Here is a 57,671-nt window from a genome sequence, read left to right on the forward strand (position 1 = left end):
TTTTAATACTTAATTCACCACAAAACCTGGTGGTCAATTTGCTCCGGAATTAGGTGGTCAGTTTGCTCCGGAACGGGTGGTCAATTTACTCCGGAATTAGGTGGTCAAATTGACCGGTTTTTCCAGCCGTACAGCTGGAGGGTTATTTTTTTGTTGTTCTTCAAAAAGGATCATTTTGGCCAGTCTTAGGTAGGCTCTTGTTGGCAGACTGCGTCTTCCTATTGCATACATCGACCAGAGCCCTTGCGATACACCCACTATGTTGGCTATCTCATTGTGCCTGAATCCAAATAGTTCTCCAAATTGTTTCTCCTCTTTCATCACTTAGGGTGGGGTTATTGTATTTTAATATGGTTTACCATTTAATTTCTATTCTCTTTTTTACAACACGGTTGTTGTAGTTTTTTTTGTTGTAATTATTATTTCAACATAAGTTTCTCCAACAGAATTGTTGTAAATTTTTTGTTGTAATTATTATTTCAACATGAGTTTCTCCAACAGAATTGTTGTAGGTTTTTTGTTGTAATTATTATTTCAACAGAAATTTTTACAACACAATTATTTTGCTTTTCATTTTAATTTTTGTTTCACAACGGAAAATTTTTCATGTGCCATTTTTTGACAGAAACAAATGTAATAAAAAGATTACATTTTAAGCAAAAGTAATAAAAAATATTTTTCCATCAGAACCTGTGATCGATTTGGCTAAAGGGGAATCAAATCCTTTCTAAGCCTTGAACACCGTAATTAAAGAAATATTTTTCTTATAAAAACAAAACTTCATTCCGGGAATCCTCATCTATACAGGAAATTAGGACAATCTTAAACTGGGATTTTTACTACAAAATCAGGTATTTGTACGCAGTTGTGTAACTCGCAATAGCTCTAAATTTGAATTGGCCAATACGGTACAGTCATATTAATGGGAGTTTATCAATGAAAAAACGGAATCAAATTACACTGGTATTTTCTTTTTTATTCGTCAGCACCTTTTTGTTTTCTCAAAACGAACGATTAATTATTGGCCGTACCACAGGAAAGCTGTCCATTGAAAAAAAGGCCCCGATTCGGACTTTTGGTTTTACAAACTCGCTTTCGGGACAGGTTACTTTGCCGGGATCGGAGATCGATATGAAAGTGGGAGATAGCATCAATATCGATTTCTGGAATATTTCGCAGGGAAATCCGGTGTCGTTGTATTGCCGGGATATTGAATTTGTGCAGCGTACTGCCGAAAATGAAGTCATGACCAAAAAAGAGCCGGTGCACCATATGGAACATGGGTTTTATTCTTTTGTGGCTCAAAAAGCAGGAACGTATTTGTATTATAGTCCCGAAAATTATCCGTTTAATCTTCAGGCAGGCATGTTTGGGGTCATTATCATACGTTCAAAAGAAACCGATGTTTTACCCGCTAAAGTTCTGGCTGAGGTACTATGGTGCAGTACTGAAATTGATCCTATATGGCATACCGATGCGATTATGGGTACGGCATACGATACGAGCAATAAGCCCGTAGTGCTGCCGGATTTTAAACCGCAGTACTTTTTGATTAATGGCCAGATCGCTACTAAAAATAAAGGCTTGCAAGTATTGGCGAATAAAAAAGAGGCCGTGTTGCTGCGTCTGGTTAATGCGGGGCTGTACGGGAACGAAATACAGTTTCCGCCTCAGGCAAAAGTCAGGTTAATTTCAGGAAATGAGAAGAACCTGACCACATTTTCCGGAGCATGTAAAGTACAGCTTCCTCCGGGCGAATGCATGGAGCTGGAGGTTTTTTTAGAAAATGTTTCAGATCAGGAAAAGATCGGCTATCACTTTACAGATCCGGTTTCCAAAAAAATAAGCTACAACGCCGGTATTCCGGTATTTTATTAATATTTAAACCAACTATTATGAAAACAACACTATTTTATTTCATACTCCTTTTTTCGTTTTCGTTCTCCTTTGCACAGAGCAAACCTACTTTTTCGGTAGTGGGCAATGCCACCAATAAAGAGAGCGTATTGAAAACGAAACGACTGGATATTTCTAAAATTAAGGTCGAAAACATTTCGAGCAAACCCATCTATCTGGTTTGGGAAACAGTGTCGAATACTTTTCCTAAAGAATGGGATTGTTCGATGTGTCAGCATGGCGCCTGCCAGATCGGAATTCCAAAAGGTTCGGCTTTTAATAAACTCAATGCAGACCAGCAGGGATTTATTGCCATACATGTACTTCCGGAGAATAAAAAAGGCAATGGTACCGTAAAATTTAAGATTTACGATAAAGCCAATCCTGCATATGCCAAGATTTTAACCTTTGAAGTCGAAGTGCTTTAAGAAAACGAACTAATTCAATATTCACCCAAAAACAAACAACATGAAAAAAATTACCAACTTACTCTTTATTATACTGATCACGGGATTATCCTTTGGTCAGGGTAATGCCAATGCGAAATATACGCGTTGGGATGTCACTTCATCTGAAGGAAAAGCCAATCTGACAGCCATGAATACGGCTTTTGAAAAAATGCGTGCCATGGGCTGCGATAATGGCCTGGCCTGGTACTATCAGGGAGCGATACACAATATTCCGACGGTTATTAATGGCAAAAATGTACTTTGTCCGCAGTATCAGACCAGTAAAGATAAACTTTGGGCATGGGCAGATTGTACTCACAACGGATCAGACAGTGCGTCTCTGAATTTTCTTTTATGGCACAGAATGTACATCTGGTACTTAGAAAAAATTGTCCGTGAATTATCCGGAAAAGAAGATTTTGCTCTTCCGTACTGGAATTACGGCAGCAAGGAAGTGACCGAAAACATTATGCCGGCACAATTAACAGACAAATCGGGTTCTTTGTATACGGCAGCCCGATACAGTATCCTGAACAACGGACAGCCGATTCTTCCGGATCAGGTCGATCAGATTCAGTCGGCACTGGGAGAATTGCAAACCAACCCTTCTTTTAGCGGAAAAGCCGGATTTAGCAAAAACCTCGAAATTGCACCTCACGGGTACATGCACGATCTTATAGGCGGAGAATATGCCAATCCGGGTGAAACATATTATAATGAAATCTACCAGAAGGAATATTCAGGTTTAATGGCAAATGTTCCGTCTGCCGGATTTGACCCTGTTTTTTGGCTGCACCATAGTATGATTGACCGTATTTGGGAATCCTGGGATGTTTCGGCTTATGGCCAGCGTCCGAGTCTGGAAGACCTAAAAGCGAATCCATGGCCTTATGAGTTTATCACTCCAGATGGCAAACATATTACCTATACGATGGAAGAAGTATACAAGATTGTTTTTAATCTGGATTATAAATATGATAACCTGCTTTACGGCTCTACGACTCCGGTTTTAGCTTCCAACAAAACGGCATCAAAAAAGAAAATTGCCTTTCAGGATTCAAAAGAGCAGGTGGTATGGGAACAAAAAATAGGGAAGGTGCTTGGGACTAGTGCTTTTAGTCATAAAGTAACGAGTACATTCGCCAAAAGCACGAATAAAGTTTTTAAAAGTGCCAATTCTAAATTAGTTCTAAATTTAAGTGTAGCGGTGTACAAAGAACCGAAAGATTATTATACCGTTTTCCTTAGATATCCGGGCAAAGCAGATCAGTATGTAGGCACAATGACTTTCTTTGGAGTAGCCCACGATCATGGCATGGAAGACGATCATCCGATAAGCGAAGACGGGATAAAACTGAATTTCTCCTACTATATTTCAGATGACTTAGTCAATACAGACAAGAACTTCGAAATTATCATAAAAAAATCAGGAGCCGGAGATGCTAAAGTAACACTGGAAAAAATTAGTGTAACGAAAGCAAACTAAGCATAAAACAATACTAAACTAGTAAAAAAAAACGGCTGTCATCTGACGGCCGTTTTGCATTAACCCGTTTGGTGTAATTCGAAACTAGTGTCAGGCTGAGCGGAGTCGAAGCCCTTTTGTTTATTAGATCAAATCAGCATTTCAGTACATTACCCCCAACGCGTTAATTACTATTTATTTCTATATTTGCAGTATACAAAATCATGGATCATGAACTACAAAATATCATTTCAGGAAAGAGCCAGGTTAGGCATGGAAATACTATCCAAACAATCTCCCGTTACCTTAGAAAAAGCAAGAGCCCAGGCGGAACGTTTGAGTCAGGAAAGCAAATCAAAAGTGAAGAAAGAGCGTTAATAAGAGAATTTTGTAACAGGAATAGTTTTTGGATTACCTATATAAATATTAATGCTTTTATCTCTTCGGGTGCTGAGCAAAAAGTGTATCTTCAAAACAAACATAAAGTAATCAAGCTTAACGATACTATCTACTACGAATTCTGGGAAGATTATTTGAATAGTTTACTACTACATAATTACTTCTTTCCGGATACCGCTTACCAGTTAATCGGGTTTTATGAACAAAAGGATATACTTTATGCTGTTGTCGAACAGAAATTTGTAGAATCTAATAGTACTACAAAATTAGAATACGTAGGGGAATTTTTAATTTCAAACGGTTTTATAAATACCAGAAATAACGATTATTTTAATCCTGAAGCAGGCATTATCCTTGAAGATTTGCACGACGAAAATGTTCTGACTTTTGATAGTAATCTGTTTTTTATCGATACGGTTTTTTATCTTACAGCAGCATTTTATAAATTATAGCGACTTCATAATAAGAATAAATAGATAAAAAAAATCGCCCCATTGTAGGGCGATTTTTTTTGCTATATCTGCATTGTTATTACTAAGAAACGATCATCTTCACTCCCAGAATATGCTTGCAAATGCCTCTTTTGCCCTGATAAGCGGTAAACCAGTCGCAGGTACATCTTTGCGAATGAATATCGATAATTACTTTGTGTATAACACCGGAACCTTTTACTTTAGCTTCGATATAACCCGCTCTTCGCTCGACGATTTCGATGTCTTCGTTATCTATAAGTTTTTTGGCATTTTTAAGCCTAGGATTTAGCGATAAAATTCGCTCCGTTTTAAAAGGAAGACGTCGGTAGAAATGTGCTTTTTCGCTTAAATCATAGCCCAATAATCCCATTGAGGATAAGTTGGAAGTCAGATTATCCATAGTGCCGAAATCAATATCATTTTCAATAGAAAGCATGGTAGGATCAAAAGTTTCATTCGATTTTAATAAGCTGTTTAATCCGTACACCCATTCTATGGGTAAGTTTTCGGTCATGGTTTCCAGTACATTTCCTTCTCCTGAAAAGCCACGGTACGAATCGGGAGAAAAAGCCATTAAAAGCTGCATTTTTCCAAATTCGGCCACTATTGCACAAGTTTGTTTGTCTGACGATTCATAAATATAAATTTTATCTACAATAGCCAGGATTCCTTCTAAAAGACGCAATCTTTGTACGCCGCCAATTCGAACGCTGTCGGTTGTAGCCAAGGTCGAAAACATAAATTTGCCGGCTCTTTTTGTTATAAAAAAATCACCCTTTACAGACCCTTTTGGTAAACTCTGAAACAATTGGATCGTCTGAATTTTATTCAGTTCAAACTTCAGATCCATATCTGCCAGATACAACTGAACGCTTGTTAAACCTTTGATCCATCGCATGGGCAAGGTTACTTTTTTCTCGGTCACTTTTGCTTTGCTGGTAATCACCTGAACCTCCTGCTGACCCACGGCAAGGGTTACTTTTTCGTTTTTCTGAATCGCATTTAAGGCATTCAGCATCGGGTCATTAAAATCGACATTAGTGGTTCCGTTGGCAATAAATTCACCATCAATCGCTTCGGGTTTCATGTCCAGCCGTACGTACACACCATTGCAGGACGAAAACCCTTCGAAACGCAATCGCTCTGATCCTGCCGATACAATTGGATCGCGCAGACTTGGCGGAATTGGCCCAAAACTGGAACGGACTACTTTGGCAATCGTTGTCCAGCATTTTGCCGTGACATAAGGATCGGTCAGGCTTCCCCAGAAAAAACACGGAATGTTATTGACTTCTTCAATTTCGGTCTGATGGGCCAGAACCAGATTGTTGATGCCTTTTGCTTTGCTGTACGTTGAAATTCCTTTGTAATTATATTCGAGATCTGTCATTTTTCTTTATTTTAAAATTTGCTTAATCAATGATTTAAGCGACGCATTATCTTTCCATTGTTCAAAGAATACTAGAGCTTTGGCCGATGGTTTTTGATTGGTTTTGGTCAAAATATCCAGATAGTTTTCTATTATTTTCCTGAAGTTGGTTGGTAATTTTTCTTTTAAATCAAGATTTTCAAAGAACGATGTTAATAACTTCAATAAAGCATTATTATGCAGGGATGAGACATCCTTCAGAGCAATTAGTCCGTCGACCAATCTTAAAAACACACCGTATTTTCCGGTGGCGAGAAAGGCTATTTTCTGAGCAAAAAGCGCAACATCAATAGCTTGTTTTTCTATTAACTGAATCAAAACTTCAGAGGCTAGTAATCGTAAATCTTTTTTCTCCTGAAAGAAACATACGGCAAATAAAAGCAATGTGGTTTCTGAAAATCTAAATTCCGGTCTGTTTACTACATCCAAAAATCCTTTTAATTCCGGTTTTGAACCATCTGCAATTGTAGAATTATGCAGCAAAATCAAAGCCAGTGCGTCTGAATTCTGTGGTGTTAAACTGTGCCAGTAAAAAGTATTTCCGGAATAATTTAAACCATAATCCCAGCTGTTTGAACGGCTGTAGATATCCTGACTGTAAAGTAAGTAATTTGGGATTTTTGTGTAGTTAGGAAAATCTAATTTCAGTTCGTACCATGATGGCGTTCTTTCTTTTTCCTTGGTCTGATAATTCGTCCATTCGTTCCATTTTTCTTTAAATTTAATTTCAGTTTCAAACGGAGCCACTACAAACGGAACACTTTTTAGATATGTATTTTCAAATTGAGGGAAAGTATCGTTTGGATAAAAAGTTCTGGCGGCAACCGCCCACAAAGATAAATTTCCGGTTTCTTTGGTTGTTTTACCCATAGTTGCCAGAAGTTTAGAAAACAAAGAAGTTGAATCTAAATTAATTTCTTCATCAACACCAAGACAGAATGACAAAAGCGATTTCATTTCGCCTTCTATCTGATTTAATAACGGAATGGCTTCTTCAACATTTTCCCTTGGCATACGCGCGATCGCAATAGCCAAATCGACAGAATCAATTTCTTCATTGTTATTTTGGTACGCAATTACTCTTTCCAACAGAACTTATCGGAATTTCCATCTATGTATTTCAGGTGTTTTTTCATGCTTATTTGTTGACTGAATTGATAAAAATAAAAGGTGCGTAGCTTCTCAAAAATATAAAATTATTGAGGTTTGGCTGGATTTTTCAGTGAAAATTTTGGTTAAAATTATTTTTTGGATATTAAGTGTTTCAGTACTAGCTAGCTGTTAAATATTAATTTAATTTTTTCTTTATTTTAAAATTTGCTTAATCAATGATTTAAGCGACGCATTATCTTTCCATTGTTCAAAGAATACTATGGCGGTTGCCGATAGTTTCTGATTGGTTTTGGTTAAAAGATCAGATAGTTTTCTATTATTTTCCTGATTAAAAGAGATCACCTTCTTTCAGGTTGCCATTCAGGATTGCTTCGGCAAAGACATTTTTTCGTACCTATTTTTAATTGTTTAGTTAAGGTCTTTCGATAATCTTTAATTGAGTATTATAATGACATAATCGACCAATAAATTGACCTGTTTCATTATTTTTCGGACTAGTTTTGCGAATAGAATCCAGAGCTGTTTTATCATAATATTGCCAAATTGGTCTTTCTGAAGTGGTGTCCAGAAGCTTTTGAAAACTAATTTTATACGTTTTACTTTTAAATGCATCATCATTTCGGGATAAGTTCTTCCAATCGCTTTCCTGAAAACCATAATTTAAAGGATATTCTTTGTTGCAAATCATGAAAAGGGTATCTCCACTTATATGGTTTAATTTGAACAAGGTGAACATACCCTGCTGATCAGTAGTATTTACATCCAGAAATTGGGAATAAATATATACTTTGTAAATATCGCCAATCACAGGATTTTCAAGAAGTTCTTGATTATCTCTGATCTTTTTTTGTATAATAGCCTGATTTATTAGTCCGTAGCCTGCCAACACAAGCATTAACCAGCAAATTGTCCACGGGTATATCAATTGCCACCATGTTCGCTTGTGACTGGCCCTGATATTTTTGATGTTCTCTGCAATTCCGGACGAGTAATTCTTTTTTGCATAAAATGGGGCAGCGGGATCTTTTATAACATGATCGCATGAGGTGCAGTATACCTCGGTTGTTCTTCCCATTCCAAAAAAAGGGACCAGAGACCTGAGGTATCGCATGTAAAGTACCACTTCTATAGTGTTTGTTTTGCCACAAACTGGACATTCTTCATTAGGTAAAAGTACTGCTGTAAGTGGCGTGTACTTAATTTGGTAATAATATATCATGTTTTATGTATTTGATTTAACAATGTATTTTATGGGCTAATCATGAATCAATACGGGATTTTTTTCGCTATTATTTTCCTCAATTTTTTTGTGCAGTATTTTTTTTAGTGTTACTTCATCACAATCTATAATTGTCAGATTTAAAGAAAACAATACATTATTGCCTATATTTTTTTTAATTGCTTTTTTACGGGTTCTTATATCAGTAATTTTGTTGATGAAAACATCTGATTTTTTGGCCTGAATATGCAATATCATTTTATCTTCGCAATAGCCTTTTATGTCATTCCAGGGAACCAGGCCTATTCCGGAATACTTCTTTTCGAAAAATTCAATACCGGAATCAGATAATTGTGCAAAGCCATTATTTAGTTGTAAGATTTTAATATAACGATGCAATAGGATTGTAAGAAAAACAGTGCCCGTGAGCCCAATAATTAGAATTTCAGGGTCGTAGTACTCCTCTGTGAAAAGATGCCCTGATCCATGCCAAAAAAAATAGATACTTAGAAATAAAAAAAGTCCAAAAAAAGCAATTAGGCCATAGACTGTTTTCTTTTTTACTTTAATGGTAAAGGGTAATATTTGTGTACTCATCACTAATTTATTTAAATAATTTTATAATCGTAGTTCTTTGATTTATTGAAAACTTACAATTATAATTTTCTTTGAAGAAAGCTTTTAGTTATAAAATTCACGCGAATTTAATTTGTTATCGCAGAAAATTACTGAAGGATGAAATAAGTGGTACAATGATGAAATTACTGGTGTATAGATGAAAGAAGTGGTTATTATATAAAAAAAACGGCTGTCAGATGACAGCCGTTTTTCGTTGGTTATATTATTTTGATTATGAATTTTGCCCGTAAATTTTAGCGTAAAGATCTTTGTAGATTTCTTTGATGATTTTACGTTTCAATTTTAAAGTTGGAGTAAGCTGACCGCCATCAATAGACCAGACATCGGGAGTTAACTCAAAACGTTTGATTTTTTCCCAGTGGCCGAATTTTTCGTTGATTCCTTCGATTTCTTCGTCGATACGTTTGATAACATCCGGATTGGAAGCGATTTCGGCATTGGAACTTCCTAAAGTAATTTTATGGATTTTGGCCCATTCTTTTACGAATTCAAAGTTAGGCTGAATAAAAGCGGCCGGCATTTTTTCGCCTTCACCAATTACCATGATCTGCTCGATAAAACGCGATTGTTTCATGGCATTTTCGATCAATTGCGGAGCGATATATTTTCCGCCAGAAGTCTTGAACATTTCCTTTTTACGGTCTGTAATTTTCAGGAAACCTTCGCTGTCAATTTCTCCGATATCCCCGGTGTGGAAATAACCGTCCTGTAAAGCTTCTGCTGTTTTTTCAGGGTCTTTGAAATAGCCTAACATTACGTTTGGTCCTTTGCAGAGGATTTCTCCGTCCTGCGCAATTTTTACTTCAACGTTACGGATTACTTTTCCAACGGTTCCAATTTTGAAACCTTTGTTTCTTTCGTCATTTACGGCAATTACCGGTGAAGTTTCAGATAAACCGTACCCTTCCATAACCGGAATTTGGGCAGCGGCAAAAACTCTTGTCAAACGGGGCTGTAAAGCGGCACTTCCGGAAACCATTAAATCTAAATTTCCTCCCAAACCTTCTTTCCATTTACTGAAAATAAGTTTTCGGGCAATTTTTAACTGGAATTCGTACCAGAAACCATTGGCGCCGTAAGGTTCGTATTTTAAACCTAAGTCAATAGCCCAGAAGAATAATTTTTTCTTGATTCCGGTTAATTCGCCACCTTTGGCGTAAATTTTATCGTAAACCTTTTCCAGAAGTCTTGGAACAGCCGTAATCACGGTTGGTTTTACTTCTTTCAGGTTATCACTGATTTTATCAATTGATTCTCCAAAATAAACAGAAACGCCATAATACTGATAGATGTATAAAATCATTCTTTCAAAAATATGACAAATAGGAAGGAAGCTCAATGCGGTGCTTTTCCCCGGATCAAAAGGAATTCTCGGGGCACTGTCCAACACGTTCGAAACAATGTTTTTGTGTGAAAGCATGACTCCCTTAGGTCTTCCTGTAGTTCCTGAGGTGTAAATAATAGTAGCTAAATCATTCTCATGAATGCTGTCTTTTCTCGCTTCTACTTCAGCCTGATTGCTTTCGTCTGCCCCAAGGGTCAGTAATTCTGACCAGTGTTTGCAGCCTGCAATTTCGTTAAACGAATACACCTCTTTCAACGTAGGAACATTCGCTTTGATGGCATTTACTTTCTGAAGCACTTCGTCATCGGAGACGAAACAGTAAATACTTCCGCTGTGATTTAAAATATATTCGTAATCTTCCTCAGCAATCGTCGGATAAATCGGAACGTTTTGTGCCCCGGTTTGTAAAATACCAATATCCATGATATTCCATTCCGTGCGGTTATTAGAAGTGATTAATGCAATTTTATCCTCTTTCTGAACGCCCATGCGCAATAATGCTCTTGAAACGGCATTAGCTTTAGCAATATATTCCTGAGTGGATGTTTTTTCCCAGGCTCCATTTTTTTTGGTTGCCAGAGCAACCGGAAGATCGTATGTTTCTTGTTGATAATAAGGGAAATCAAAAAGGCGTGTGATTGAAACCATGTTTAATATATTGAATTTTACCGCAAATTAAATAAAAAATGGGTATAATTTTTAGTTTTATGAAATTTTATGGCAAAAATTACAGGTACTATTAAAAATCAACGAAAACGTTTTCTTTTTTATAGCAAATTTTAGAAAAAAGCAAGAAATGTTTAATTGGAGTACTGCAGTTTATTGCACATTAAAATCTTCGTAGCTTTTTACTCTTTCTCCCATCAGGAACATTTTCTTTTTGGCGAAATGTATAGAAAGCTGGGTGTAGTTCCACTCATCACTATCATTGGTTCGGTACCAGAACGTATAGGATTTACTGTTGAAGCCTTCCTTAAAAACGGGAACACCTTCTTCTGTACATTCAATTCCCCAGTTGATCTTTTTTTTGCTTAAATCTTCGTCCTGAATCACTCCTGTTCCGTCAGGGTTTAATACGGTACTCGGCTCTTTTTGCCCGATAGGTAAAAAAGTTCCCTGTATCGGATAAGCAATGGTAGTCGTGATATAACGCTCGCGGCCCTTAAAAACAATTTTATCGATATTAATTTCTTGTGAATAGGATTGCGCAGCTATAAAAAATAATGCAAAAAGGAATGCTTTTAAAATTTTCATTTCTCTGTAGGTTTTAGTTGTTTTTGGGCTTTCAAAAAAATCCCTTGGCAGGATTTTTATGGCGAATATAGTTCAAATTTCAATAAAAAAATCAATCCAAATTGCAAGAATGAATTTTTTTTTAAACAATTCATTTCCAAAGGGAAATTACCCGGTTGAAAATTGATTTCCGGGTAGTTTTTCCTTAAAAAAGGGGATAGTGCGGTTAAAGGGACATAAGATCATATTACAATCATCTTCCTCTGTTGCTCAAGGATTTTAAAGGAGAATAAAATGGGTCTTTTTCCCCTGTAAAAAACAGGAAGTGACATAAGAGATATAAAGCCTGCAGCAGGTAATTTTGAAATGAATTAAAAGCGTAAGCCGAAAAGCAAAAGAGTAGGCGTTATTTTAAAAAACATATAAGATGGAAACAACTTTCTTTTTGATAATGGGGTGGTGCGGTACAGGTTATCCGGGATGGCTAAGGGATTTATTGAAAAAATGGCCGCCACCGCCACCGGATCCGGAACCATGGCGTCATATCAGTATTATTGTTTTAGGACTGGTGGCCGGATTAATAGGCGGGCATTTCTTTAGCAATGCCATTGTAGAAAATCAGTTTTTTGCTGGTCAGCGTGCGATTGCTGCGGGATTGTTTGCTTTCGGCGTATCGAATATGGCAACCGGAATCGCTTCCTCACTAAAACGTTAAAAAAATACCCTGGCTAATAGGGATAGCGTCAGGGCAATTTTTTATAATTTATTTTTAATCGTTTTAATCCTCTAATCTGTGGCAGGTTTTTCGCATTACAAATTAATTACTTCGTGAAAATTCGTGCAATTCGTGGCAAAAAAAAATCTTTTTAAATCATTTAATCTGTGGCAAAAAAAAACGCTCGAATTATCGAGCGTTTTATATTTTTTTTAGATTTTCTCAATCCATTTTCTGGCATTGACAAAAGCTTCATGCCAAGGGGAAACCTCGTCGTTTCTGTCTTTCGGGTAATGCGCCCAGTTCCATTGGAACGTTGAACGCTCGATATGAGGCATCATCACCAAATGTCTTCCGGTTTTGTCACACATCATTGCGGTGTTATAATCAGAACCATTTGGATTTGCAGGATACCCTTCGTAAGCATATTTAGAAACAATGTTATAATTTTCTTCGGCCAAAGGCAAATTGAATTTTCCTTCTCCGTGAGAAACCCATACCCCTAAAGTACTTCCGGCCAAAGTTGATAACATCACCGAATTATTCTCCTGAACTTTTACAGAAGTAAAAATACTTTCGTGTTTCTGGCTTTCGTTATGCAGTAATTTTCCGTGTACTTCATGCTCCGGATTGATGACTTCCAATTCCATAAACAACTGGCAGCCGTTACAGATTCCGACAGACAATGTGTCTTCTCTTTTGAAGAAATTATCCAAAGCTGTTTTTGCTTTTTCGTTGTATAAGAAAGCTCCGGCCCATCCTTTGGCAGAACCTAAGACATCTGAATTGGAGAATCCTCCCACAGCACCGATAAACTGAATGTCTTCCAAAGTTTCACGACCTGAAATCAAATCGGTCATGTGAACGTCTTTTACATCAAATCCAGCTAAGTACATAGCGTTAGCCATTTCACGCTCGGAATTACTTCCTTTTTCACGGATAATAGCGGCTTTAGGTTTTGGTTTCGAAGCGTCGATTACTGGTTTTTTTCCTGTAAAGTGAGTTGGGAACGTATAATTTAAAACCTGATTTTTATAATTTTCGAAACGGGCCTGAGCTCTTCCGTTTTTAGATTGTTTCTGGTCTAATAAATAAGAAGTTTCGAACCAAATGTCTCTATATTTCTCAATATCCAGATTATAAATTCCAAATTCCAGACTTGGCGTACTTTGCACGGAACCAATTTTGAAAAATTCGATATTGTTTCCTTTTAATTTAGCTTCAACAGCTTCGTTTGATTTTGCCTGGAACACAATTCCGATGTTTTCAGCGAAAAGGATTTTCAACAAATCTTTTTCCGCGAAAGCAGAAAAATCAATTTTAGCACCCAGATTTACATCCGCAAAACACATTTCCAGTAAAGTGGTAATCAAACCACCGCTTCCGATATCGTGTCCTGCCAGGATCTGATCGTCTAAAATCAATTCCTGAATCGTATTGAAGGCCGTTTTAAAGAAAGAAGCATCTTTTATAGTAGACGTTTCTTTTCCAATCGTATTTCTGATTTGTGCAAAAGATGAACCTCCCAATTGGAAAGCATCCTGGGACAAATTGATATAATAAATAGAATCTCCGTTTTTCTGTAAAACAGGTTCTACTACTTTTTTGATGTCGATACAGTTTCCTCCCGCAGAAATAATAACCGTTCCCGGTGCGATTACTTCGTCGTTTGGATATTTTTGTTTCATCGAAAGTGAATCTTTTCCTGTCGGAATGTTGATCCCTAATTCGATTGCAAATTCAGAACAGCCTTCAACGGCAGCGTACAAACGAGCGTCTTCGCCTTCGTTTTTACAGGCCCACATCCAGTTGGCTGATAATGAAATGCCTTTCATTCCGTCTTTAATCGGAGCCCATACAATGTTTGATAACGATTCGGCAATAGCATTTCGGCTTCCTGCCACCGGATCAATCAAAGCGGCGATAGGGGCGTGACCAATAGAAGTCGCGATTCCTTCTTTTCCTAAATAATCCAAAGCCATTACACCCACGTTGTTCAAAGGCAATTGTAACGGTCCTGCATTTTGTTGTTTGGCTACTTTTCCACCTACGCAACGGTCTACTTTATTCGTCAGCCAGTCTTTTGAACCCACTGCTTCCAAACGTAAAACGTCTTTTAAATAACTTTCGAAGTCATTTGCCGTATACGAAACATCAGCATATTTTCTGTCGATTGTTTTATCGGTCATGATCGTTTTAGGAGAACTTCCGAAGAAATCTTCCAACGCATAATCCATCGGTTTTGAACCATTTGATTTAGATTCGAAAGTAAAACGGTGGTCTCCCGTTACATCTCCAACCTGGTACATTGGGGAACGCTCTCTGTCAGCAATTCGTTGTAAAATGTCAATATCTTTCTGACCGATTACCAGTCCCATTCTTTCCTGAGACTCGTTTCCGATAATTTCTTTTGCCGAAAGTGTCGGGTCTCCAACGGGCAATTTATCTAAATCGATTAATCCTCCGGTTTCTTCCACTAGCTCAGAAAGACAGTTTAAGTGTCCTCCCGCACCGTGATCATGAATCGATACAATTGGGTTATGATCGCTTTCCACCAAACCACGAATGGCATTGGCAGCACGTTTTTGCATTTCCGGATTCGAACGCTGGATTGCGTTTAATTCAATTCCTGAACCAAAAGCTCCTGTATCTGCAGACGAAACTGCAGCACCACCCATTCCGATTCTGTAATTTTCTCCTCCAAGAATAACGATTTTGTCGCCTTCCTGTGGTTTCTTTTTGATCGATTGATCCAGTTTTCCGTAACCAATTCCGCCCGCCTGCATGATTACTTTATCGTAACCAATTTTACGGTCGTTTTCCTGGTGTTCGAAAGTTAAAACCGAACCGGTAATTAACGGTTGCCCGAATTTATTTCCAAAATCAGAAGCCCCGTTGGAAGCTTTGATTAAAATGTCCATTGGTGTCTGGTACAGCCATTTTCTTTCTTCAACTGCATTCTCCCATTTTCTGTCATCCTGAGCAGAATCAGCCGATTTCAAACGGGAATACGAAGTCATGTAAACCGCAGTTCCTGCCAGTGGCAAAGAACCCTGACCACCTGCTAAACGGTCACGGATTTCTCCACCAGAACCTGTTGCAGCTCCGTTGAAAGGCTCTACCGTGGTTGGGAAATTGTGTGTTTCTGCTTTTAATGAAATAACCGAATCAAATTCTTTTACTTCGTAAAAATCTGGTTTGTCAGCTGATTTTGGTGCAAACTGCTGCACTTTTGGTCCTTTTACAAAAGCAACGTTGTCTTTGTAAGCAGAAACAATATCATTAGGATTTTCCTGTGATGTTTTCTTGATTAATTTGAATAAAGAAGTTTCTTTCTCTTCACCGTCAATAACAAAAGTTCCGTTGAAAATCTTGTGGCGACAGTGTTCTGAATTGGCTTGGGAGAAAGCAAAAATCTCAGAATCGGTTAGTTTTCTTCCCAGTTTTACCGCAAGATTGTCTAAATAATCTACTTCTTCCTGGCTTAAGGCCAAACCTTCTACTTTATTGTAAGTCGCAATATCATCGATTTCCAGAATAGGTTCCGGCTGTACGTTGATCGTAAAAATTTCCTGATCCAGCTGGTTGAATTTTTGAGAAAGCATCGGATCAAAATCGGTAAAATCTTCCGTTGCCGGATGAAATTCTTCAATTCTGATGATGCCCGGGATACCCATGTTCTGAGTAATCTCTACAGCATTTGTACTCCAGGGTGTGATCATCGTGGCGCGGGGACCAACAAAAAAATCCGACAGCGCGGATTTTTTGATCTTATTGGAGTTGGCAAAAAGCCAGTTTAGTTTTGAAATGTCTTGAGCCGAAATTTCGTTTTGCGTTTGTACTGCAAAAACAGTTTTGCTTTGGTTTTCAAAGAAATGGATCATTTTGTGTAGTTTGTTGTATTGAGGTGCAAATTTAGTGTAAATAAATAGTAAGCGCAAATTTGAAAACGAAGTCTTTTAAAAAAAATGAAGGGTGCTTTTTTTTACCATATAAGTGTTCAAAGGGACAAAGGTTCAAAGGTGCAAAGGGTCAAAGGTGCAAAGGGTAAGGGTATAAAGTTTGAATTTAAGCTTGGCAAATAAAAAACTTTGCGGCTTTGCGACTTTGCGTGCAAAAATCCATACGCTTTTTTTGACCATGTAAGTGATGTAAGTTCATTTAAGAAGTTGGACTGGGTTTTGTTTTTTAATCTCCCGCAGATTTGCTTCGCCAGTTCGCTATCGCTCGGGTAGCAGATTAAGCGGATACAAAGATTAATAAAAGATTGAGCGGATTTATAATAGAAATAAATCTGCTCAATCTGCAAAATCTGCGAGAAAATTAAATTTTAAAATTTACTACAACAAAAAAAGCGGCAATTTGCCGCTTTTAGTTTATGAGAATCTAATTTTAAATTAGTTGATGATAATCTTTTTATACACTGTTTTTTCATCTTTCGTGATGACAACAATGTATATTCCTTTGGCGAGGTGGCTTACGCCTATTTCAGGATTGTTAATGTTTTGTTTTTCGAAAACTTTTTGTCCCGAAAATGAAACGATTTCAATTGAATAAGGAGCCTCTGCGTTATTATAGCCTATGTTGAAATTTCCATTGGAAGGATTCGGATAAATTATAATTTCATCAGCATCGGAGGCAGTTTCTTCTTTTGCTGCATTGGCTGTTTTGCTTGCTAAGTTATTGCAGGTATCTGTCGTGTACGAATCCCATTGTGAACTCAAATTGAAAGTTGTGGAAGGAGAAGTTACCGTCGATTTTCTTCTTAAGGTAACATCTATGGCAAAGTTTGCAGTTCCGCCATTGAAAGTTCCGATGATATCGATCAAAACATCGTTTTTGAATAAACCTACAGCGTCATTTCCGTTAAACATTAACTCCGTTCCGCTTGTCGAAATATTGGCTGCGCTTGTAGAAAAACAAGCCGAAGAAATGGAACTGTTTACAATCACAAATTTACTTCCTGTCGTTAAAGTTCCGCTCAGGGCTAAACCGGTACTCCAGGCACCTGCACCATTCGTTTGTTTTTTAACCGTATAGGCTGCTAAACTCACGGAGCTTCCTGTATTGTTGGCAATTTCCAGCGCTTTATTATTTCCGGAACCTTCAATATATTCAGAGAAAAGCAAATCGGTTGCAGTTCCGCCGGTTCCGCTGCTATTGGTCGTAACGGCTATTGTATTGCTTGAAGCAGAAGTATTTCCGGCCGCATCTTTGGCTTTTACATAAATTGAATAACTTGTAGAAGCTGTTAAACCTGTAATGGTTGCTGTTAAACCTGAAACTGTTGTTTTTAAAACGCTGTTTGCATACACGTTATATCCTGTTACGGCAACATTATCTGTTGAAGCATTCCACGAAAGTGTAATAGAAGTCGCTGTTTTTGTTGTTGAAGCCAAACTTGTCGGAGCGGTTGGCGCCGTAGTATCTCCGGATGGTGGTGTACCTCCCCAGATTTGATTGACATATTCCGGATGATCGATATACGGATTCCTGTTGTTCTGACGCGCATAAATAGCATTGTTTCGGGCGATTTCTCTCGCACTTACCGGATCTTGTGCATTCCAGGCTAGAAGTACGTTTAAGAAGGCAGTTGTAAATACTTTATTACTGGAACCGTCGAACATTGCAAAAGAATAACCTGCAACGGTATTTTCATAACGGGTGGCAAAATAAAAATACATTCGGGCAATATCGCCTTTGAAAGCATTTACAGGTTCGAAAACAGTTCCCGAATATCCGGATACGGCACTGGAACCTAATTTGCTTCCGTTTTGAGAAGTATAAGTTACTGAACTCACTGTTCCATGCGGGTAATTAGAACGTATTCCGTTTACTTTTCCATCGGTTGGTGTGATAAAATGAGCATCGGCAACCATTGGCGATTGTTCATTAAAGACAGATTGCGGAATGATGTGTTCCCTGTTGTAGCAATCGCCTTCTACGGAATAACTGCCACATCTTTGCGTTGTTCCAGTACTGTAATTATAAGGATCTGTCCCTGATGGATTTTCGGAATACATGTCTAAAACAGTTCCGTCATTTTCGTAGAAATTATCAACATCCGAGGTTTGATAGGTCGTGTACAATCCGGCATATCCGTTATCGGTATGGCCTTTAATGATGTTGTATAATTGTGTTTTTAAAGTGTAACCGGTTCCGGTGGCAGTGCTGTAATAACCGGACGGGATTTGCGCAAAACCCGCGATAGTAAAGACCAGTAACAGAAACGAAGAGTAGATTTTTTTCATAAAATTTGTTTAATGTTTGGTTGGTAATAAATTGATTAATAGTGTTTTAATTTATTGTTGTACCAAATCTACTACTTTTATGAATACGCTGGGTTAAGGAATGATTATTTTTAGATATATTTTCTTACGGTTGTTTCTTTTACCATATAAGTGTTAAAAGGTTCAGAGGTTCAAAGGTTCAAAGGTTCAGAGGTTCAAAGGTTCAGAGGTTCAGAGGTTCAAAGGTTCAGAGGTTCAGAGGTTCAGAGGGACAAAGGTGCAAAGTGACAAAGTTTGAACTTAATCCTTACAAATAAAAAACTTTGCGACTTTGCGTCTTTGAGATCAAACTTTGACGCAAACTTAAATGTACTTACATCACTTATATGGTAAAAAGCATCATCTTTACGCCTTGTAGCAAATCTTTATTTTGGAAAGTCAGCACTCTGGTAAGCACCCAAATCCGGCGGAGAAGTTCTGGTAGCCCCTAAAATGTCCAGCGGAATTGCATACGCCTGATTTCCTTTCGCGAAAGCGGCGGAAGTTTTATCAATATTGAACTTGTTCTGAGACACGTTATAAAACTTTGGATTTTCATTTAGAATGATCTGATTGTAATGAATCGCATCATCTTTAAACTGATAATCCGGATTTTTGCTGGTGCTGCTGAATTTCAATAAACAATTGTTCAGTTGATAGACGAATTGCGAGTTTGTGCTTTTGTCCAGATTAAATTCATTGGTACTGGAACCATAAATAATACAATTGTTAAACGTAGCCTGAGTCAGGTCTTTCGTTTCCGGAGTTGCTCCGGACAGGCGGTTGCTTAAGTTAACAGCAAAATGGTCGCCACTTGGCCAGTTGTTGTAAAAAGTACTATGGGTAAAACTGTAATCCCCGCCATAAATACAGGATAAACCTGCCAAACCCGAATAATTAATGACAACATTCTCTCCTTTGATTCGGGCATGCTGTGCTAAAATGCCATATTGGGAACAGTTGTAAATTTGTGTGTTTTTAAGCTGAACCGTTGTCGCGTCCTGGTTTCTGATCGATAAACCAATGGTTGCATTTTTTAGTGTCAGGTGATTGATGGTATGATTGGTACTTCCGTCCGCGAGAATAACGGCACCCCATTGTCCAGGAATATCCGAGTAAAGCGATTCTAAACGATCGCCTTCAAAAACAACTTCATTTTCTGATTTTTCACTTGTTGAAACCGCTCCGTTAATGTGCAGGGAAGCATTTTTATCCACAAAAAGCCCCGAATTAGCATGAAAAAACACCTTGGAACCGGCTTCGAATGTGACGGTTTTATTTTCAGGAACTCCTGCGTAACCATAAATAACATACGGTTTTTGTTTTGTAAAAAGCAGTTCATTTCCGTTTGCAGCATCATTTTCATCGAGATAAAAACCATCCACAGCTTTACCATCGATCTGAATTTTTTCGTTGCTTCCGTCCGGATTTTGTTTGGGATATAAAAAAACGGCATCCTGAATTAAGGTAACCAAAGCTACTCTTTGAAGATTGGCTCCGCTGTCAAATTGAATTTCGTCGGTATATAAAAAATCAGTGGGGTCAGCATCGGTGATATCTGCCGTTGTTTCTATAAAAATGTACAAACTGTCTTTGGCCAAAAGGGTAACATTATTGAAGATTTTGCCATTGTTTCCGTTCGTTCCGTCTACCGTCATTCGGTATTTGGAACTTAACCCTTTTTTAAGCTGAATAACCGGAATCGAAATATCGTCTTTGCTTTTGTTGTACACTTTAAGCTGGTAAGTAGCCGAACCGATGTTTTTAAAAACCGTATCCAGATAAACGGTATCTTTTGAAAATTTTAAATTTCCGGAACTGGCAACGGTGTCAAAATCAGTCCGACAGGAACTGGCAGTTAAAAGTATTCCGAAAATGAAGAGGATATAGTAATGACGCATCTGAATATGTTTGTTGTTTTTTGCCACGGATTTAAAGATTTAAATGATTTTCTACTTTAAGTAAATAAACTTTTTAATCTGTGGTAATCTGTACCATCTGTGGCAAAAAAGATAATTTCCAGCCAAAGATAAATTTTGATTGTTGGTGTAAAAATAACAAAAAACTGACAGGTTCGAAGATCATTTTAATAATAGAATTGTATTTTATAATTTGTATCTCTTCTTTTCTTTAATTTTACGGCTTTAAATTCCATTTTAATGAATTACACAAAAGAACAAATATTAGAGCGTTGCAATCAGTTCACTAAAAATACACTGATGGAAACGCTGAAAATAGAATATATAGATGCGGGCGAAGATTTTCTGACTGCAAAAATGCCCGTAAATCCAGCAGTTCACCAACCTATGGGACTGTTACACGGTGGCGCTTCAGTCGCTTTGGCCGAAAGCGTTGGAAGTGCAGCATCCTTCTTCTTTATAGATCCAAAAGAGCAGGAAGTCCGCGGCATCGAGATTTCTGCCAATCACCTGAAAAGTATTCGCGAAGGTTATGTTTTCGGAACCGCACGCATCATTCATAAAGGAAGAAGCATCCACCTTTGGGAAATTAAAATTACCGACGAAGAAGGTAATCTGATTTCACTTTGCAAATTGACGAATATGGTTTTGGACCGAAAGAAAAGTTAACGGAATCATGAATAATTTCTTCTCTAAAATAAAACTGCATAAAGAACAAAATTTGCCCTTTGTTCTTTATTCCAAACCCAATTCCACTAAAATGATTGGGCTGTTACAAAAAAATAATATACTGTATACCGTTTCTGATTTTACCGAAAAAGGATTTGTATTTGCTTCTTTTGATGAAAAGCAATTGATCCTGATTCCGGAAAACGAATCTGAAATCATTACTGCTGAACAGGAGAATATTGAATTCAGTCCGGTTGAAACGCATGATCTGAGTTTTGATCCTGCTGCTAAAAAACAATACGAAGATTTAGTCGCTAAAGGAATTGAAGCGATTAAAAACGAAGAATTCAAAAAAGTAGTATTGTCAAGAAGCGAGAGTGTAGCTGTAAGCGATTTCGATTTTATAACGACTTTCCGGCAATTGATTCAATTGTATCCGACGACTTTTAGTTATTGCTTTTTTCATCCCGAAATCGGTTTTTGGATGGGGGCAACGCCCGAACAATTGCTAAAAGCCAACGGAAACGTATTTGAAACCACTGCTTTGGCCGGAACGCAGAAGGCCAACGTAGAAGCGGAGATTTCCTGGCAGCAAAAAGAAAAAGACGAACAGCAATATGTAACCGATTTTATTGTAAAGAGACTGCGCGAAGTGGCGCTGTCGGTTCATGTAACGGAGCCTTACAGCATCAAAGCGGGATCGATCTGGCATATTAAAACGGATATTTCGGGTGTTTTAAATGACAATTCAACTCTGGAAGAAGTCATTGACACTTTGCATCCAACGCCCGCCGTTTGCGGATTACCTAAGAAAAAAGCAAAAGCCTTTATCATAGAAAACGAGCATTATGAACGGACTTTTTACACCGGTTTTTTGGGCGAATTAAACAGCAGCCTGGCATCAAACGCGGTAAGCTCGGATTTATTTGTAAATTTACGAAGCATGCAGCTTCAGGATCATAAAGCTATTTTGTACATGGGCTGCGGCATCACCAAAGAAAGTATCCCGGAGAAAGAGTGGGAGGAAAGCGTTAATAAGTCGATGACGATGAAAAGAGTGCTGAGGAAGTGAAAGAAATAGTCTCAGTTTTCAGTCGCACTGGAAACTGAGACTGGAAACTGTGACTGAAAACTGCGACCCAAAACCTGAAACCTGATACCTGAAACAAAAAAAACAAAAAAACAAAATGAAATTAGATATACTAGCCTTTGGCGCACACCCGGACGATGTGGAATTAGGTTGTGCCGGAACGATTTTAAAAGAAGTATCACTGGGTAAAAAAGTCGGTATTATCGATTTAACACGCGGTGAACTGGGTACACGTGGTACGGCTGAAACAAGGGACGAAGAGGCCGCCGCCGCTGCAAAAATATTAGGGGTCGTAGTTCGTGAAAATCTGGCCATGCGTGACGGCTTTTTTGCCAATGATGAAAAACATCAGCTGGAAGTTATTAAGATGATCCGAAAGTACAAACCTGAAATTGTGTTGTGTAATGCCATTGACGACCGTCATATCGACCACGGTAAGGGAAGTAAATTGGTTTCCGATGCCTGCTTCTTATCGGGACTGATGAAAATTGAAACTTCAATAGACGGCGTGAACCATGAAGCCTGGAGACCCAAAGTAGTGTACCATTACATTCAGTGGAAAAACATTGAACCGGATTTCGTAGTAGACATCACCGGCTTTGAACAGAAAAAAATAGAAGCAATCCTGGCTTATAAAACACAATTTTATGATGCTAATTCGAAAGAACCCGCCACACCGATTACAAGCAAAAACTTCCTGGAAAGCTTAAATTACCGTGCGCAGGACTTAGGAAGGCTTGTTGGGAAAGATTTTGCGGAAGGATTTACTGTCGAAAGGTGTTTGGCAGTCAATAGCTTAGAAAATTTGATGTAATTTTTTCAAATTTTTCTTTGTAGAAGTAAACCTTTGTTATATATTTGCAACCGCTAAGCAAAATGGTGGTTGTAGCTCAGCTGGTTAGAGTAGCGGTTTGTGGTGCCGCGGGTCGCCGGTTCGAACCCGGTCAGCCACCCAGAAATTTAAAGCCCTGAAGAAATTCAGGGCTTTTTTTGTACGTTTAAGTTTTTGAGTGATTTTGTGTCATTTCGTCGAAATGACAAGTGCACAACTACCAGGTTTGGAATTTAAATATTGTAATTTTTCTTTTTTCGACACAAAAAAAGCACAACATACAAAGTTGTGCTTTAGTTGGTTTATTATATTTGGTTGTTGTATTATCTTATTTCCTCAAAAGTGGTTCCCTGTTTGATATCTCCGGTCGAAAAACCTTTTTTAAACCAGTACATTCTTTGTTCTGATGTACCATGTGTAAATGAATCAGGAACTACATGACCCTGCATTTTACTCTGAATGGCATCATCTCCAACTGCACTTGCGGCACTTAAGGCCTCATCAATGTCGCCAGCTTCAAGATATTGCTTGTTGTCATGAGCCCAGACTCCGGCGTAAAAATCAGCCTGTAATTCTAAAGCTACAGAAAGTTTATTGGCCTCCGCTTCGCTTTTTCCCTGCTGTTCTTCACGCATTTTTTCTGATGTACCGAGTAACGTTTGAATGTGGTGGCCAATTTCATGCGATATAACATACGCAATTGCAAAGTCACCGCCCTTAGCCCCGAATTTTGTTTTTAGCTCCTGAAAGAAGTCTAAATCCATATATACTTTCCTGTCACCGGGACAGTAAAAAGGTCCGGAAGCAGACGACGCTCCGCCACAGGCTGTTTCTACAGAACCTTTGAAAAGTACTAATTTTGGATTTTCGTACGTCATGCCATTTTCGGCAAAAATTTTACTCCAGGTGTCTTCATTGTAAGCCAGCATGGCCCGGACAAAGTCACCCATTTCTTTCTCTTCATTGCTTAATGGCGCAGCAGCTTCGGTTTGCTGTTGTCCTCCTTGCATTTGCTCTAGTGCAGTACCGATAGTTTGGCCGGTTTCACCTCCAAAAACGTTTAGCAACAAAATAATTATACCAATAACTCCTCCTCCCAGAGCTACTTTTCCCCCAGAGAAACCTCTTCTGTCTTCAACGTTATCACTTAGTCTTTTGCCTAGCCACTTCATAGTATATTGTTTTAATGGTCGTTGTAATTTTAGTTGTACGAATTTATATATTTTTTTGAAAATAAGGTTACACCATACAAGTATCTTTTTCTATTTTATCCATTTTGATAATGCCTCTTCCACCGTGCCGCGAATGATAGGTTTTGAGATGTAATCGTTCATTCCGGCAGAGATACATTTATTTCGTTCGTCTTTTTCGGCACCGGCTGTTACAGCGATTATCGGAATGCTTTTGCCGGTTAATGTGTTTCTTATGGCTCTTGTAGCTTCATAACCGTTCATAATTGGCATCTGAATGTCCATAAAAACCAGGTCCGGACTTATGTTGTCAATTTGATTTACTGCTTCATACCCATTTTCGCATTCATAAATAAGTGTATTGATGTTCAGGTTTTTTAGGATTGTCTTCAGCAACAGCATGTTTACTTTGTTGTCTTCGACAATTAGGATGCTTAATTTTTTTTGATTGGAATAATAATTCAGATCCAGTTCCTTGCTAATGGTTTTGGATACAATTTTGTATTTCTCGTTGATGCTTTTATGGCTGATATTTAAATTCAGGTCGAAATAAAAATTACTTCCTTCGTCTATTTTACTTTTAAGCTGTAAACGACTTTCCATTAGCGCCAGCAGCTGATTAGAGATGGTTAATCCTAAACCGGTTCCTCCGAATTTTCGTGTTGTGGAGCTGTCTTCCTGAGAAAAAGCCTTGAATATTTTCTTCTGGTTTTTTTCAAGTATGCCAATTCCGGTATCAACGACCGAAAATCGAATGATGTAATTTTCCTCTGATTTTTGCTCGATAACAGAAACATTTAATTTGATGCTGCCTTCGTTTGTAAACTTAATAGCATTGGATAAAAGGTTGATCAGGATTTGTTTTAACCGTACAATATCAGTCCAGATGTATTTCGGGACATTCGGATCAACGTTTAGTTCCAGCTGGAGGCTTTTTTGGTTGGATTCATAAACAATCAGGTCAAATATTTGTCCCAGTATTTTCTGGATGTCGTAGAGGTCTATAAAAAGCTCGAGTTTTCCCGCCTCAATTTTAGAAAAATCAAGGATATCATTAATGATTTCCAGCAGGGAATGCGCCGATTGATTGATTGTGGTCATGTACTTTTCCTGAATTTCCCCAAGATTGGTTTTCATCAGTAAATGGGTGAATCCGATAATTCCATTTAAAGGCGTACGGATTTCATGAGACATATTGGCTAAGAAATCAGATTTTGACTTATTCGCCGCCTCCGCGAGTTCTTTGGCTTTGATGGCATCTTCGCTTTCTTTGATCTTCGCCTGATTCCTGTTTCTTTCGAGAGCCGATGAAATATTGTTGGCGAGTGTCTGGAAAATGTAGATTTCATCATCTGTCCATTTCCTTTCTTTGGTACAATCATCAAAACCGATAAAACCGGAGAAGTTATTATTGGCATACAAAGGCAAAATCAGAATGGACTTGATTTCGTTGGTGACCAGTAAATTTTTGAAAAAAGTATCTTCGAGGTTTTGTGTTAAGATGCTTAAAACTTTTTTACTTTGGGAATGTTCAATTATTTCTTTTAAATTTTCTTCCGTAAAATTTTGCAGCTCTGTTATCTGATGTTTTACGCCATCTCTGGACCACTTGTATTGCTGAGTAATGGTTTTGGTTTCAAAATCTTTTTCGTAATAAAAGATATGATCGACATTCGAGGCTTCACCAATAATTTCGTAAGTTTCCTCAAACATTTTCTGCGTGCTTTTGCTCATTAAAAATTTCTCCGTACAAAGTGCCAGTGCAGAAAGCAATTCACTTTTAAGTTCCAGTTTTTTCTCTGCTTTAAGCCGCATTTGGGATGAAATTGCGAGGGAAATCACATCTGATATCGTTCTGGCATAATTGATGTCTTCATTGTCCCAGTCTCTTTTTTCTTCGGTACTTTCAAAACAAGCTACACCGGCCAGCTGCCCGTTGAGGAAAATAGGCACGTCCAGCATTGATTTTATTTTATTCTGAATGAAATATACTTCTTTAAATTCAGAGGTTTCCAGTTTGTTAAAAACGTCCGGAGCGTTTATAATGGCTTTATTTTTTAAGGTTTCAAAATAAATAGGATATGATTCCTTATCCAGAATGTTTTTATCACTTAAGCTCTGATTGTCCCAGCTAAATAAGTTTTTGCAGGTAATAATATCATTGGAATACCTCCAGAAACTAACCCTGCTTGTTCTCGATACTGTGGCAGCTTCCTGAATGATATAGTCAATTACGGTCTGGAAATTACTGTAATTCCGAAAATCTGTTGTTGATAATTTTTTGGTGGAGTTGTTGTACGATTCTATTTTTTCAAGACGCCTTTTTTTCTCGTTTTCGATGTCTTTTATTTCGGTAATGTCCCTTGCGATACCGGCAAAACCGATCGTCTGACCCAGGTCATTTTTACGGATAATTACCTTTTGGGAAATCCATAATTCTTCGCCGTTTTTCTTTAAAATCGGGATTTCAATCGTGGGATAATTGATTTCGTTCTGCTCCAGGTTTTCGTAAAAGTCAACAGCATTTTTTATATAATCCTCATGAATGAAATTGGAATAATGCTGCATGATAATTTCATTCTCAGAATACCCTAAAATAGAAAACCCAAATTCATTTACAAAAGTAAAATAGCCATCAATATTTATTTCAAATATGATATCTGTGGCAGTCTGAATCAGGTTTTTATATTGGTCCTGAACGATAATCTGCTCCGTAACGTCCTGACCGATACTGATAATTAAGTCTTCAGAAAACTTTTTATCTTTCCATTGGATGTATTTGTACTCGCCGTTTTTATTTTTTAATTTCTGGATGTAAAGTTTATCATCAATTTGCTTCTTATTGTGGTTCTCCTTTATGAATTCCCGGTCTTCGGTTAGTTTCCAGAATTTCATTGCCATCACTTCAGCCGGCAGATATCCTAAAATGGAAGTAATTGTTTCGCTGCAAAACAGAATTTCCCCTTTTTGATTTGTTGCAATGGTCAGCGAATTTCCTTTGTGCACAATTTCATTTGTAAATCTGAAATTATCACGGCTGTTTAATAAAACAGCATATTTGACCTGATTGATAATAAAAATCAGAATTGAAAAATTAATTAATAATATGGAGGACTTTAACGGAATTAAATGAAAAACAATTGTTGTAATCTGAAACGTAAAAGCCAATACAACAAAAAACCAATAAATTTTGATTGGTTTTAAAATGTTATAAGCAAAGAAAAATGAAATCAAAAAAATAATAATCGGCACCACATCATTCGAAAGGTAAACGATATTGAATGCGACATAGGAAATATAAATAAAGAAGGAAAAGATAAAAATGGTCTGGATTTTATCTCTCAGTACTTTTATTTTATCGGTTACAAAATAAACCAGCAATACAAAAACACCGATGGAGGAATTTGTAATCAATAAACTTTTGGGCCTGATCTTAAATATTTCATTGATAATTTCGATGACAATAATGGCGATCCCAAAGAATAAAATGTAGAGTTGATATTCCCTGCTCGTGGTGTCATCATCTTTTCTTTTTTCGATGAAATATCCAATTTTAGCTTTAATTCTGAAAAACTGATAAATCAGCAAAGTAAGAAACCCTACCAAGGATAATCCTAAAATAATGATTTTGGGATTGTTATAGAAAATAATATCAGAATTGAATACAAACCAGTTCATTCCGCCTGATTTCAGGGCATCTCCAAAAATGGCGATTCCCGAAATCAGTGAATGAATACAACTATAGTTTTGTACCATAGTATTTGGGGTATATTTGGTTTAGTAAATAGCTTTTTTAAGTTTTTAAACGGAGTAGGTTAAGCTCCTTTTTTATTCAGAAAACTTTAATTATAAGAATCGGACTGACCGATAGAGTCAATAGAATTTTCATCTTCATCAGTTAATATAATAGCCCTGTAAATGGCATAATTTACCGAGTATGTCAGTGGAATTGTGAATACGACACCAATGCAACAGCCAATAAAACCTACCATAGAAGCCAATCCTCCAACAATTACCAAAAGAAGAATAACGAAGGGTTGTTTGCTCACGATCATAACGCTCGTTTTGATCGCGTCTATTGCGTTCAGTTCACCAAAGATAATAAGCGGGAGGGTTAAGGTTGTAAATAAGGTGATCACAATTGTAATGATCGTATCGACAAACATGATACCCAGTAAGCTGAAACCAACAGAGATTAAGCCTCCTAACAAAGAGATGGATAAGGCAGCTATAAAAAGATTCGGAAAGTGACGTGAATTATAATACGAAAAAATAGTGGATACATTAAAAGCTTCGTCTTTATCGGCACAATCCGCCATTTTTAGAAATCCAGCTGTAAACGGACTTAAAAATGCCGAGACAAATGCTATCACTAAAGTGTAAATTAACAGGACCGAATGATCGGTTTGTTCGTTCTGAAGGTTTTTGAAAAATTCTTCGTTAAAATGCTCAACGCCATATAGCGCCACTAAAATTCCTCCTCCGAGGAAAAAAGCTAAAATTGAAAATACCAGTAATATTAATCCGGCATAAAGTGCTATTTTTTTATAGTTTTCGAAAGCGTGGTTGAAAACATTCGAAAAATCTAACGAATAGCCATTTTTCCTAATGTCTTCGATTTGGTCAAGTGTAGATTTCATTTTTTTGAGTAAAATTGTGTTATAGTCTGTTTTATTTGATGTTATTCAGACGTAAATATAATATTTTTAATCAATTCCATATAAAAATCTACAAAACATTACTAAAATGTTTTAGTGCTTATAACCAGTCTAATATACGTTTAATTGCGGCCAATTTATCTTTATAAGGGGCATATCGCATAGGCAGGTCGAGCCAGTTTCCTTTTTTGACCACGCCTTTATGATGCGAGAAAATATCAAAGCTCAGCTGACCGTGATAAGCTCCTATACCGCTATGGCCGACACCGCCAAAAGGCAGTCTTTTATTAGAAAAATGTACCACAGTATCGTTGATGCAACCGCCTCCAAAAGAGTAGGTGGTAATCAGTTTTTTTGCAAAAGATTTGTTATCACTAAAAACATAAAATGCAAGTGGTTTCTCATATCGGCTGATGACCTTTTTAATGTCATCTTCAGTCTCATAAGTAAGGATCGGTAAAATCGGGCCAAAAATTTCTTCTTTCATTACAGCACTGTCCAAAGCAGGTTCTTCCAGCAGCGTTGGTGCAATATATAAGGCATTCGCATCTGATTCCCCGCCAAAAAGCACGCGTTCCGGATCAATCATATTGACTAAGCGCAGCCAGTTTTTAGTATTGATAATTCGGGCAAAATCAGGTGATTTCTCCATTTTTTTGCCGTAGGATTTGGTGATTTCTTCCATCATAAAAGAGAGAAAATTGATTTTCATATTCTTTTGGATCAGGATGTAATCGGGAGCGATACAGGTCTGGCCGGCATTGATAAACTTGCCCCAGACAATTCTTTTTGCCGCTAATTTCAGATCGGCAGTTTCATCAATAATACAGGGGTTTTTTCCGCCTAATTCAAGAGTAACAGGCGTCAGGTTTTCTGCGGCGGCTTTGGCAACAACCTTACCAACAGCTACACTTCCGGTAAAGAAAATATAATCCCATCGTTGTGCCAGCAATGCACTCGAAACTTCTACGCCGCCTTCAAAAACTTCGACATGATTGACATGAAACGTCTTCTGAATGATTTTTGTTATGATGGCAGAGGTATGAGGTGTGAGTTCTGAAGGCTTCAAAACCACTCTGTTTCCCGCTGCAACAGCAGAAATCAGGGGGCATAAAGCAAGCTGGAAAGGATAATTCCACGGTGCAATTACCAATACTTTTCCGTAAGGTTCTTTGTAAATATAATCGGTGGAGGGGAAATTAAGAAGTGAAGGCCAAATACGTTTTGGTTTTGCCCACTTGTGAATATTCTTAATGGTGTCTTTCAATTCCGAAATGACATAATTGGTTTCGGTTAAAACAGCTTCAAATTCGGGTTTTTTAAAATCATCGTATAACGCTTTTACAATCAGGTCCTCGCTTTTCTGAATGTTATATAATAACTTTTTTAGCGTTTCTTTTCTGTATCCGATGTCGTTTTTGTAGTCCATTTTACGTTTAACTTGATTTTTTGACTTTGCAAGTTAATTGATAAAATTTAAAAAAATAACAATTTCATCATAAAATCACAGCGCATTCCAGATGGTTTCATCAGGCACAGGGGCAACGATTGTCATGTTTTCCTTGGAAACGGGATGTATAAAAACTAATTTTCTGGCATGAAGATGAATGCCTCCGTCAGGGTTACTCCGGTCAAAGCCATATTTTAAATCGCCCTTAATCGGGGAGCCGATTGCAGCCAGTTGCGCACGGATCTGATGATGGCGCCCGGTATGAAGATTGATCTCTAAAGCGACATAGTTCTGAAGTTCTTTAAAGACGGTATAATCCAGACTGGCGACTTTACTGTTCGGAACTTCTTTTACATGGGCTTTTGAAGTATTATTTTTTTCATTCCTTTTTAAAAAATGAACCAATTTGGCAGTTGTTTCTACAGGTTTGTTTTTAACAACTGCCCAATAGGTTTTTTGTGTTTCGCGATTGCTGAACATTTCGTTCATTCGCGTTAAAGCTTTGCTGGTTCTGGCAAAAACAACGATTCCTGTGGTTGGCCTGTCCAAACGGTGGATCACGCCCAGAAACACGTCGCCGGGTTTGTTATACTTGTCTTTAATGTATTCCTTTACAACATCAGATAGAGGTTTGTCACCCGTTTTATCGCCTTGTACAATATCGCCTACGCGTTTATTGACCACAATGATATGGTTGTCTTCGTGTAGGATTTGGAGGTTGTTTTTATCTGAAATAATTTTCATTTTAGACTTACTTAGATTTTTAGACTGACTTAGACTTCTTAGATCTTAGCCTTTAATTGGTTTAATTAGTGGCTTGGAAGAGTTATAATAAAGTAGCTCTAAATCTTGATGTCATTTTAATAATTTCCTCCAACATATTTGTTAATTCAATTGTGCTTTCTTCAGTGATAAATCCTAAATCAGACGAAATTAAAAGTTGTGTTTCTACTTCATAAGCTGAACCAATTGCAATTTCTAAAAATCTCGCAAAGTCTTTATTCGAATTTCTTGAAGAACCTTCTGCAATATTTGAAGGAATTGAAATCGCAGCTCTTCGCAATTGATTTGTTATTCCAAATTTTTCTTCATTTGGAAAATTAGCTGTTGCGTTATAAATTTTAGAACAAAACAGTCTGCTTTTCTTCCAGATTAAAAGCTCTTTAAATTGATGCATTTTTTTTTAAATTAGTTAGATTCCGGACTACTTTAGACTTCTTAGCTTATTCAGATTTTCAAAGAATAAGATCTAAGAAGTCTAAGAAATCTAATAAATGCAGCCTAATACTGTTCCGTAGAATTCGGAAAATCGCTGGACTTGACGTCAGCAGCATACTGACCAATAGCTCTGGTCATTTCTTCGTATAAATTTAAATAGCGGCGTAAGAAACGCGGACTGAATTCGTTGTTCATTCCTAACATATCGTGAATAACCAGAACTTGTCCGTCAACGCCTCCGCCTGCACCAATACCAATTACCGGGATTGAAATGCTTTTAGCCACTTTTTCAGCTAAATCGGCTGGGATTTTTTCCAAAACAATTCCAAAACAACCAATTTTTTCTAAAAGTTTGGCGTCTTCGATTAGTTTTTCAGCTTCCTGATCTTCTTTTGCACGAACACTGTAGGTGCCGAATTTATAGATCGATTGTGGTGTTAAACCCAAATGTCCCATCACCGGGATTCCGGCGTTTAATATTTTTTTGATAGATTCCTTAATTTCTTTTCCTCCTTCAAGTTTCACGGCATGACCGCCGCTTTCTTTCATGATTCTAATGGCAGAACGCAACGCTTCTTTCGGATCGGACTGGTAACTTCCAAAAGGTAAGTCGACTACCACCAATGCTCGTTCTACAGCGCGAACTACAGACGAAGCGTGATAAATCATTTGATCTAAGGTAATTGGCAAAGTCGTTTCGTGACCCGCCATCACGTTTGATGCTGAATCGCCCACTAAAATCACATCGACTCCTGCGGTGTCCACAATCTTAGCCATTGTAAAATCGTAAGCGGTAAGCATAGAGATTTTTTCTCCGTTGCTTTTCATTTCGATTAATGACTTTGTTGTTATTCTTTTATAATCTTTTTTTGCTACTGACATTTTATTTTTTTTTGAAGATGTAAAAGTATTGAATAATTATAGATTGAAATCAGCAATAGAAGAATATTTCAATGTTAAATAACTTCCCATCCCTGAATTCTATTTTAAATTCGCTGTCCTCCAGTTGTATGGAGTAAAGATGCGGTGCTTTTATTGAGGCACCAATATAGGCGCCGTATTTTTCGATAAATGCTTTTTCAGATACCGAATGGTCTAAGGTCGCATTGGCATTTAAAACGAGTTTGTTGTTTTCATTTATAAAAACCCTGGTTATTTCTGCCTGGTTTTGTTTTTCATCTACAGAAGCCTCCAAATCGGGATAGTAATAAAAGAGGTCACTCAGGTAAAGACCGCATTCATCACTTATGGTTGCTTTTTTTACCGGTTTTCCGAAGACCTTCAATAAATCTTTCTGTGTCAGAAACAATGATTTGGTTTTTACTCCTTTCAGGACAAATTCTGATTTTTTAACGAAAGCAAGGATTTGTTCCGGTGTCTTGTGTTTGGCTAATCCTTTGGCTATAATGATATTCAGCTCGGTATCAGCAAGAAGTTTTGGATCGTTTAGTTGTCTGACAACCTCATAATATCTCTGATAAGCCGGAGTTAAGGTTGTTTTATCACTATTCCACGCCAGTTCTACCAGTCGTTCGCCAACCGTTTTGCGTTCTGTACTATTGGTAGGATCCAGTTGGTCAAAGTCTTTGAGTAAGGTGTTGAAATCAGGTCTTTTGCCAACAAATTTTCGTAAAGTAAACCGGGCATATTCGTCGCTAAAATTACCTCCAATATTCACCCATTCCTCCGGGTTTTTAGGAAGATAATCAATAGGTACTGGATCGCCGGTATATAGAATTTCTTTAATTTTTGAGTTTTTATGCGGTTGTGCCCTTGCCTTTAAACCCGCGACTATAACAAAAAGATGACAACTGCCGTAATAGTTATCGTTGCCTTCGATAAGAGGGTTTTCGTTGTCCCTTACTTTCACATCGGCTGAATTTAAGCGCGTGGCAACGTATTTCTCCGGAACAAAACCTTCAGAGAAGTTGTCGGCTTTTACTTTATACCAGCCATTTTTACTTTCGGATAGTAACTGCACTTCGGCTCCGTATTTAAAATATCCTAAAAACTCAGCAGAAGTACTCGGGGAAATATACAAACGCGTATCTGAATTCAGGAAATAACGTTCCTGTGAATGCACTAAAAGGGAACAAAACAAGGCAACTAAAAAGTAGTATTTTTTCATGGAATGAATTTTTGGCGAGGTATTTTTTGCCACGAATTTCACTAATTTTCGCGAATTTTCATGCGCAAAGCAGCTAAAATTTCATTCGTGTAAATTCATGCAATTCGTGGCAACCTTTATTTTTTTAGCAATCAACCCTATTGACGGTACTATTTTTATATGTAATTTTTGAAAGCATTTTTTGCCACAGATTAAAAGATTCAAAAAGATTATTTAATCTGCGCTAATCGTTTAATCTGTGGCAAACTAATTTTCGAAAGCGTTTTTTGCCACGAATTGCACGAATTTCACAAATTTTTTATGTGCAAAGAAGCAAAATATTCATTCGTGTAAATTCGTGCAATTCTGGGAAACCTTTATTTTTTTAGCAATCAACCCTATTTACGCTACTATTTTTATCTGTAATTTTTAAAAGCTTTTTTTGCCACAGATTAAAAGATTCAAAAAGATTATTTAATCTGGGCTAATCCTTTAATCTGTGGCAAACTAATTTTTGAAAGCGTTTTTTGCCACAGATTAAAAGATTCAAAAAGATTATTTAATCTGCGCTAATCCTTTAATCTGTGGCAAACTAATTTTTGAAAGCGTTTTTTGCCAAGAATTTCACTAATTTTCGCGAATTTTCATGCGTAAAGCAGCTAAAATTTCATTCGTGTAAATTCGTGCAATTCGCGGCAACCTTTATTTTTTTAGCAATCAACCCTATTTACGCTACTATTTTATATGTAATTTTTGAAAACGTTTTTTGCCACAGATTAAAAGATTCAAAAAGATTATTTTAATCTGCGCTAATCCTTTAATCTGTGGCAAACTTAAATTTTTAGCAATCAGCCATATTAACAGCAATTGCCAGACCTCCTTCGGAAGTTTCTTTATATTTGGAATTCATGTCTTTTGCGGTTTGCCACATGGTATCGATTACCTTGTCTAATGGCACTTTTGCATTTTTGGAATCCGTTTCCAATGCTAATTCGGCGGCATTTATGGCTTTTATGGCGCCCATTGTATTTCTTTCGATGCATGGAATCTGAACCAGGCCGCCAATAGGATCGCAGGTTAAACCTAAATGATGCTCCATGGCAATTTCGGCAGCCATTAGCACCTGGGCAGGAGATCCGCCCATTAATTCGCAAAGCGCTGCGGCAGCCATAGAAGACGAAACGCCAATTTCTGCCTGACAGCCACCCATTGCAGCCGAAATGGTAGACCCTTTTTTGAAGATACTTCCAATTTCTCCGGCAACCATCAGGAATTGTTTGATTTCTTTTTCTCCGGCATTATGGTTTTCTATAACGAGATAATACATCAGAACGGCTGGAATTACACCGGCACTTCCGTTGGTTGGTGCTGTTACCACACGGCCCAGGGAGGCATTTACTTCATTCACGGCAAGTGCAAAACAACTTACCCATTTTAGGATCTGGCGAAATTTTACTTCGGTTTTTCGAATTTCTTCCAGCCAGGTCTGCGGGGAACTGTAGTTCGATAAACCAATTAAATTCTGGTGCATATCAAAAGCTCTTCTGCGTACATGTAAACCTCCCGGAAGAATTCCACCGGTATGGCAGCCGATGTACATGCATTCGAGCATCGTAGTCCAGATACGCATTAATTCGGAGTGAATTTCGGCTTCCGGACGCATTGATTTTTCGTTTTCGTAAACAATCTCAGAAATCAGTTTGTTTTCGGAAATGGTATAGTTTAAAAGCTCAACTGCATTTTGAATCGGGAAGGGGAAGGCACATTTTATGACTTCTTTGATTTTTGCATTTTCACGTTCTTCTTTCACGACAAAACCTCCTCCAATAGAATAAAAAGTAGATTCGTATTCAGAGTCGTCTTCCTGATAAGCGGTAAATTTTAATCCGTTCGCATGGAAAGGAAGAAATTCTTTATTGAAAACAATGTCCTGAAGAAAATAAAACGGAATTTTATAGGCATTCCCCAGAATGATTTCGTTTGTATCTTCGATAGTTTTAATGATTCCGGCAATATTATCAACCGGAATATATTCGGGGTCCTGACCACTCAGGCCTAACATCACGGCCAAATCGGTCGCGTGGCCTTTACCGGTTAAAGAAAGTGACCCGTATAAATCGACTTTTACCCGTTTGATACGGTCTAAAATTGATTCGTTTTTTAACTCTTCTAAAAAACGTTCGGCTGCACGCCAGGGACCAAGTGTATGCGAGCTGGACGGCCCGACACCAATTTTAAGCATATCAAAAACAGAGATACATTCTTCCATTGTTCAATTTTTAGTAAGACAAAGATAATTGAATAATGCAAAGAAGTTTAGTTATGATTTGTTAATCTTGCGATTTTGTTAAAAAAGGTATTAAATTTTAATAATTTGACAACGAAATAATTTTAAAAGGTTAATATAGAACTTTCGTAAAGAGTTCGTGTTTTTTTTAGGTATTTTTGTAATGAAGCAAATACTAAAGAATCTGATTTTTTTATCCCTTTTAAGAAAATCAGTACATTAAAACTTCAGTGGTTTCATTTTAATTACTGCGTCTTGCGAAATTAACCTGCGGCACCGAAGATAAAATTACATTATGATAGAATTTTTTAAGAATTTTTTTCAGGAATTCGAGTTACCATTAAGCAATCCGGTATTAATTTTTTCATTGATACTTTTTATTATTTTATTGTCCCCGATTTTATTAAAGAAAATAAACATTCCCGGTATTATCGGGCTGATTATTTCCGGAGTCATCATAGGGCCTCACGGGCTTAACATTCTGGCAAAAAACTCGGCCGTCGATTTATTTTCGACTATCGGACTTTTGTATATCATGTTTATTGCCGGTCTGGAACTCGATATGAACGAATTTAAAGCCAACAGGAACAAAAGTTTGCTGTTTGGTTTGTTTACCTTTATTTTTCCGCTTTCGATTGGTTTCCCGGTTTGTTTTTATTTACTGAATTACGATTTTAATGCGAGTTTTTTAACCGCGAGCATGTTTGCCACGCATACTCTCGTTGCTTATCCGATTGTGAGTAAGCTCGGAATTGCCAAAAATCAGGCTGTCGCCATAACGGTTGGGGGAACCATCCTTACCGATACTGCGGTTTTGATTATTCTGGCTGTCATCATGGGAAGCAGTCAGGGAAACCTGAACCAGGCTTTCTGGATAAAATTAGGCGTTTCGCTGGCCATTTTCTCAGCGATTATGTTTTTGGTCATTCCACGAATTGCCAAATGGTTCTTCAAAAAACTGGAAAGTGAAAAACACGCCCATTATATCTTTGTACTCTCTGTCGTTTTCTTCGCAGCCTTTTTGGCGGAAGTAGCAGGAGTAGAGCCGATTATTGGAGCTTTCGTTGCCGGTCTGGCTTTGAATCCTTTAATTCCGCATTCGTCTGCCCTGATGAACCGGATTGAGTTTATCGGAAATTCATTATTTATTCCGTTCTTCCTGATCTCTGTTGGAATGCTGGTGGATATCAGTGTAATTTTAAGTGGACCGACAGCCTTGATTGTAGCCGGAACACTGAGTGTTGTCGCTATTTTCGGAAAATGGATTGCCGCTTTTTTTACACAGGTCGTTTTTAAATATACCAAAACCGAAAGACAGCTTATTTTCGGACTGAGCAGTGCACATGCCGCAGCAACCCTGGCGGTTATCCTGGTTGGATTTAAAGCTAAAATCCTCGATGAAAATATCCTGAACGGGACGATTATTCTAATTTTAATTACCTGTATTGTAGCTTCTTTTGCTACTGAAAAAGCGGCTAAAAAAATTGCAATCTGCGAAGAAGAAGTTTCCCATGAAGATGCCAATAAAGATCAGATCTTAGAAGAACACATCCTGATTCCGCTGGCTAAAACTTCGGCAACGGCGAGTCTGCTCGATTTTGCACTTTTAATAAAAGATAAGAAATCTGCCAATCCGGTGACGTTGTTAACGATCGTACCGAATAATGATCAGGCCGAAATTAATATTCTGAAATATAAAAAAGCAGTTGATAAGTTTGTTATTCAGGGTTCAGCCTCAGAAGTAAAAATCAATACCATTGCCCGAATTGACCATAATCCTGCAAGCGGAATTGCACGTACTTCAAAAGAAATTATGGCCGATATTGTCATTATAGGCTGGCCAAGAAAAACAGGTTTCCTGGATAAGATTTTTGGAGAAAACGTAGATTCAATCATTAACAATGTCGACAAAAGCCTCTTTATCTGCAGGTTTCAAAAAACATTTATAGAAGAAAAGAGACTGGTTTTTATTTGCCCGCCTTTTTCGGAAAGGGGAATAGGATTTCATCTTCTGCTTCAGAAAATTTGTCGCTTGTCCCAGGAATTAAGTGTTCCGATTGTGATTTATGCGGAATATAAAACGCATCAGGCGATTTCGCAGATTGCCACGAATCTGAGACTGAATGCGAAATTAGGTTTTAAAAGTATTCTGGACTGGGAAGATTTTGAAGCGATTTCAGACGAAATCACGCCAACGGATCTGATTGTATTTAATTTATCCCGTAAAGGTTCTGTTTCGTATCAGTCGATCTTTGATAAATTGCCTCAGAAATTCGAAAAATCATTTGATGATAATAACCTGATTTTGGTGTATCCACAGGATGACAGAAAAGAAAGTGCCATGGATGCGTACGAGGATTTTACGGCAACGCCGCTTACGAAAAGTATCGAAGCGATTGAACAGATTGGTAGAGGTTTGGGAAGTATTTTAAAAAAGAGCTAGAATAATTGGTATGGCAAGGAATTTTTTTATCATAATAGTGATGTCTGTAACGCTAATGACATCAGCACAAAATAAAATGAAACAGGCTGACGAACTTATAGATAAAACGGATCCGGGATGGACTGTGGTAGAAGGCTGGATTAAAAAGGCGAAAAACAAAGTTGAGATTCTGCCGACAGAGCCATCGAAAGCAAAAGAAGCTTTGTATCATACTCAGGTTACCACCCATTCCGCCATGGGAGCAATTGTTTTTATGACCGGCGGACTTCTGATTGATGATGGCTGGATAAGAATTTTAGGTTCCGGAAATATAAAATTTAACAGAACGCTGCCGGACTGGAATAAAGGAAAATCATTTAAGGAATTTGGTGAAACGCCTGCATTCTTATTAATTGCAGATGATGCCATCGGAGGTTTCTATCTTATGAACGGCGGCGCGTTGGGCATTGATGTGGGGATGATTTATTATTTTTCACCTGACAGTCTGGAATTTGAACCACTTGAAATCAATTATTCGGAATTCCTGCAGTTTTGTTTTAATAACGATTTGGACAAATTTTATGAAGGAAGCAGATGGAAGGGGTGGAGAGCAGAAGTTTCGAAATTAAAAGGTGATGAAGTTTTTAATTTTTATCCTTTTCTGTGGAGTAAGGAAGGAAGCGATATCGAAAAAAATGCAAGAAAAATTATTCCCGTTCAAGAACAGTATAGCCTAAACCTGGATTTAAGAAAACAAATGGGTTTTGATAAATAAAACAGGCTTTGATCGTAATTTTAAAAAGCATAAAAATGGAGCATCAAATCAAATCAATCCGGCCTTTTATTGGTGCTAAGGATTTCGAAGTATCAAGACGTTTTTACCGTGATCTTGGATTTGAAGAAACGGTTTTAGAAGCTAATTTTTCCGTTTTTAAAAGTGATGCAATTGCCTTTTATCTTCAGGATTACTACGCAAAAGAGTGGATAGAAAATACCATGGTTTTTCTTGAAGTCGATGATGTGGATCGTTATTACCAGAAATTGCTGGCACTCAACGTAACGGAAAAATATGGTGTAAAATTAACTCCAATACGTCATATGGATTGGGGAAGCGAATGTTTTTTGCACGATCCGTCGGGTGTTTTATGGCACTTTGGGAAGTTTAGTGAATAGTTTTTTGCCACGAATTTCACGAATTGGCACGAATTTTTAGCAATTTTAAATATCTGATTCATGAAATTGCTTCACCTGTTCGCTGTCGCTCGGGTTGTGGCAAAGAAAACATTAAGTAAATCAGATCCTAAAATCTGCCAAATGAATGGTATTTCTTTCTCTCTGATACCAGTCGTTATACACTAATTCCAGGTTTTCACCCGTAAATTCGCCAAAATCAAAATCACGGAATTTTTCCACAATCTGCATCAATTCCTCCGGATGCTGCAGTTCTTCCTGAAAACGCATGACGGTAGCATGTGCAGTTGAAATGGTATAACGGCTGTCTATAGTTTGCTGCAAGTCCGAATTTTTAAAATCATCACGCAGTTTCTCACGAAGGTTATTGAGTGATTCATCCGTTGGGAAACCCTGAATCATCAAGGCAGAAGGAGAAGCCGTAACGCCTTTGAATTTAATTGTAATACCATCCAGATCCACCAGGCTTTTACAAATAACCCCGATGTAGTCGTTAGGTGAAATCTGATCTAAACGGAATTCCTCCGAACACGAAATAATCGACATGACCGTGATATGAATATCGGAATCGGGATAATAATATTGTGCGGGTTCTACTTCTTTTAAAGCGGCTAAAAACAACTGAATATTGGTCTTTACGGTTTCGTTTGGACGAATGAGCACTGTTATTCCAAATCGCGAATCTGTTTCACTATTGAGCTGTGGATCTAAAATGTAATTTCCGGACCGAATAGCTTCGGAAGATTTTTTATAGAGCTGATTATAATGTTCGGTCAGATTCATTCGGCTATTTGTTTTTTGCTTTTTCCAGATTTTCCTTTACCCTGAATTTTACAATTTTGGTAATTAAGGCAAATGGCATTGCTTCATTTAAAGGAAATTGTACAGAACCTTTTCCTGATTTGTATTTTGAAAGTTCTTCCTTAAAATTTTCATGACCAGTAGGTAAAGCATACAGGCCGATGTGTTTTTTGAAAGCCGCAAAATAGACTACAATTCCGTTTTGCTCAAAAGCCGGCATCGCGTAACTGATTTTTTCTTTGGCATCCGGAGCAGCTTTCTGAATCGTCACGCGGATTTTTTCCAGAATTTCCTGTACTTCAGTTGGAAAACCGCCAATGTATTCGTCTATATTTTCGGGTTTTTTGGTATCCATTTTTGGTTGTTTTCGTTTCAGGTTTGAAGTTTGAAGTTTCAGGTTTCAAGTTTCAGGTTTCAGGTTGTCTACAGAACCTGAGACTGAGACTGCCACTGCCACTGCGACTTCTTCACTTACGCCAGCCCTTTCGGGAATCTGTCTAATACCAGATTAAGCTGAATATGATGTTCTAAATAGGCTTTTGCGCCGGCTAAAACCAACGTAAAACCTTCAGTTGAATTTCTGACCTGATCAATTATTTTATCGGAATCTCCTTTTAAACCGGAATTGGTGATGCTTACAAAAGTTTCATTTTCATCTAAAGGAGTAAAAACCCATTCCACTAAAGTGATTTCATCCGGATTACCCCATTCGATTACAATCTTCTGGTTTTCCTTTATGACTTTCGTCAGGACCGTCAGCGAAAAGCCATACATTTCCCAGGTCCATTCCGTAGACTGGTCTTCTTCTAATTTTCCCGAACCTTTGGTAAACCAAAATTTACTGGTGATTTCGGGATTTATAAAAGCCTGAAAAACTTCTGAAACAGGTTTTCTGATCAGCATTTCGGCTTTTGCGAATTTGTTGTTCTCTGTTTTCATAGTTGGTAATTTGTAAAATGTCTGTTGTGAAAAAGTAAAAAGTAAAAGTCAACTCTGAGAACTGAGACTGCGACTGAGACTGAGAACTGAGACTGCGACTTTTTACCAAACCTCTAATTTATGAAATTTATACTTTGTTTTTCAACAGACATCCAATTATCAAAAGCAAAAATGAAATTACAGCAACAATTGTTCTGATCAGGTGCAGCGTATTCCACTTTGCTTCAAATTTTTCCCTTAACACGTTTGCGTCTTCAAGGGAAATAGTAAGTAAATCAGTTTTATTGAGCATTTCATTTAGGGGAACGTTTCCCATGATGGTCAACAGAAAAACACCAATGAAATAAATTACTGCAGCGCTTAGGAAGAGCCAGAAAAGTACAGTGTTTGATTTGTGAAAATAGGCTGTCGCAAAAGAGAAAAACATTGCTCCAAAAATAACCAGAAAAAATAACGGATTTAAAATCGTGCGATTCATCTCCTGAAATGCCCTGAGATAACTGAGTGTATAGAGTCGGCCAATTCCGGGTGTTATGGCATTACTCCAGGTAAAAAAGACACCAGCTAAAAGTCCTGTAAATAAAGTGGCAAGCAACAGTGTAATTGTTTTATTGTCAGTGATTAAACTTTCCATGGTTTTATTGTTTTGGTTAACAATGTAAAATTAGGAATAATAATTTAGTCGCTATTGGTCTGAAAGGAAATAGGATTTGTGTGAGAGGAATTTTTTGAAACTTATGGGATTGTGAATTGTGGGAGGTGAAATGTGAAAGTTAGTTTTTCAATTCTGACAAAGGAGAATCGTCTTCAAGTGATCAGTTCTTATGAATTCTCCTTTGTAAGAAATTAATTTTTTAATCCTGTATTTTGAAAATTATACCTTCATGGATAAAGAAATCTAATTAAAGTTGTATCCAATAATCAAATTTAGAGCATTGGTTTTAATATTGTTTAGATAAGTAACTTCAGTTTTAGCCATATTTGCCAATCCGAGATTTTCTCTTATTTCGATGTAAATCTGATTATTATCACTTAATTTAAACTCTTTTCCAATTCCTGCTACTATACCGTAGTCCAGCGATTTTCTGTATTTTGTATCGTCTGTATCATCAGAATTCATACCTGGAAGGCTTAAATCTGTACTTGTTCCGGATTTAAGTAAATAACCTAAAAAAGGCCCTCCATTTATATAAAAACTTTTACTTCTGGTGAAATTATATTTCAATAAAATAGGTAGCATGATATAATTTTGGTAAGTTGTGTTTTTGAAATGATAAACACCATAAAACATATTCGGATTGTCTAATATTTCGATTACCTCTTTTGAAACCTGAGTTTTTCTTTCGTAATTAAGGTCTGCTTTTAGCGAAAGATTGTCTTTGATTTTGTACTGAAACGATACGCCAAATAAATAGGAAAATCCGGGAGTGTCATCGGAATATGAATCATTACCCCTTAAGCTGGAGTAGTTTAGTCCTCCCTGTAGACCAAATTTGATTTTCGAATCCTGAGCGGCTGCTTTAAAGGTGATAAGAGCAATTGCAAAAAATAAAAAAGTAATTTTCCTCATGTTTTTTTAGTTTGTATATTTTGATTTCGTCGGCGAATATATACAATTACTTTATAATAGTACCATTATTATACTTTCTCTTTATCAATCCATTTTCCAACCGTTGGGGCAACGTAATGCTTCATCTTATCCAATAAATCATCAATATTGTCACTTACCAGAAGCATCTCTTTATTAACGCTTTTCAAAAAGCCTTTATCGACCATGGTCTGGGTCAGTTCTAGTAAAGAATCATAAAAACCATTGATGTTTAAAATCGCAATCGGTTTTTTGTGCAAGCCTAATTGTGCCCATGTCAGCATTTCAAACAGTTCTTCGAGCGTACCGAAACCACCCGGGAGCGCAATTACGCCATCGCATAAATCACTCATTTTGGTTTTTCTTTCGTGCATGCTTTCGACCAGGATTAATTCGGTCAGGCCCTGATGTGCAATTTCTTTGGAACGCAGGAAATCGGGTAAAACACCAATTGCTTTTCCGCCTTCATTTAGGATTCCGTCTGCTACGGCACCCATTAAACCCACGTTTGCTCCGCCATACACTAATTCTATATTGTGTTGGGCTAATGTTTTTCCCAGAAGGGTCGCTTGTTCTTTATATATTTCTTCCGTTCCAAAACTGGAACCGCAGAAAACAGTGATTCTTTTCATGCTGTTTTTTGTTTTTTATTCTTACTTTTTTTATTCTTATTTTTTTATCTCGTAGACAAAATTATGACGGGAGGGTTCGTTGTAATACGCTACATCTATTTCTTCAACTTTTACGGCACCGAGTTTTCCTATTGCTTTTTGCGAACGGTAATTTTCTGCCCCGATATGAAACTGAACTTTATCCACCATTTTAAAAGCATAATCCAGCATGATTTTCTTTACCTGTGTATTAAATCCGGTACCCCAAAAATTTCTTCCGTAAAAAGTATAACCGATAAAAACACTTTTGTTTTCCGGTTCATAGTCGTAAAACCGGGTACTTCCGGCTATTTTGCCTGTATTTTTATCGACAATAAGAAACGCGCCCTTGCTTTCCATGGCACCTTCAAAGAAATTTTGGAAAACCTCTCTTTCATAGCGATTTTTATTCGGATGCTGCTCCCAAATCAAAGGATCTGATGCGACTTTATAAAGTTCCTCAAAATGATTTTCCTGTAAAGGAATTAATTTCACCACATTATCTTCTAAAATTTCTGGCTGCAGATTTAAAAGGGATGTATTCATTTATAGCTGTTTTAAAGTTATGTTTTTTTGATCTTGACACAGGAAACATTTTCCAGTTTTACTTTTTTCCCTGCTTTTTTAAGCAATCCGGTTTTTAGATTCCGTTTAAAAACAATCACATTTCCGGTAATGACATTGGATGCGATCAGGAATTTGCCGGTTTCATCTATTGCAAAGATCCGGGGATGTTTCCCTAAAGTCGATTGGTAGCCGATTTTGGTTAAAATCCCTCTGTCGTCAATGGAAAAAATGGCAATATTGTTTTCTTTTCCCCTGTTGGTGGCATATAAAAATTTTCCGTCGGGCGAAATATGAATGTCAGAACTTTCAAAACCTTCGGTAACGGAATCCGGATGGGTACTGATGCGCTGGATTTTTTTTAAAGTTCCGTTTTCATAGTCGTAAGCACTGATTGATCCTGACATTTCCTCGATACAGTACCCGAATTTTTGATTCGGATGAAAAGTGAAATGACGCGGCCCGCTTTCCGGAGCTGTTTTGGTAAAAGGAACGGTGGCTTCAATCAAAGGCTGTTTCAAGGTTGCATCAAATTGGTAACAGCGTATTTTATCAGCACCCAGGTCCGGCAGGAACAGATAATCATATTGTGGTGAAAATACGGTGGAATGTACGTGTGAACAGGTTTGCCTTTCTCTATGGACACTACCGTCTGTATATTGGAAATTTTGCGCAATCGAATCTATTTTTCCATTTTCCAATAAAGGATGTACCGAAACACTTCCTTCGGTATAATTGCCGTTTACGAGCCATTTGCCGCTTTTATGAACGGAAGCATAAACCGGATTTTCTCCTCCGCTGGATTGCTTGTTTAGAAAGGTAAGCGTTTTATTTTCCGGATTGAATTCAAAGCTGCTGACGCTTCCGGCATTTGGGGTTTTGCTGTCTGTACAGGCGTACAGGTATTTTCCGTTGGGGGATACCGTCAAAAACGACGGATTAATCAGGTTTTTTGCCGAAGTTATTTTGGTTAGTTTTCCGTTTAAAGTATCCAGCTCATAGACCACAATAGATTCCGCGGCTTTGTCCCTGTTGTATGAACCTAAAAAGACATACGTATTTTGGGAAAAAGCAGCAAATGTAGCCAGAAAAGCAATTAATAAGAGATTGGTTTTTAGTTTCAAGTTTTCGGTTTCGATTGTTTAATCATTTAGTTCAATCCTTTCCACCATTGTTGAAATTCCTGATTCTCATTTTTGAGTTCCACTAATTCGCCAATCCTTGGTGTGACTAACGGAATTGGATTTTCTGATAAAGCATTTAATTCCGTTACTTTTTTCAATGGTTCGTCCCACGGATGCAGGGCCAGTGCAAATTTTGAGGAATGTACCGGGAAAACTCTTTTTGCTTTCAGGTCTTTCATCGCTTTGATGACATCTTCAGGCAAATTATGGATATATTTCCACGCAGGATTGTACTGGCCGTTATCGATAAGTACCAGATCGAAAGGGCCAAATTTAGCACCAATGTCTGCAAAGTGCGTATCGTAACCGCTGTCGCCGCCAAGATACATTTTAAAGTTGCTGGTTTCTAATACAAATGAAGTCCAGAGCGTATTGCAGCGTTTAAGCCCCCTGCCCGAAAAATGTCGGGACGGAGCGGTGTAAAGTGTGAGATTTGCATCCAGTTCTATTTTTTCATGCCAGTCTTTTTCGATAATAGTATTTTTTGGAAATCCCCAAAACTCAAAGTGTGAACCCACACCAAGCGCACAGATTATTGTTTTTATTTTTGGCTTTAGTTGCAAAATAGTTGTGTAATCCAGATGGTCATAATGATCGTGTGTGATTAACAGATAATCAATTGGAGGAAAATCATCGGCCGTATAGATATCAGTTCCTTTAAATGCTTTTGTAGTTCCGTAAATTGGAGAGGCATTACCGCTAAAAACGGGATCGATTAAAAAACGTTTTCCTTCAAGCTGAATGAAGTAAGAGGAATGTCCAAACCAGACTAAGACATCCTGATAAACAGGAAGTTCCAGTAAATTGGTTTTGATAGAAGGAATTAAATCGGTCGGAATTTTTCGGTGTACTTTTTTGAACAAAAAATTAGAAATTACATCAAAATAGCCATAACCTTCTGCAAGTTCGGGCGTGAAATTTTCGTTTTCGAATCTGCCGTTTTTAAATTGCGGCGATTTTTGAATCAGCGCCAGTCTTTCGCCGGCTGGCTTTTTACCATAGCGCGGATGTTTGAAAACGTAAATAAGAACAAGGATTAAAGGAATAAGTAGAATAAAAGTGAGGTTCATAGTTTATTGGGGTGGATATAATTTATTTAAGTTTTCAACGGAAAGGGAAATCATTTTTTTGAGGACCTCAATATTGATATCCGCTATTTTATGGATGTAAATACAGCCTTTTCCTGATTTGTGTTTTCCAAGCTGGGAAAGTAATTCTTCCCTGTTTTCGGGTTCCAGATAACAATAAAAAGAGATGGCAGCTTTTCTTGGCGAAAAAGCCACAAGCGGTGCATCACCTTCATGACCGCTGGCATATTTATAATGGTAGGTTCCGAAACCAATAATCGCTGCGCCCCACATTTTTGGTGTATACCCGGTTTGTTGCTGCATCAGTTTGATCAGTTCCAATGAGTCGTTTCTCTTTGTTCCATCTTCGACAGCGTTGATAAAATGAGTCACACTGTTTTCGGTTTCTGTCGTTTTATTTTGTGCCACTTTTTTTGTTATTTAAATTAGTCTCGGTTTTTGGTCTCAGTCTCAGTTTTCAGTCTCAGTTTTCAGTCTCAGTTTTCAGTCTCAGTTTTCAGTCTGATCGAAGTTGGGATTTCCGTTGCGGGGCTTCGACTTCGCTCAGCCGGACAAATTTTTAGTTTTCAGTCCCGGTTTCTAGTCCCGGTTGCAAACTGTTACTGAAGACTGCGACTAAAAACTGCGACTGAAAACTAAAACATCCCGTTTTTATTGACCATTTCGGGAGGGACGGCTTGTCCTAAATCCCAGAGCTCGACTATTTTTTCAGATTCAAACCTGAAAATATGAACTACGGCAATACCGCGATCGTTGGTATTTTGCTTTACATGCGAATGTACGGCAACCATATCTTTATCTCCAATAGTATGATGAATTTCAAAAATCTTATTTGGATTTTGTCTTGACGATTCTTCCATGGCCAGCATCAAAGTATTGGCATCCCCTTTAAAATAAACATTATGATGCTTAAAATTCACGCCCACATAAAGCCGAAATGCCTCATGCGAATGTCCTTTTGCAGCCAGTTTCAAAAAGTCCTTTGCAATATATTTCTTAGTCATGATTCCAAAAATTTAAAAGCTAACTAAGTTAAGAAATAACAGCCTAAGAATTTAAAAATTATTGCTTTATTAACTTTTCGCGCAATACAATGCAGCTAATTTATGAAAATTATGCATGGTATTCCTGATCAGGAGATTTCTTATTCAGTTAAAAGACTGCCTGAATTCTAAAGGGGAGACGGTGGTTTTGGTTTTGAATAATTTACTGAAAGACTGCTGATGCTCAAAACCGAGTTCGTAAGCAATTTCGCTAATGGATAAATTGGTTGTGGAAAGTTTTTCCTTGGCTTTTTCGATCAGTTTATCGTGAATGTGCTGCTGCGTGCTCTGACCTGTGAGTGTTTTTAGCAATACGCTTAAATAATTGGGAGTGACATGTAAGGTTTCTGCAATATAATGCACTGTGGGCAATCCGTTTTTAGCCAGAGTGTTCGTACTGAAATATTCCTCCAGCAGGTTTTCAAGGCGGGCCAGAATCTGATGATTGCTTATTTTTCGTGTTATGAACTGGCGGTTGTAAAAACGTTCGGCATACGTGAGCAGCAATTCAATCTGAGCAATAATAACCTCCTGGCTGAATTTATCAATATTCGACTGGTATTCCTGCTGAATGTTTTTGATGATATTGATAATCATTTTTTCTTCTTTGTCCGATAGGTGCAGGGCTTCATGAACCGAATAGCCGAAATACTCGTATTGTTTGATTTTTTTGGCAAGCGGTGTATTCCATAAAAAATCAGGATGGATCAATAAAGACCATCCTGTATGTTGTAATTCTGCATTACCTTCTATAGAAAAAACCTGACCAGGCGAAAGAAATAACAAAACGCCTTCCTTAAAATCATATTCCTGCTGCCCGTATTTCATTTTGGCATTTGCACCTCGTTTTAATGCAATCGAATAAAAATCAAGCATAAGGCTTCGCGGTTCCTCTTCGTTCAGATGTTTTAAATCTTCGAAATTATAAACGCTCACTAAAGGATGCTCGGGTTTTGTCAAATTACGAAACTGATGAAATTCGCTGATGCTTTTTATTCGAAGCGGTTGTTGATTTGCCATAGTCTAAGGTACTTATTTCTGATTATAAACGGAAGCGAATTCTTTGGCATAATCGGCCAGTTTTGTTTTTCCCATTACTGCTGGCCTGTTTTGTGCGTAATCTTCGGCCAGTAGACCATTGTAAAGTCCGGCGTACATTTCGATCAGTCCTGCTGCAATTTTGGGCTGCATGCCGACATTTATCAATCCGTTTAAGGCTTCTTCATCACTGATCAGAACCCATTTTAAATCGGGTTTTCCAATGGCTTCACCTAAAATACGGGCCGTTTCGTCACCTGTAAGCTCTTCGCTTGCAACATAACGTACTTTTTTTCCGTTAAGCGGGGTGGTAATTTCTTCTGCTATGGCAGCGGCAATATCATTTGGAGAAACCCAGGGTACCATTTTGTCAGCTCCGTAATTCGTAGCAATAACTCCCTGAAATTTAATCTGCGGAATATAAGCTTCTAAATTATAAAAGAATGAAGCCGGACGCATAAAGGTAATGGAGGCATCCAGTTTTTTCAAAACGGTTTCTATCTCATTATATAGCTGAATAATTCCGGAATTTTGTTCTAAATGTGCGCCAATACTGCTTAAGAAAACAACGCGTTTTACACCTGATTTTTGAATAGCTTCAGCGTAATTATCTCCGATTTTACGGGTAAAAGCATCCAGATCAAGATTTGGGTCAAAATAATTTGAACGCGGAATCATGCAATATACGGCATCTGCTCCCGTAAAAGTTTTGGTTAAAAATGCTACATCTTCAACCGAACCAATCGCTGCCGAAGCCCCCAAATCTTCAATTTCTGCCTGTTTTTCAGTACTGCTGCTGATTACCGTCACTTCATGCCCTTTTTGCACTAACTCCTGAGCCATTGGCTTGCTGATGTTCCCCAGGGAACCTGTAATAATAATTTTCATTTGTCTGTTTTTTATGATGTTACAAAGTTCTGCAACATCATAATAAGCGCTGTAGCCAAATCTACTATTGTCGTAGTCTAAAACAGGAATAATGTTTTTTTGAAATTATTTTGCCGATAATTTCTTTTCATTCTCGGTTTGAGGTTTGTCTTTGCCATTTGGCTGGCCTTTTCCGGTTGTGATAAGTTTTTTAAGGCTGTTAGTCCATGAATCCTTGCAGATTTCAAAACATTCGTAATCGGGAACTAAGCCAAAATGCGTGAAACGAAGTTCTGTTTTACCGTCTTTTTCCGAAATCTCAAAAGTTGGTTTTGTACCTGTCCATTCTTTTTTGTCTTCTGTAAAATTAAAGTAATTTTCCTCCACCAGCCAGACTATTTTCCGGTTGGGAATTACTTCAGTCAATTTCACTTTACAGCGATGCACATCTTCGTAGCGGTACTTAAACGTATCATTCAATTGAGCTGCATCTCCTTCAATTTCCTCCGACCACCAGCCGCGAACGTTCGTAACGGCATTAAAAACGTCTTCCGCAGAATGGTCGGTGACAAGAGTCGTGGTAAAGTCCTGTGTATTCATTGTCTATGATTTTAGAAATTAGTACCATAAATTTACGTTCTGTTTATCAATATCTTAGGTCGTTTACAGACAATTTTAAGGTAGATTCGGACAGGTTTTTAGATTTTAGATTTTAGATTGTTAGATTGTTAGATTTTTAGATTGTAAGATTGTAAGATTTTAGATTGTTGGAATTTGGAATTTTAAAGTTTGGATTTTTAGATTTGAGAATTTAGATTGTTGGAATTTGGAATTTAAAATTTTCACCCCTAATATTCCTTCACATCATCAATTAAAAATGATTTTCCGGATTCGATAACTTTGATGTCCCTTTTGTAGGTGGCTTTATATTGGGTGTCTTTTATGATGACCTGAAAGATATATACATTTCCTTTTGCGCTTGATAATTCACATTTAGAAACCACAATTTTTCCCCAGTCCTGACCGGAAATTAGAAAACCATCATAGCCAACATATTTTACATCATATTTTTTTTTCCATTTTTTATTGAACTGTTCTAATGTCAGGCTTTCTTCGCCCATATCGATATTCATCGCGTCGGATTTGTATTCGTTATAACTTTTTGTTGTTATGGAACTCATATCGGCAGATTCCTGTTTAAAGAAATTTTCAATAGCTTTTACGAGCCATTTTTTGGCCAGTTCACTTTTGTCGAAAGTCATTTCTTTAGGGCTGCCAAGTACGGGCTGATGTACTTTTGGGTTTGCGTACGAGAAAAAGAAAATCAGCTGAAGTGCCAGTACAATTTTTATTTTATTCATTTTAAGGATTGATTATCGTTTTATTTTATTCGAACGTATTCCGATTGATAGCAATCATTACATTCATCGTTTAGAAATAATTTGTTGTCTTTAATTTCAAAAGACTGATTGGGCCTGTCTTCGATGACAATCATTTTTTTATTATCTCCGTAAATCGAATGCAGGTTTTTTATTTCAAAAGTATTTTCAGACAGCAATTTTCCATTTTCATATCTTTTGATAGTGGAGTTTGAAATTTCAATAGTCATTGTCTTTTTCTCCGATGCGGGTGTAATGGTTGAACCTATAAAACCTCCTGTTGAACTGACCCAGTTCCACTTTCCGTTTAAGGAGTTTTCACTGGTAGCAAGCATATTACTGCTGCTGCTACAGGAAAGTAATTGAAATAATACGAATAGGAAAGCAATTTTTTTTATCATTTTTAGTTTTGGATAAAGGTTTAAGAAGGCTGTTTTATTATTTTCGGGTAAGATCCGTAATTAATAACGGATTGTTTTCTTTTAATTCCTGTACTACTTCTTCAACCGTTCTGCTTCCTTCTTTTATAGCGTCAAATTCGGCGGTAGTAATTCCGACGATTTGCAGAAAAGTAACTTCACCGTGCGGCGTTTCTATTTTTTCGATTTCGGGATCGGTTACAAATAGCAAGCCGGTGATTTCGGTTTCGGTATCGAGTCGGATAGGTCCGTTGGCAGGCATATAATGAAACTCTTCAAACCAGTTTCCGCTGCTAAAGACATATTTGGCAATGTTTTGCAGCAGCGCCACTGCCCAGCCCGGGTTTTCAGTATCACCGGCAAAGGGTTTTAATCTGAAAGTAAGTTCAAATCCCCATTTACTGTATTCACTGTCCAATTTTTCTTCATCATAATACAATTCCGAAAAACCATAGGTCACAAAATGAAAATGATCCGTTTGCTTTTTGCTTTCGTAAATACTCACGCCGTCCAGTGGGTGTTCTCCACCCAGCATATACGATATCGCCGGAGCAAAATGTTTGGGTTCCTGATTTGGGTAAAGGCGGTCGAATTGTTTGTCGATTTCTAACCAGCCAACGGCATCGTCTTCTGTAAATTCTTTTTTGTATTCTTCTAATGTCATTTTTTCGAAAATTTAAATAGTCCTGTTTTTTAAAACATCTTTTCCTGAACTAATTTAAAATAAAATTTTAGATATCCTGATCTTCAGGTGAAGGATTTATGGTGTTGTGTTTTTTGAATGTAGTCGTGAAGTTTTGTACAAAATCTTTGGTGTACTGACCCGATTTGTCGAGATCGGGATCTAAAATGGTGATTTCAAGCCCGGTTAACTGATCACTTTGAAACAAATAGGAGGTAAGCTCATTAAATTCCTCATAAGTAAGACCGTCCGGAGTGCGGCTGTCTACGCAGGGCATTATGGAATCGTTTAAAACATCTGCATCGATATGAAGCCAGAAACCGTCGAGGTTTTTATTTTCAACTTCAGAAAGAAAGGATTGAATGCAGTTTGAAATACCTTGTTCTCTTAATTTCTCAAGACTTATGTAAGTCGCGGAAGAATTGCGAATTTCATTTTCATAGTCATTATCATATTCGCGGTTGCCCACGCACCAAAGGTTTTCTTCTTTTATATAAGGTTTTAAATCGAGTATATTGGTTAGTTTTTCAGGTCCGTTTCCTGTTGCGATTGAGGCTGCCATTCCGCCCACGCCTCCGGTTTCAGATAAGGAAACGTCCATGAAATCGGTATGTCCGTCCAGATAAAACAGGCCGTAATTTCCTTTTTGTTTTAAAGCAATAGCAACTCCAAGGAGAATGCTGCAATCTCCTCCCATTACGAACGGAAATTTATTCTGGGAAAGTAAGTTGTTGATTAAGTAAGCCTGTTCTCTGGCGTAACCTGCCAGCGAATTGGCATTTAGAATTTGCGTTTCGGCATCTCTGCTATTGGAATACTTTGGCGCGTCAAGTCTTATGGTATTTTTGGGCTGAATGATCTTGTGTAAATTATGTTTCCAGAACCAATCAGGCAGGTTTTTTACGCCCGGTTCTTTTCCGGGTTGCGGTTCTTTTAATCCCAAATTAGATGGAAATTCAACAATATAAATCTCTTTCATTACTTTTTTTATTTAGTGATAAAGTTATTGAATATCGCTGTTTTTTTGGTTGAAAGAAAAATGATTTTTTATATTTTTTTTTCAATCGTGATGGTGAGCTTATTTTTTTGTTGTTTTATGTTTACCATTTGACCTTCAATGAATCCAAGTTCTTTAAGCCATTTGCCAGCAAGTCTTATTACAGGAGTTGTTGTGATTTTGCGATTTCTTGATTTGTATATCGCGTGAATTTTTAGTTTTCTTGAATGTATCATTGTCGTATAATTATATAAAAAAATGTGTTCTCGTGTCATAAATCAAATGTCATGCAAATTGCCGAGAAATTTGTCATATTAAAATACGACACGTTGATTATTTATATAATTAAAAAGAAAAATAAGTCAACCAATTATTGAACTGACTGGTTTAAAATTATTCTAGGAACAAAAAAATCCGACCTGCTTTCACAAATCGGATTAGTATTAAAAATTGAAACGAATTATTTTTTAGGATTCTTTATGTTTTTGTCGGTATCCATCATTTCCATGAGTTTCAAACCTAATAAACCGCTGATCGAACCATCAGAACCACCATTTCCGGTGATTAATACGTCAGGAATTACTTTGATGTTTCCTTTGCCAATTTCCTCGGTAACTTTGTATTTTGTGAAATTATCACCGCCCATCGCCGTAACCTGTAACTGATACGATTCGGCTGTAGATTTACCAATCGCCATGATTTTTTCCGCTTCGGCTAAACCGGTTTTTGAGATTCTTTCAGCCTCAGCGCTAGCATTAAGTTTGGTCGCTTCGGCTTGTGCCCCGGCTCTGGCTTTTGTAGCTTCCGCTTCAGCATTAGCGCGCATTTTTGTCGCTTCGGCTTCGGCGTTTACGTTTAGTTTTAAACTGGTAGCATCTCCTTCTGCTTTTTTAACGGTGGCATCAGCGGTGCGTTGCGCAATTTCGACACTTTGTGAAGCACGAACGATTTCTTTCTGCATGTCGGCAATCGCCGTTTCTTTCTCCATTCCCTGGCGTTGTTCCTGCGCCATTCTTTGGGTTTGATAGGTTTTTTGTTCCTCTTCGGCCAGTTTTCTGTCGGTTAGCGTTTTCATTAAGGAATCCGGCGGAACGATATCACCAATTAAGGTATCAACGGCATTTACATTGTATTCGTCCAGCACCAGTTTGATATGGTTTTTGGCAGATTCCTGACGTTCTTTTCTGGTAGATAAAAACGAAATCACATCGCTGTCCTGAGCCGAGTTTCTGAAATAGTTACCAATCGTAGGTTCTAAAACCTGTGAAACTAAATTGTTCATGCTTCCGAAACGGGCAATAACTTTTGGTGCTTCGGCAGCGGGAACGTGAATGATCTGTGCCACATCCAGATTAAACGGGAAACCATCTTTGGAACGAACGGTAATGGTAGACAGATTTTTATCTAAATTATGAGATTCGCTTCTTGCATTGGCCCAGTTTAGAACCAGGTTGGTGGTCGGAACAGCTTCAAGTTTGGTGGTGTATTTGTTTAAGGCATATTTTCCGGGTCCAAGTGGTTCCATCCAGACCCCACGCTGTCCTTTTGAAACAATATTTCCGTGTTTGAAAGTATCACCGGTAACATCCTGTCCGTCTTCACCAATATAAGAGATTACAACTCCGACATAACCAATAGGCACGTCGGTCATTGGATTCTGTTCAATCAGAATTGCCCAGGTATTGATGTAATAGGAACCTGCCAGCATCACCTGTGGCTGTAAACCACGGTTTCCGCCTTTGTCCAGAAACTGATCAAAATCCTGAAAGTTGTTGTGTCCTTCTACAAATTTTCCGGCAATCTGCCCTTGCGGAATCGGTTCGCCATCGAGAGCGGTAACGATTCCGATCATGTTTTCGTAAATCTTGATCTGATCTGCCATTACAATTTCAAACAGAAAGGTATTAATACGGTACGAACCTGTTGTAATAAAAGCAGTCTGACGTCCTTTCTGACCACCATTATTTAAGAAAGAGGTGGCATCCTGAAAGTTGTCGCTGTCTACTTTTCGGGCCAGGATACGTCCGGTTGGAATTTCCTTTCCGTCTTTACTTAAAACAAGCCCGATTTTGCCTTCCGGAATGATGGTAAATCCGGTCATGTCTACCGTATATTGCCAGATCCACATGGCCCAGTACAATCCGGGAGCTAAAGTTTGTGCCTGATAACCTGCTTCTCCTTTTGTAGCAATGATTCTGCCATCGGGAAGAGATTTGTCGGCACCAAATAAAACGAATTTTTTGGTCACAAGACCAATTTTGTCTTCGGGCACGATTACCATTCCGAAGAAAACACGAAGTACAAATTTGTAAAATAAAATGGAGAATACTAGTAATAATACCCACCAATAGGAAGTAATTTCAGTCATAGTTATTTGAGTTTATGGTACAAACGTAACAGAAATATTAACTGTTAAAATGAAATATTTTTAAAATTAACATTTGGGTATTTTTGAACAGAAATGTTAAAATTAGCTCAATTTTATATCGTTGGAATTGTCAATTTGTGACACGATTTTTTTGGCTGTCAACTATGATTGGTATTTTGGGTTTTAACAATTTAAAAAGGTAATTGTTTTGTTTTGGGAATGTAACAGGAGGGAAAGGGTTTGGGTGATTTTTAGAAAATCAAAAGGAAATGCTCAAAAAAAATGCGGCCTGCTTCACAAATCGGATTTTAATTTAAATTTAACTCGTTGGGTGGAATTCAAAACTTTTGTCAGGCTGAGCGGAGTCGAAGCCCTTTTAGTGTAGAATAGCCTTCGACTTCGCTCAGGGTGCCCTTCGACTTCGCTCAGGATGACAATGGTTTCTAAAAGAAATATATTTTATTCAAAATTATACTTTTATCTATTTACTCCAGATCAAATCAAAGTTTCTTCTATTCCAGCTTTTTTATAATTCGGTCTGTACCTTCCTGTAAACCTTTATAGTAATCTCCTTTTTTTAGTTCGGGAATTACAAAAGTAGATACGATGTTTTCTACTTCCTTGTCGCTAAGTTTGTTACGTAATTTTTCGAGTCCGCGAATTTGTATCTGCCTTAATTGTTTGCTTATCACCAGTATAATGGAAGCATCGATTTTTAGCGTTGTATTTAGATATTTGTCAAGGTCTAAAGAGTAATCGCTAAGGTCTGTGTAAGGACTAATGGACGAGGTAGTCACTAAAACAATTTTGTGTCCGGTTTTTGTTTCACAGGATTTTAAAGTTGCACTTAAAGTTTGTACCTGTTTTGGAGTCAGAATTTTTTCGAAGTCATTGACGTAATCGTACTTTTTTTCGAAGATGTTTGGTGTTCCGGTTTTTGTCTGGGCAAAAAAACTAGTCGAAAAAATAACAGTAAGCAAAATAATGAAAAATATTTTTTTCATGGGTAGATTTGTTTTGGGGAGCCGCAAAATTACCACTTTATTGTTAGAATTCGTCTTGTAATTTGATACTAAAAGGTTACTATTTTTATTTAGGGGATTCTGAAATACCTGCCTGTTGTACGCCGCACCAGGTTTTGCTGTTTAAAGCATTAAAATTCGGACATTTTTTGGCTTCTTCTTTAGTGAATAAGATAATCTCTTCTTTTGTTAATCCTGTATTATAGTAATAATTGTTGTAATCTTCTCCATAAATCCAGGCATCACTGGATCCGTTTTGCATCACCGTGGCGTTAAAAATAAAAACACTGGACTGTTTAGGTATGTAATAATTAGGATCAATTAAAGCACCCCATATATTTCCAAAAAAGGAAGAACTAAACAGTACAAAGAGAAAAATGATTAAAAGTATTGTTACTGCAGATTTTTTATATTTCATTAGAGTATTTTATCTCAGGTGAAAATAGAAAAAAAATCCGACTTGCTCCTGCAAACCTGATTTTTAAATGTTGTGACTAATAAATCTCACGCAAAGACAAAAAGTCGCAAAGTTTTTTTCTATGATTTAAGAATTGGTGACTTAGTAAAAAGCTTTAGAGAAAAATAGTATTGTTTAAGCAATTGGATTTAAAACTTTGCGACTTTGCGTCTTTGCGTGAAAATAAAAAAAACTATTCTCAAAGTCATACACAAAACTTTACATCAAAATCTGCTTACAAAAAAAGAATCCGATTTGCGAAGGCAAACCGGATATAAAAATTATTAAAAATAGAAGTTAAAAGCTTACATCATCAGCAATATTTCCGCCTTGTTCTGCAGCAAATTTTGCTGCGTATTCTTTTTGTTTTTCTTGTTGATGATTTGAGAACGCTGTAACATCTTCTGCATTCCAGTTTTGGTTTTGCTCTGTCATCCACTGCATTGCCACAGATTGAAAGTCAGCGAGATTAATTCCGAACGTATCTAAAATCCATTGGGCACCATCAATTCCATATTCGTAAGCAGCTTGTCTTGCTCCGGCCAATTCTTCATAAAAATAACGGTCTGTTTTGATTCTTTCAAGATTAGCTAATCCTTCTTCAGAAATTTCAGTTTTAAGATTTTCCAGCTGAGGAATTGTTACACTTTCAGCATAATATTGTCCAAACAATGTTGTAACGGTAAAAGAAGTATCTTCGCCCATACGCTGTGGCCAGATTGTATTCAATTCTTCCCAGATTATAGGTTCAATGCCCATTGCTTTGCAAACTTCCTGATAATCGATTCCGGCACTAATTTTTAAACACATGGCAGTATAATCTCTTAAAGATAGGCCATGAACTGGCTCAAGAAATGGATTATCATCGTCTACTTTCACAAAACCTGAAGTTTGAACTCCGGTATATT

At 37.5% G+C, this 57,671-nt stretch carries 55 protein-coding genes and 1 tRNA gene (1 of these 56 running past the window's edge); 13 read left to right on the forward strand and 43 right to left on the reverse strand.

Annotated features, from left to right (window positions below):
* Nucleotides 1–96: 96 nt before the first annotated feature.
* Complete coding sequence (locus tag D0817_RS11865; protein ID WP_127338592.1) at nucleotides 97–324, reverse strand: hypothetical protein; 228 nt, start codon at nucleotides 322–324, stop codon at nucleotides 97–99.
* Between the two features lie 612 nt (nucleotides 325–936).
* Here D0817_RS11865 and D0817_RS11870 point away from each other — a divergent pair.
* The 5 genes from D0817_RS11870 to D0817_RS11885 all read left to right on the forward strand — a co-directional run bounded on the left by D0817_RS11870 (nucleotide 937) and on the right by D0817_RS11885 (nucleotide 4,661).
* Nucleotides 937–1,878 carry a multicopper oxidase domain-containing protein gene (locus D0817_RS11870; RefSeq protein ID WP_238160860.1) on the forward strand — a complete coding sequence of 314 codons (942 nt, stop codon included), beginning with the start codon at nucleotides 937–939 and terminating at the stop codon, nucleotides 1,876–1,878.
* Nucleotides 1,879–1,895: 17 nt separating this feature from the next.
* Nucleotides 1,896–2,324 carry a hypothetical protein gene (locus D0817_RS11875; RefSeq protein ID WP_127338593.1) on the forward strand — a complete coding sequence of 143 codons (429 nt, stop codon included), beginning with the start codon at nucleotides 1,896–1,898 and terminating at the stop codon, nucleotides 2,322–2,324.
* Nucleotides 2,325–2,364: 40 nt separating this feature from the next.
* Nucleotides 2,365–3,831 (forward strand): tyrosinase family protein, encoded by a 1,467-nt coding sequence (locus tag D0817_RS11880; RefSeq protein WP_127338594.1) that lies wholly within the window; start codon nucleotides 2,365–2,367, stop codon nucleotides 3,829–3,831.
* Between the two features lie 210 nt (nucleotides 3,832–4,041).
* On the forward strand, nucleotides 4,042–4,188 hold the full coding sequence (locus tag D0817_RS26220) for a hypothetical protein (RefSeq protein ID WP_230701950.1): 147 nt from the start codon (nucleotides 4,042–4,044) through the stop codon (nucleotides 4,186–4,188).
* A 32-nt stretch (nucleotides 4,189–4,220) separates the two neighbouring features.
* Nucleotides 4,221–4,661 carry a putative polyvalent protein kinase domain-containing protein gene (locus tag D0817_RS11885; protein WP_238160875.1) on the forward strand — a complete coding sequence of 147 codons (441 nt, stop codon included), beginning with the start codon at nucleotides 4,221–4,223 and terminating at the stop codon, nucleotides 4,659–4,661.
* Nucleotides 4,662–4,743: 82 nt separating this feature from the next.
* On the opposite strand, the gene D0817_RS11890 is transcribed toward D0817_RS11885, so the two are convergent.
* The 7 genes from D0817_RS11890 to D0817_RS11915 all read right to left on the reverse strand — a co-directional run bounded on the left by D0817_RS11890 (nucleotide 4,744) and on the right by D0817_RS11915 (nucleotide 11,681).
* The gene (locus D0817_RS11890) at nucleotides 4,744–6,072 is read right to left on the reverse strand and encodes an SWIM zinc finger family protein (protein WP_127338596.1); all 1,329 of its coding nucleotides are present in this window, start codon (nucleotides 6,070–6,072) and stop codon (nucleotides 4,744–4,746) included.
* A gap of 6 nt (nucleotides 6,073–6,078) precedes the next feature.
* Nucleotides 6,079–7,200: a DUF7825 domain-containing protein gene (locus D0817_RS11895; RefSeq protein ID WP_238160861.1), complete on the reverse strand. Its 1,122-nt coding sequence runs from the start codon at nucleotides 7,198–7,200 to the stop codon at nucleotides 6,079–6,081.
* A 216-nt stretch (nucleotides 7,201–7,416) separates the two neighbouring features.
* On the reverse strand, nucleotides 7,417–7,566 hold the full coding sequence (locus D0817_RS26525; protein ID WP_368773379.1) for a DUF7825 domain-containing protein: 150 nt from the start codon (nucleotides 7,564–7,566) through the stop codon (nucleotides 7,417–7,419).
* Between the two features lie 70 nt (nucleotides 7,567–7,636).
* Complete coding sequence (locus D0817_RS11900) at nucleotides 7,637–8,443, reverse strand: hypothetical protein (RefSeq protein WP_127338597.1); 807 nt, start codon at nucleotides 8,441–8,443, stop codon at nucleotides 7,637–7,639.
* 36 nt (nucleotides 8,444–8,479) lie between these two features.
* Nucleotides 8,480–9,040: a hypothetical protein gene (locus tag D0817_RS11905; protein WP_127338598.1), complete on the reverse strand. Its 561-nt coding sequence runs from the start codon at nucleotides 9,038–9,040 to the stop codon at nucleotides 8,480–8,482.
* Nucleotides 9,041–9,293: 253 nt separating this feature from the next.
* Nucleotides 9,294–11,075 carry an AMP-dependent synthetase/ligase gene (locus tag D0817_RS11910; RefSeq protein WP_127338599.1) on the reverse strand — a complete coding sequence of 594 codons (1,782 nt, stop codon included), beginning with the start codon at nucleotides 11,073–11,075 and terminating at the stop codon, nucleotides 9,294–9,296.
* Nucleotides 11,076–11,246: 171 nt separating this feature from the next.
* The gene (locus D0817_RS11915) at nucleotides 11,247–11,681 is read right to left on the reverse strand and encodes a hypothetical protein (protein ID WP_127338600.1); all 435 of its coding nucleotides are present in this window, start codon (nucleotides 11,679–11,681) and stop codon (nucleotides 11,247–11,249) included.
* Nucleotides 11,682–12,087: 406 nt separating this feature from the next.
* Here D0817_RS11915 and D0817_RS11920 point away from each other — a divergent pair, with 406 nt between their 5' ends.
* On the forward strand, nucleotides 12,088–12,375 hold the full coding sequence (locus D0817_RS11920) for a hypothetical protein (RefSeq protein WP_127338601.1): 288 nt from the start codon (nucleotides 12,088–12,090) through the stop codon (nucleotides 12,373–12,375).
* Between the two features lie 212 nt (nucleotides 12,376–12,587).
* Here D0817_RS11920 and purL read toward each other — a convergent pair whose 3' ends face one another.
* From purL to D0817_RS11935, 3 genes are all read right to left on the reverse strand, one after another.
* Entirely contained in the window at nucleotides 12,588–16,259 is a 3,672-nt protein-coding gene (gene purL, locus D0817_RS11925) for a phosphoribosylformylglycinamidine synthase (protein WP_127338602.1), read from the reverse strand.
* A 513-nt stretch (nucleotides 16,260–16,772) separates the two neighbouring features.
* Nucleotides 16,773–18,626 carry an endonuclease gene (locus D0817_RS11930; RefSeq protein WP_127338603.1) on the reverse strand — a complete coding sequence of 618 codons (1,854 nt, stop codon included), beginning with the start codon at nucleotides 18,624–18,626 and terminating at the stop codon, nucleotides 16,773–16,775.
* 404 nt (nucleotides 18,627–19,030) lie between these two features.
* The gene (locus D0817_RS11935; protein ID WP_127338867.1) at nucleotides 19,031–20,545 is read right to left on the reverse strand and encodes a right-handed parallel beta-helix repeat-containing protein; all 1,515 of its coding nucleotides are present in this window, start codon (nucleotides 20,543–20,545) and stop codon (nucleotides 19,031–19,033) included.
* A gap of 258 nt (nucleotides 20,546–20,803) precedes the next feature.
* Between D0817_RS11935 and D0817_RS11940 the strand changes: the two genes are divergently transcribed.
* The 4 genes from D0817_RS11940 (at nucleotide 20,804) to D0817_RS11955 (ending at nucleotide 23,275) form a co-directional block, all read left to right on the forward strand.
* Nucleotides 20,804–21,232 (forward strand): PaaI family thioesterase, encoded by a 429-nt coding sequence (locus tag D0817_RS11940; protein ID WP_127338604.1) that lies wholly within the window; start codon nucleotides 20,804–20,806, stop codon nucleotides 21,230–21,232.
* Nucleotides 21,233–21,239: 7 nt separating this feature from the next.
* Nucleotides 21,240–22,304, forward strand: coding sequence for a chorismate-binding protein (locus tag D0817_RS11945; RefSeq protein ID WP_127338605.1), 1,065 nt, complete (start codon nucleotides 21,240–21,242; stop codon nucleotides 22,302–22,304).
* 115 nt (nucleotides 22,305–22,419) lie between these two features.
* Nucleotides 22,420–23,136 carry a bacillithiol biosynthesis deacetylase BshB1 gene (gene bshB1, locus D0817_RS11950; protein WP_127338606.1) on the forward strand — a complete coding sequence of 239 codons (717 nt, stop codon included), beginning with the start codon at nucleotides 22,420–22,422 and terminating at the stop codon, nucleotides 23,134–23,136.
* A gap of 65 nt (nucleotides 23,137–23,201) precedes the next feature.
* A tRNA-His gene (locus tag D0817_RS11955) sits at nucleotides 23,202–23,275 on the forward strand.
* Between the two features lie 202 nt (nucleotides 23,276–23,477).
* Here D0817_RS11955 and ypfJ read toward each other — a convergent pair.
* The 9 genes from ypfJ to D0817_RS12000 all read right to left on the reverse strand — a co-directional run bounded on the left by ypfJ (nucleotide 23,478) and on the right by D0817_RS12000 (nucleotide 36,046).
* Complete coding sequence (gene ypfJ / locus D0817_RS11960; RefSeq protein ID WP_127338607.1) at nucleotides 23,478–24,326, reverse strand: KPN_02809 family neutral zinc metallopeptidase; 849 nt, start codon at nucleotides 24,324–24,326, stop codon at nucleotides 23,478–23,480.
* Nucleotides 24,327–24,416: 90 nt separating this feature from the next.
* Nucleotides 24,417–28,100: a response regulator gene (locus tag D0817_RS11965; protein ID WP_127338608.1), complete on the reverse strand. Its 3,684-nt coding sequence runs from the start codon at nucleotides 28,098–28,100 to the stop codon at nucleotides 24,417–24,419.
* Between the two features lie 86 nt (nucleotides 28,101–28,186).
* Complete coding sequence (locus tag D0817_RS11970) at nucleotides 28,187–28,984, reverse strand: hypothetical protein (protein WP_127338609.1); 798 nt, start codon at nucleotides 28,982–28,984, stop codon at nucleotides 28,187–28,189.
* A 118-nt stretch (nucleotides 28,985–29,102) separates the two neighbouring features.
* Nucleotides 29,103–30,431, reverse strand: a complete 1,329-nt coding sequence (locus D0817_RS11975; protein WP_127338610.1) for an aldehyde dehydrogenase — start codon at nucleotides 30,429–30,431, stop codon at nucleotides 29,103–29,105.
* Nucleotides 30,432–30,506: 75 nt separating this feature from the next.
* Nucleotides 30,507–31,196: an RluA family pseudouridine synthase gene (locus D0817_RS11980; protein ID WP_127338611.1), complete on the reverse strand. Its 690-nt coding sequence runs from the start codon at nucleotides 31,194–31,196 to the stop codon at nucleotides 30,507–30,509.
* 82 nt (nucleotides 31,197–31,278) lie between these two features.
* Entirely contained in the window at nucleotides 31,279–31,629 is a 351-nt protein-coding gene (locus D0817_RS11985) for a four helix bundle protein (protein ID WP_127338612.1), read from the reverse strand.
* 104 nt (nucleotides 31,630–31,733) lie between these two features.
* Nucleotides 31,734–32,552, reverse strand: a complete 819-nt coding sequence (gene panB, locus D0817_RS11990; RefSeq protein ID WP_127338613.1) for a 3-methyl-2-oxobutanoate hydroxymethyltransferase — start codon at nucleotides 32,550–32,552, stop codon at nucleotides 31,734–31,736.
* Nucleotides 32,553–32,601: 49 nt separating this feature from the next.
* Nucleotides 32,602–33,798: an SH3 domain-containing protein gene (locus tag D0817_RS11995; protein ID WP_127338614.1), complete on the reverse strand. Its 1,197-nt coding sequence runs from the start codon at nucleotides 33,796–33,798 to the stop codon at nucleotides 32,602–32,604.
* 820 nt (nucleotides 33,799–34,618) lie between these two features.
* Nucleotides 34,619–36,046: an L-serine ammonia-lyase gene (locus tag D0817_RS12000; RefSeq protein WP_127338615.1), complete on the reverse strand. Its 1,428-nt coding sequence runs from the start codon at nucleotides 36,044–36,046 to the stop codon at nucleotides 34,619–34,621.
* Between the two features lie 313 nt (nucleotides 36,047–36,359).
* Between D0817_RS12000 and D0817_RS12005 the strand changes: the two genes are divergently transcribed.
* The 3 genes from D0817_RS12005 to D0817_RS12015 are packed head-to-tail and all read left to right on the forward strand — an operon-like array spanning nucleotide 36,360 to nucleotide 39,659.
* Nucleotides 36,360–38,507 (forward strand): cation:proton antiporter, encoded by a 2,148-nt coding sequence (locus D0817_RS12005; protein WP_127338616.1) that lies wholly within the window; start codon nucleotides 36,360–36,362, stop codon nucleotides 38,505–38,507.
* 10 nt (nucleotides 38,508–38,517) lie between these two features.
* Nucleotides 38,518–39,261, forward strand: coding sequence for a DUF2625 domain-containing protein (locus tag D0817_RS12010; protein WP_193555360.1), 744 nt, complete (start codon nucleotides 38,518–38,520; stop codon nucleotides 39,259–39,261).
* A gap of 35 nt (nucleotides 39,262–39,296) precedes the next feature.
* On the forward strand, nucleotides 39,297–39,659 hold the full coding sequence (locus D0817_RS12015) for a VOC family protein (RefSeq protein WP_127338617.1): 363 nt from the start codon (nucleotides 39,297–39,299) through the stop codon (nucleotides 39,657–39,659).
* Between the two features lie 120 nt (nucleotides 39,660–39,779).
* Here the strand turns inward: D0817_RS12015 and D0817_RS12020 are convergent, their stop codons facing one another.
* The 23 genes from D0817_RS12020 to D0817_RS12130 form a co-directional block, all read right to left on the reverse strand.
* Complete coding sequence (locus tag D0817_RS12020) at nucleotides 39,780–40,460, reverse strand: 2'-5' RNA ligase family protein (RefSeq protein ID WP_127338618.1); 681 nt, start codon at nucleotides 40,458–40,460, stop codon at nucleotides 39,780–39,782.
* 4 nt (nucleotides 40,461–40,464) lie between these two features.
* The gene (locus D0817_RS12025; RefSeq protein ID WP_127338619.1) at nucleotides 40,465–40,833 is read right to left on the reverse strand and encodes an iron chaperone; all 369 of its coding nucleotides are present in this window, start codon (nucleotides 40,831–40,833) and stop codon (nucleotides 40,465–40,467) included.
* A 116-nt stretch (nucleotides 40,834–40,949) separates the two neighbouring features.
* Entirely contained in the window at nucleotides 40,950–41,417 is a 468-nt protein-coding gene (locus D0817_RS12030) for an SRPBCC family protein (RefSeq protein ID WP_127338620.1), read from the reverse strand.
* A gap of 127 nt (nucleotides 41,418–41,544) precedes the next feature.
* A complete protein-coding gene (locus D0817_RS12035) occupies nucleotides 41,545–42,051 on the reverse strand; it encodes an anthrone oxygenase family protein (protein ID WP_127338621.1) in 507 nt (168 codons plus the stop codon).
* A gap of 264 nt (nucleotides 42,052–42,315) precedes the next feature.
* Complete coding sequence (locus D0817_RS12040) at nucleotides 42,316–42,987, reverse strand: porin family protein (RefSeq protein ID WP_127338622.1); 672 nt, start codon at nucleotides 42,985–42,987, stop codon at nucleotides 42,316–42,318.
* A gap of 68 nt (nucleotides 42,988–43,055) precedes the next feature.
* Nucleotides 43,056–43,637, reverse strand: a complete 582-nt coding sequence (locus tag D0817_RS12045; protein ID WP_127338623.1) for an LOG family protein — start codon at nucleotides 43,635–43,637, stop codon at nucleotides 43,056–43,058.
* 36 nt (nucleotides 43,638–43,673) lie between these two features.
* The gene (locus D0817_RS12050; protein WP_127338624.1) at nucleotides 43,674–44,201 is read right to left on the reverse strand and encodes a GNAT family N-acetyltransferase; all 528 of its coding nucleotides are present in this window, start codon (nucleotides 44,199–44,201) and stop codon (nucleotides 43,674–43,676) included.
* A gap of 17 nt (nucleotides 44,202–44,218) precedes the next feature.
* Entirely contained in the window at nucleotides 44,219–45,343 is a 1,125-nt protein-coding gene (locus tag D0817_RS12055; RefSeq protein WP_127338625.1) for a lactonase family protein, read from the reverse strand.
* A gap of 26 nt (nucleotides 45,344–45,369) precedes the next feature.
* Nucleotides 45,370–46,473: an MBL fold metallo-hydrolase gene (locus D0817_RS12060; protein WP_127338626.1), complete on the reverse strand. Its 1,104-nt coding sequence runs from the start codon at nucleotides 46,471–46,473 to the stop codon at nucleotides 45,370–45,372.
* 3 nt (nucleotides 46,474–46,476) lie between these two features.
* Nucleotides 46,477–46,899, reverse strand: a complete 423-nt coding sequence (locus D0817_RS12065) for a DUF1801 domain-containing protein (RefSeq protein WP_127338627.1) — start codon at nucleotides 46,897–46,899, stop codon at nucleotides 46,477–46,479.
* Between the two features lie 227 nt (nucleotides 46,900–47,126).
* A complete protein-coding gene (locus tag D0817_RS12070) occupies nucleotides 47,127–47,495 on the reverse strand; it encodes a nuclear transport factor 2 family protein (protein ID WP_127338628.1) in 369 nt (122 codons plus the stop codon).
* 144 nt (nucleotides 47,496–47,639) lie between these two features.
* Nucleotides 47,640–48,554, reverse strand: coding sequence for a helix-turn-helix domain-containing protein (locus tag D0817_RS12075; RefSeq protein ID WP_127338629.1), 915 nt, complete (start codon nucleotides 48,552–48,554; stop codon nucleotides 47,640–47,642).
* A gap of 12 nt (nucleotides 48,555–48,566) precedes the next feature.
* Nucleotides 48,567–49,460, reverse strand: a complete 894-nt coding sequence (locus D0817_RS12080; RefSeq protein WP_127338630.1) for an NmrA family NAD(P)-binding protein — start codon at nucleotides 49,458–49,460, stop codon at nucleotides 48,567–48,569.
* A 105-nt stretch (nucleotides 49,461–49,565) separates the two neighbouring features.
* On the reverse strand, nucleotides 49,566–50,039 hold the full coding sequence (locus D0817_RS12085; RefSeq protein WP_127338631.1) for an SRPBCC family protein: 474 nt from the start codon (nucleotides 50,037–50,039) through the stop codon (nucleotides 49,566–49,568).
* 248 nt (nucleotides 50,040–50,287) lie between these two features.
* Nucleotides 50,288–50,800 (reverse strand): hypothetical protein, encoded by a 513-nt coding sequence (locus D0817_RS12090; protein WP_127338632.1) that lies wholly within the window; start codon nucleotides 50,798–50,800, stop codon nucleotides 50,288–50,290.
* A gap of 20 nt (nucleotides 50,801–50,820) precedes the next feature.
* Nucleotides 50,821–51,219, reverse strand: a complete 399-nt coding sequence (locus D0817_RS12095; RefSeq protein WP_127338633.1) for a hypothetical protein — start codon at nucleotides 51,217–51,219, stop codon at nucleotides 50,821–50,823.
* A 37-nt stretch (nucleotides 51,220–51,256) separates the two neighbouring features.
* The gene (locus D0817_RS12100) at nucleotides 51,257–51,901 is read right to left on the reverse strand and encodes a suppressor of fused domain protein (RefSeq protein WP_127338634.1); all 645 of its coding nucleotides are present in this window, start codon (nucleotides 51,899–51,901) and stop codon (nucleotides 51,257–51,259) included.
* A 67-nt stretch (nucleotides 51,902–51,968) separates the two neighbouring features.
* On the reverse strand, nucleotides 51,969–52,898 hold the full coding sequence (locus D0817_RS12105; protein WP_127338635.1) for an arginase family protein: 930 nt from the start codon (nucleotides 52,896–52,898) through the stop codon (nucleotides 51,969–51,971).
* 68 nt (nucleotides 52,899–52,966) lie between these two features.
* Complete coding sequence (locus D0817_RS12110) at nucleotides 52,967–53,152, reverse strand: SymE family type I addiction module toxin (protein WP_127338636.1); 186 nt, start codon at nucleotides 53,150–53,152, stop codon at nucleotides 52,967–52,969.
* 224 nt (nucleotides 53,153–53,376) lie between these two features.
* Nucleotides 53,377–55,284, reverse strand: coding sequence for an SPFH domain-containing protein (locus tag D0817_RS12115; protein ID WP_127338637.1), 1,908 nt, complete (start codon nucleotides 55,282–55,284; stop codon nucleotides 53,377–53,379).
* A gap of 512 nt (nucleotides 55,285–55,796) precedes the next feature.
* Nucleotides 55,797–56,288, reverse strand: coding sequence for a TPM domain-containing protein (locus tag D0817_RS12120; RefSeq protein WP_127338638.1), 492 nt, complete (start codon nucleotides 56,286–56,288; stop codon nucleotides 55,797–55,799).
* An 85-nt stretch (nucleotides 56,289–56,373) separates the two neighbouring features.
* The gene (locus D0817_RS12125; protein WP_127338639.1) at nucleotides 56,374–56,724 is read right to left on the reverse strand and encodes a hypothetical protein; all 351 of its coding nucleotides are present in this window, start codon (nucleotides 56,722–56,724) and stop codon (nucleotides 56,374–56,376) included.
* Between the two features lie 336 nt (nucleotides 56,725–57,060).
* A protein-coding gene (locus tag D0817_RS12130; protein WP_127338640.1) for a DUF6620 family protein crosses the window boundary here: on the reverse strand, nucleotides 57,061–57,671 show its 3' portion. It continues 352 nt past the right edge of the window; 611 of the gene's 963 nt are visible here — the last part of the coding sequence; its start codon lies beyond the right edge, outside the window; its stop codon occupies nucleotides 57,061–57,063.

Source organism: Flavobacterium cupreum (assembly GCF_003996965.1).
In the GTDB taxonomy this organism is placed as follows: Bacteria; Bacteroidota; Bacteroidia; order Flavobacteriales; family Flavobacteriaceae; genus Flavobacterium; species Flavobacterium cupreum.

Coding starts and splice junctions, on each gene's coding strand:
- D0817_RS11870 (WP_238160860.1), top strand. CDS start 937: ATGAAAAAACGGAATCAAATTACACTGGTATTTTCTTTTTTATTCGTC.
- D0817_RS11875 (WP_127338593.1), top strand. CDS start 1,896: ATGAAAACAACACTATTTTATTTCATACTCCTTTTTTCGTTTTCGTTC.
- D0817_RS11880 (WP_127338594.1), top strand. CDS start 2,365: ATGAAAAAAATTACCAACTTACTCTTTATTATACTGATCACGGGATTA.
- D0817_RS26220 (WP_230701950.1), top strand. CDS start 4,042: ATGAACTACAAAATATCATTTCAGGAAAGAGCCAGGTTAGGCATGGAA.
- D0817_RS11890 (WP_127338596.1), bottom strand. CDS start 6,072: ATGACAGATCTCGAATATAATTACAAAGGAATTTCAACGTACAGCAAA.
- D0817_RS11900 (WP_127338597.1), bottom strand. CDS start 8,443: ATGATATATTATTACCAAATTAAGTACACGCCACTTACAGCAGTACTT.
- D0817_RS11905 (WP_127338598.1), bottom strand. CDS start 9,040: ATGAGTACACAAATATTACCCTTTACCATTAAAGTAAAAAAGAAAACA.
- D0817_RS11910 (WP_127338599.1), bottom strand. CDS start 11,075: ATGGTTTCAATCACACGCCTTTTTGATTTCCCTTATTATCAACAAGAA.
- D0817_RS11915 (WP_127338600.1), bottom strand. CDS start 11,681: ATGAAAATTTTAAAAGCATTCCTTTTTGCATTATTTTTTATAGCTGCG.
- D0817_RS11920 (WP_127338601.1), top strand. CDS start 12,088: ATGGAAACAACTTTCTTTTTGATAATGGGGTGGTGCGGTACAGGTTAT.
- purL (WP_127338602.1), bottom strand. CDS start 16,259: ATGATCCATTTCTTTGAAAACCAAAGCAAAACTGTTTTTGCAGTACAA.
- D0817_RS11930 (WP_127338603.1), bottom strand. CDS start 18,626: ATGAAAAAAATCTACTCTTCGTTTCTGTTACTGGTCTTTACTATCGCG.
- D0817_RS11935 (WP_127338867.1), bottom strand. CDS start 20,545: ATGCGTCATTACTATATCCTCTTCATTTTCGGAATACTTTTAACTGCC.
- D0817_RS11940 (WP_127338604.1), top strand. CDS start 20,804: ATGAATTACACAAAAGAACAAATATTAGAGCGTTGCAATCAGTTCACT.
- D0817_RS11945 (WP_127338605.1), top strand. CDS start 21,240: ATGAATAATTTCTTCTCTAAAATAAAACTGCATAAAGAACAAAATTTG.
- bshB1 (WP_127338606.1), top strand. CDS start 22,420: ATGAAATTAGATATACTAGCCTTTGGCGCACACCCGGACGATGTGGAA.
- ypfJ (WP_127338607.1), bottom strand. CDS start 24,326: ATGAAGTGGCTAGGCAAAAGACTAAGTGATAACGTTGAAGACAGAAGA.
- D0817_RS11965 (WP_127338608.1), bottom strand. CDS start 28,100: ATGGTACAAAACTATAGTTGTATTCATTCACTGATTTCGGGAATCGCC.
- D0817_RS11970 (WP_127338609.1), bottom strand. CDS start 28,984: ATGAAATCTACACTTGACCAAATCGAAGACATTAGGAAAAATGGCTAT.
- D0817_RS11975 (WP_127338610.1), bottom strand. CDS start 30,431: ATGGACTACAAAAACGACATCGGATACAGAAAAGAAACGCTAAAAAAG.
- D0817_RS11980 (WP_127338611.1), bottom strand. CDS start 31,196: ATGAAAATTATTTCAGATAAAAACAACCTCCAAATCCTACACGAAGAC.
- D0817_RS11985 (WP_127338612.1), bottom strand. CDS start 31,629: ATGCATCAATTTAAAGAGCTTTTAATCTGGAAGAAAAGCAGACTGTTT.
- panB (WP_127338613.1), bottom strand. CDS start 32,552: ATGTCAGTAGCAAAAAAAGATTATAAAAGAATAACAACAAAGTCATTA.
- D0817_RS11995 (WP_127338614.1), bottom strand. CDS start 33,798: ATGAAAAAATACTACTTTTTAGTTGCCTTGTTTTGTTCCCTTTTAGTG.
- D0817_RS12000 (WP_127338615.1), bottom strand. CDS start 36,046: ATGGAAGAATGTATCTCTGTTTTTGATATGCTTAAAATTGGTGTCGGG.
- D0817_RS12005 (WP_127338616.1), top strand. CDS start 36,360: ATGATAGAATTTTTTAAGAATTTTTTTCAGGAATTCGAGTTACCATTA.
- D0817_RS12010 (WP_193555360.1), top strand. CDS start 38,518: ATGGCAAGGAATTTTTTTATCATAATAGTGATGTCTGTAACGCTAATG.
- D0817_RS12015 (WP_127338617.1), top strand. CDS start 39,297: ATGGAGCATCAAATCAAATCAATCCGGCCTTTTATTGGTGCTAAGGAT.
- D0817_RS12020 (WP_127338618.1), bottom strand. CDS start 40,460: ATGAATCTGACCGAACATTATAATCAGCTCTATAAAAAATCTTCCGAA.
- D0817_RS12025 (WP_127338619.1), bottom strand. CDS start 40,833: ATGGATACCAAAAAACCCGAAAATATAGACGAATACATTGGCGGTTTT.
- D0817_RS12030 (WP_127338620.1), bottom strand. CDS start 41,417: ATGAAAACAGAGAACAACAAATTCGCAAAAGCCGAAATGCTGATCAGA.
- D0817_RS12035 (WP_127338621.1), bottom strand. CDS start 42,051: ATGGAAAGTTTAATCACTGACAATAAAACAATTACACTGTTGCTTGCC.
- D0817_RS12040 (WP_127338622.1), bottom strand. CDS start 42,987: ATGAGGAAAATTACTTTTTTATTTTTTGCAATTGCTCTTATCACCTTT.
- D0817_RS12045 (WP_127338623.1), bottom strand. CDS start 43,637: ATGAAAAGAATCACTGTTTTCTGCGGTTCCAGTTTTGGAACGGAAGAA.
- D0817_RS12050 (WP_127338624.1), bottom strand. CDS start 44,201: ATGAATACATCCCTTTTAAATCTGCAGCCAGAAATTTTAGAAGATAAT.
- D0817_RS12060 (WP_127338626.1), bottom strand. CDS start 46,473: ATGAACCTCACTTTTATTCTACTTATTCCTTTAATCCTTGTTCTTATT.
- D0817_RS12070 (WP_127338628.1), bottom strand. CDS start 47,495: ATGACTAAGAAATATATTGCAAAGGACTTTTTGAAACTGGCTGCAAAA.
- D0817_RS12075 (WP_127338629.1), bottom strand. CDS start 48,554: ATGGCAAATCAACAACCGCTTCGAATAAAAAGCATCAGCGAATTTCAT.
- D0817_RS12080 (WP_127338630.1), bottom strand. CDS start 49,460: ATGAAAATTATTATTACAGGTTCCCTGGGGAACATCAGCAAGCCAATG.
- D0817_RS12085 (WP_127338631.1), bottom strand. CDS start 50,039: ATGAATACACAGGACTTTACCACGACTCTTGTCACCGACCATTCTGCG.
- D0817_RS12090 (WP_127338632.1), bottom strand. CDS start 50,800: ATGAATAAAATAAAAATTGTACTGGCACTTCAGCTGATTTTCTTTTTC.
- D0817_RS12095 (WP_127338633.1), bottom strand. CDS start 51,219: ATGATAAAAAAAATTGCTTTCCTATTCGTATTATTTCAATTACTTTCC.
- D0817_RS12100 (WP_127338634.1), bottom strand. CDS start 51,901: ATGACATTAGAAGAATACAAAAAAGAATTTACAGAAGACGATGCCGTT.
- D0817_RS12105 (WP_127338635.1), bottom strand. CDS start 52,898: ATGAAAGAGATTTATATTGTTGAATTTCCATCTAATTTGGGATTAAAA.
- D0817_RS12110 (WP_127338636.1), bottom strand. CDS start 53,152: ATGATACATTCAAGAAAACTAAAAATTCACGCGATATACAAATCAAGA.
- D0817_RS12115 (WP_127338637.1), bottom strand. CDS start 55,284: ATGACTGAAATTACTTCCTATTGGTGGGTATTATTACTAGTATTCTCC.
- D0817_RS12120 (WP_127338638.1), bottom strand. CDS start 56,288: ATGAAAAAAATATTTTTCATTATTTTGCTTACTGTTATTTTTTCGACT.
- D0817_RS12125 (WP_127338639.1), bottom strand. CDS start 56,724: ATGAAATATAAAAAATCTGCAGTAACAATACTTTTAATCATTTTTCTC.